Genomic DNA, 57,307 nt, shown 5'->3' on the forward strand with positions numbered 1-57,307 from the left:
CCTTCAAATCGACTAACCAGAGTTGCAAGACCGACTCATCAAAGCGCTTGATTAACTGGCACAGCACGGCATTGACCCCGCCAAACCCAAACGAATTGGACATCGCAACTTGCAGGTGCGCCGGACGAGCCGTGCCTGGCACATAGTCAAGGTCGCACTCTTCATCAGGCTGGTCAAGGTTGATCGTGGGTGGGATCAGGCCATGCTGCAACGTCAAGATCGTCGCAACCGCCTCGACGGCGCCAGCCGCCCCGGTGAGGTGCCCAAGCATTGACTTGTTGGCACTGATGGGCACATTGCCGGCATACTCCCCAAAGACCTGCTTGATCGCCCGCGTTTCGGCCAGGTCGCCAGCCGGTGTAGCAGTGGCGTGGGCATTGATATAGTCGATCTGTTGGGGATCAAGGCGAGCGTTGTGCAACGCACGGCGCATCGCACGCACTGCGCCATAGCCATTGGGGTCAGGCGCAGTGACGTGGTAGGCATCGGAACTGGCCCCGTACCCGAGCAACTCAGCCTGAATGGGGGCACCCCGGCGACGCGCACTCGACATGCGTTCGAGCACCAGCACGGCGGCACCCTCGCCGAGTACAAAGCCATCGCGGTGTACATCAAAGGGGCGCGAGGCATGCTTCGGGTCATCGTTGCCCTGAGTGGTCAACGCCCGAATCACCGCAAACGCACCGATCGTGAGCGCACTAATCGGTGCTTCGGCCCCACCAGCAAGCATTATCTCGGCGTCACCCCGCCGAATCACCTCGGCCGCCTCACCAATCGCCTGGGCACCGGCGGCACAGGCGGTACAAACCGCCGAGGTATAGCCACGCAACCCAAGCTGGATCGCAACCTGGCTTGAGGGCATATGGGGCAGCGCCGACGCAATAAAAAAGGGACTGATCTTCATCCCGCCGCGTTGCAGCAGCGTCGCCGAAGCCTGCTCGATCTCCTGCATCGAACTAGTACCACAGCCAATCAGCGTACCGATCTCCTCACTGGCCGCCGGGTCAATGCGCAGATTCGCCGCCGTGACCGCCATATGCGCAGCCGCAACGGCGAACTGACTCGAACGCGAAATACGCCGGGCCTCTTTCGCATCCATAAAGACCTGCGGCACAAAATTGGGCACCTGGGCGGCAATTTGGCACGGGAACTGGCTCGCATCAAAGTGGGTAATCCGCGTTACCGCACTCTGCCCACTACTCAAGCCCTTCCAAAACGGAGCCAACCCGATCCCAAAAGGCGAAACAACGCCCATCCCAGTCACGACAATCCGGCGGTCTTCTTCCTCTTCATCCAACCCGAGTGGCAACGGGGCGGTGATGGGCGCATCCTCAAGAACCTCGGCCAGCAATTCATCAATCCGGGCCTCAAGGTCACTGGACGCCGTCGAACGCACCAGACTGAGCAACTCGGCACGCAGGGCCGCTCGCCGATTCGCTGACATCTGCGCCATAGTCAAGTCCTGGCTTATACGCGGAAACGTCTAGATATGATACCACGCGGCACGAGAGCCTGCAACGCGAGGGCGTACCCGGTCAGGGCGATTGCATCATACGAAACCGGATACAAAAAGACGCGCTATCAGGGCACCCGCAAGGGGTGCCCCTACCGGCCGGGGGCCGAACCCGGTGTACGGGCACCCCTTGCGGGTGCCCTGGCGGGTGCATTCACGGAAGATGCAATCGCCCCACCTTACCCGGTTACGGCAAAGAGCAGGCCCGCTTCGCACGCCAATTCACCATCAACGGTGGCCCGTCCGCGGCCTTTGCCAATGCCACGGCGCAGTTTGTCAAGGGTCACTTCGAGGCGCAAATGATCGCCGGGGCGCACGACGCGCTTGAACCGGCAATCATCAATACCCGCAAAGAGCACCAGTTTATCAGCGTAGGCCGGCAGACTCATCACCGCCAGAGCACCAGTTTGCGCCAGCGCCTCAACAATCAACACCCCGGGCATCACTGGATTATCGGGGAAATGGCCTTGAAACTGCGGCTCATTGACCGTGACCAGTTTCTCGCCTACCGCCCGTACCCCGGCCTCGAGTTCGATCACCCGGTCAAGCAAGAGGAACGGGTACCGATGCGGCAAAATTGCCATAATCTCTTGTATCGTTAGCACGGGCCTTGATCCTTTCTGTATTATGTCGTGTTGAGACCCCATCGCTGCCGTCCCATCGCCACCGCGCCCCCACCCCATCGCCACCGCGCCCCCACCCCATCGCCACCGCGCCCCCACCCCATCGCCACCTGGATGACCTGGTCGCCGTCCCATGGCCGTAAGGCCGAAGCACGCGCCCCATACGCTGCGCTTCGTGCCTACGCCTCCTCTGGCGCGTGCTTCGGCCCTACTACGTCGTCCCATGCCGTCCCCGATGCCCGCCGTGCCGTCCCCCGTGCCACCGGGTCATCCCCGATACCCTATGCCGTCTCGTCCGCACGGTACCGCTTCGGGATGTGACACATGCAATTGCTTCGCCCCTACTAGATCTCCATGCTAGAATAGAAGAGAACTAGTTGATATGATGATCTGGAACACACGCCGTGTGAGGTAATAGAATGCAACAACGTAGTGGTGGTGGTGGTTGGATCGGTTGGTTGATTTTTCTCCTTGTCATCTTTGGCTCGCGTTTTCTTCCGCCTGTCGCCCAGTGGCTTTCACAGGTCACTGGTTTCTCTATTACAACACCGATGCTGATCGGGGTTCTGGTTGGGCTTGGCGTGCTGGTGAGCATTGTCAGTTCAATCATTCAAGAGACGAATAAGGAGCAACCCCCTGGCAATGGGATGCCACCAATGCCAACCGGCCAACCGCGGCGCGGCGCGGCCAACGGGCCGACGATTTCGGTTCCACCAACGTCGGCATCGTCACCCTTTCCCGCTGCGCCCCACAGTGGCTTGCCGCAGGCACGTTTACCAAGTGGAGGGCCGCCACGGTTGAAGCCGCCTCAGTTCGAGCCAATTATTGATCCACGGGTGCTGGTCATTGGCATTGTTGGCCTTGTCCTTATGGGGGGCGTCTTTGTGTTGCTTTTCCTTGTTGCGCCAGCCATTCCGTAACAACAATCCATGTATGGTGATCTATGCAATCGTATGATCCTTTTGCCCGCTACTACGATGCCGATTTTCGTGAATACCGCGACGATGTGGCCCTGTATCACGAGTTCGCCCGCCGTACAGGTGGCCCACTGCTTGAGTTGATGTGTGGCACCGGGCGCGTGCTGGTGCCGCTTGCCGAAACTGGCTACACGATCACTGGCGTCGATAGTTCAGCCGCGATGCTTGCCATTGCCCGCGAACAACTCGTCGAGGCCGAATTGACCGCCCAGACAACCCTGATCCAAGGCGATGTCCGTGATGTTCACTTGCCCACCAACCATTTTAGCCTGGCTTTCATCGCGATCAATTCGTTTATGCACCTCGAACGGGTCGGTGACCAATTGGCCTGCCTGAATACGATGCGCAAAGCGCTAACCCGGCGTGGCCTGCTGATCCTCGATCTCTTCAGCCCCGATCCCGCCGAGATCATGCGCGAGGATAATCGGCTTGTCCTTGACCGTGCGTATCATCTCGATGGCCGTTATGTGCAGAAGTTTGTCGCCATTGATAGCGACTATGCTTCGCAAGTGAGTCGCGTCACCTACCTCTACGATGAAACCGATCCACAGGGGCAGGTGACACGACGGACGATGCAGTTCACGATGCGCTGGTTGTACCGCTTTGAACTGGAACACTTGCTGGCCCGAGCCGGTTTTGTGGTGCGGCATATCTATGGCTCGTATGAGCTCGATGAGTACGCCACAGGTAGCCCACGCCTTATTGCGGTGGCGAGTCCGGCCCGCGAACCCTAGCATACGTCGTTAACGCATCAGATTTTTCAACATCTGAACATCTGATTCAACCATCATCTGTACCAGTTCAGGAAAACTCACTTTGCGCTTCCAGCCGAGTTTAGCCTGCGCTTTCGCGGGGTCGCCGATGAGCAGATCGACTTCGGCAGGGCGCATAAACCGGTCGTCCATGACCACATAATCCTGGTAATCGAGATCCACCGCCCCAAACGCCAGTTCACAGAACTCGCGCACGGCATACGTTTCACCCGTTGCCACAACATAATCATCGGGCGTATCTTGCTGAAGCATCAACCACATTGCTTCAACATAATCCCCGGCAAAGCCCCAGTCGCGACGGGCATCGAGGTTGCCCAGGCGCAATTCATGGTCGAGGCCGAGTTTGATACGTGCTGCGCCATGGGCAATTTTGCGCGTCACAAATTCGAGGCCACGCCGGGGGCTTTCGTGGTTAAAGAGAATGCCACTGCTCGCGTGCAGATTGTAACTCTCGCGATAGTTGACCGTGATCCAGTGGCCGTAGACTTTGGCGACACCGTAGGGGCTACGTGGGTAAAATGGCGTTGTCTCGGTCTGCGGCACCTCGACGACTTTGCCAAACATCTCACTGCTGCTGGCCTGATAAAACCGGATCTCGGGATCAACCAGACGCACCGCATCAAGCACCCGCGTCACCCCGAGCGCCGTAGTCTCGCCGGTAAAGACCGGTTGCGCCCACGAGGTCTGCACAAACGACTGGGCCGCTAGGTTATAGACTTCACTCGGACGATATTCGCGCAACAGGTTGATCATCGAGATCTCATCCATCAGATCACCTGTGGCAAGCGTAATGCGATCCTGAATATGTTGAATGCGCTCGAAGTTGACCGTGCTCGAACGCCGGATCATCCCGACAACGTCATAACCCTTTTCAAGCAGTAGCTCAGCTAGGTAACTGCCATCCTGCCCTGTAATCCCTGTAATCAACGCCCGCTTCTTGGCCATGCTTTTCATTTCCTTTCAAACGAAGCTTCGTGCGGTATCAGTATACACAACATCATGTGCTATAGTGTACCATCACTGGCATTTTGCATTTCTGGGGAAGCGGAGGGTGGGCGTGCGATTGCCCGTCGGGGCGAAGCACCCGCCCCTGCCGCATCCCGAAGCTGCAGCGTGATCGCGGGCGGGTGCTTCGCCCCTACTGACGTTCATGAGGTAGTCATGTCCAAGCATACACAGGGGCTGAATCCCGCCCAACGACAGGCAGTCGAGGCAACTGCCGGGCCGGTGCTCGTTCTGGCCGGGCCGGGGAGCGGCAAGACACGGGTGTTGACACATCGCATTGCCTATCTGATCAATGAGGCTGGGGTCGATCCGTTTCATATCCTGGCGGTGACGTTTACCAATAAGGCCGCCCGTGAGATGAAAGATCGCCTCCAAGCGTTGATCGGCCCCGATGCGGCGCAGGTGCTCTCGGCAGGCACCTTTCATAGCCTCTGTGCGCGCTTCCTCCGCAAGGATATTGTCCACCTCGGGCGCGAACGCGATTTTGCGATCTACGATGCCGATGATCAACTCCGCTTAATGCGCCGGGTGCTGCGCGATCTCAAGCTTGATGAGAAACAGCATCCCCCTAGGGCGATCCTTGGCCAGATTTCGAGTGCAAAAAATGAACTCGTCTCGCCCCAGGAGTATGCCCGCCTCAATCGTACCTATTTCGGTGAGCTTGTGACGCGCTGCTACGAACGCTACCAGGCGCTGCTGCGTGAGTCGAACGCGCTCGATTTTGATGATCTGCTGGTCGAGATGGTGCGGCTGTTTGACGAGCATCCCGAGGTGCTGGCGCGCTATCAGGATCGCTATACGTACCTGCTCGTTGACGAGTATCAGGATACCAATCGGGTCCAGTATCTGCTAGTGCGCCAGCTCGCACTCCGCCATCGCAACCTCTTTGTCGTCGGCGACGATGATCAGTCGATCTACCAGTTCCGTGGCGCTGATGTGCGCAATATTCGCTCGTTTGAAGTCGATTATCCCGAGGCCCAGGTGATTCTGCTCGAGCAGAATTATCGTTCGACCCAGGCAATTCTTGACACGGCTCAGGCGATCATCAATGCCGGTGATAAGCAGCGCCACCTCAAACGCCTCTGGACGGACAACGATCAGGGGTTGGACGTTTCACTCTACGAGGGGTTTGACCAAGAGGCCGAGGCGGGTTTTGTGGTGGACGAAATCGCTCGCTTGGTTGCCACCGGTGAGGTGACGCCCGGTGGGTGCGCGGTGATGTATCGCACCAACGCGCAGTCGCGCCCCGTCGAAGAGGCGCTGATCCGCCGTGGCTTGGCCTATCAAATTGTGGGCGGCATGCGTTTTTATGACCGCAAAGAGATCAAAGATGTCATTGCTTATCTCCGCCTGATCATCAATCCCTTTGATAGTGTCAGCTTCAGTCGGGTGCTCAACTGGCCTGGGCGGGGCATCGGCGAGCGCACCGAGGCCGAGTTGATGCGCTGGGCAATGGAGCTGGGGGTGCCCGTTTTTCAGGCGCTGCGTGAACTCGAAACAGGCACCATCGCGTCACCTTTGAATGCCCGGTCAACCAGTGCGCTGCTTGGGTTCCTTGCGCTGATTGACGAACTCAGCCGTGATTGGCACGAGCGGCCCCTCACCGAATTGATGGATACGGTGCTTGCACGAGTTGGGGTGCGCCAGGCGCTTGAGCAGGAGTATGGCGCTGAAGCAGCCGAAGAGCGCTGGCGTAATATCGAGGAGTTGCGCTCGGTGAGCACCGAATATCTCAATCTGCCAACCGAAGCTCAGTTGCCGACCTTTCTCGAAGAAGTCGCCCTCGTGGCCGACGTCGATCGCTTCGATGCCGAAGCCGATGCGATCACCTGCATTACGCTCCATCAAGCCAAAGGCCTCGAATTTCCAGTGGTCTTTCTGATCGGCCTCGAGGATGGCTTGCTCCCGCATAGTCGGTCACTCGACACCCGCGACCAGATCGAAGAAGAGCGCCGCCTGCTCTATGTGGGCATAACCCGTGCCAGGCAACGCCTCTACCTCTGTTACGCCTTCAAGCGCATGCAGTACGGGCGCAGTACCTTCAGTGCACGCTCACGTTTCCTCACCGATATTCCCCGTGAATTGCTGAAACAGCCGCAAGGTCGTATCGGAACGAATCAACCAACGGCTCAGACGAGCATGTTCACCAAGCGGAGTGGTCTCGACCGCCAACCCGAGCAACGCATCGCCAGGCCAGGGCAGAAGACCGCGCCCGTCGTCATCCCAGCCAATCGTTCTGGTGGCAAAAACACCCGCACCCAACGGCCTGCCGGCCCGACAGAAGTATCCTTTTTTGCCGGGCAGCGCGTCCGTCACGCCACCTTTGGCGAAGGGGTTGTTGTCAGCAGTCGCCTGGTGGAGGGTGACGAAGAAGTCACCGTCAGCTTCCCTGACCGCGAACGACGGCTGCTCGCCAGTTTTGCCCGGCTGGAACGGGTGAGCGAAGCGTAAGCGACCTGGTCAAGCTTCGCCGCGCTCAGCATCTCGGGCGTTAAGGAAGACGTTATGCTCAGCGAAAGACATTGGCAGCGTCGAAGATCAGGCCCTCCTCGCCATATCGTCCCATCAATGCGCTTTATCTGCACGCTGGTGTTGGTTGGTGCTCTGCTCGGCCAGCTGATGCTGGCGCAGGAGTCCGCATCAGCCGATACGCTTCTCACTGCCCGGCCCGCTTTCTGTGCCGCCCCAGTTCAGCCGGTGACCCTGGTGAAGCCAACCATTATCGGCGACTGCACCCAGGCTGGCGTGCAGCGCGCGCTGGATCAGGGCGGCCACATTACCTTCGACTGCGGTGCCGCGCCGATGACCATTGCGCTCAGTTCACCTTTGATTGCGAGCGCCACGGTCGACACCGTGCTTGATGGCGGTGGTCTGGTTACCCTGGATGGGCAGGGGCAGACCCGTATTCTAGAGAAGCCCTTTACCCCTGGCTCTGATGTTGATAAGACCAAAGGCAACGACCTGACCATTCAGAACATGCGCCTCGTGCGTGGGCGCGCGCCCGCTGCCACCAAAACCCGTGACGCCAATGCGCGCGGCGGCGCGATCTGGATTGGCGCGAGCCCGGGTACGCGCCTGCATGTTTTTAACACGACCTTCGAGGGCAACCGCACCACCAGCATTACCGACGAAGATAACCAGGGCGGCGCGATCTTTGCCGCCAATATCTACGAGACGGTGATTGTTGGCTCCAGCTTCAATGACAACGAAGCGGGCAGCGGTGGAGCCTTCGGCGGCATTGCCACCGGTCTGCTGGTCTACAATAGCGCATTCACCAACAATCGGGCTGCCGACGCCACCGCTGGCGGCATTGTACGCGGGCACGGCGGCGCGCTGCACCTGGATGGCGTGTCGAACTCCTTCAACCCGGATGCGCGCAATACGGTCGAGGTCTGCGGCTCGCTGTTCGACAGCAATACAGCAGTGCGCGGGGGCGGCGCAATCAAGGTCACAATCTCTGATAACCTGGGCACCCGAGCGATCTACGAGCGCTCGACCTTTCGGAACAACCGACTTGTTGGCGTGCCACCGACCGAGGGCCATGGCGGCGCGATCTACCACATTGAGGATGACTTCGCCGGTGGGACAGACGAAGATAACCTGCTGATCAGCGCTTCGACGTTTGTGGACAACTACGCCTACCGCCAGGGTGGCGGGGCCTGGATCCTGGTGCGTGGCAAGGGCCGGGTCGAGCGCTCGACCTTTGTCGGCAACCGCGCCTCCGAGGCGAACTCCAACCGCGTCGGTCAGGGCGGCGGGATGATCGTTTCGATGGGCGTGATCGAGGTTGTGAACGCCACGTTCGCCCAGAACTTTGCGACGTTTCAAGGCGGCGCAATTTTCGCAGGCGGCGACAGCGACCTCGGGCGCGTCGTTACCCTGCGCAGCTCGCTCTTTGCGCACAACCGGCTCGACCCGAGCCACACCAACCCGGTCACCAGCGCATACCAGGGGTATCATACCAACCGGCCGCTCGTCAACGGGGGCAACAACCTGCAGTACCCGCGCACCAAAGCGCCCGACTTCGACAATGAGGTCAACAACCTGATCACAAGTCCGGCCTCGGCCATCCTCTTCGCCGACCCGCTGCTAGAGGCGCTGGCGGATAACGGCGGCCCGACGCCGACGATGGCCCTGGCCGAGGGGAGCCCTGCGATCGACGCTGGCAGCGGTTGCACCAGCACCGACCAGCGCGACGCGCCGCGGGTCGGTACCTGCGATATCGGAGCGTATGAGTTTGGCGCCGTAGTCGCAAGCGTTCAGCAGATCTACTTGCCGCAGATCCGGCGGTAAGAGCGCCCCGACCACGCTGTTCACGCCATTCCTTTCAATTGGCGTGCGTCCTTGTGGGGCTACACGCCAGCTCTTTCGTCTTCAGACAATTGGATGCGAAACCTGATCGGTCGCCTAGAGCGCGGCGAGCATCCGCTGGATGGCCGAGCGGTGCGTAGGATCGAGCTGAACGCGCAGGAGAGTCGGATCCGGCGTGTATTCCAGCAGGATGTGGTCTGCCTCGTCGCGTACGGCGAGACTAGCTGCCCGGCTGCGCGGCAGGGTGAAGCGCCGATAGCCGTAGCGTTCCCGCTGGGTAACCGGATCCTCGCGCAGGATCAGCAGCCGCAGGTTCGTCGCGACGACCAGGGTCGGTGGTGCGATCATGCGCTTCCCGTAGCGCAGATACGGTTTAGCTGTTCAGCGCTATCACCACGACGCCCGCCCCCACCATCGCAATGCCGAGCCACGCGCCTGGCGAGGGGCGCTCAGCCAGGAAGACGAAGGCGAAGATCGCGACGAGCACGACGCTGAGCTTGTCGACCGGGGCGACCTTTGATGCCTCGCCGATCTTCAGCGCCCGAAAGTAGCAGACCCACGAGGCCCCGGTGGCCAGCCCCGAAAGGATGAGAAAGCTCAGGGTCTTGCCGCTGAGCGTAAGCGGATTGACCCACTTGCCCGTCATCCAGACGAAAGCCGCCAGCGCAAACAGGATCACCACCGTGCGAATGAGGGTGGCAAAATCGGAGTCAACACCTTGGATGCCGATCTTGGCGAAGATCGCGGTGAGCGCCGCAAACACCGCCGAGAGCAGCGCCCAGAAGATCCAGGCGGTTGTGTTCATCAAAGTTTCCTCCTAGAAACAGCCCGCTATCCTGCAAGGTGCGGGTAGGGAAGTGGCGTGTCTGCCCGTGCGTGGATCCGGAATGTTTAACGCAGAGGCGCCGAGGCGCAAAGGGGGTTGACATCGTATTGGGGCACATATGCGCCCGTTTCCTACGAGCCTAGTGCGCTCCCCGCGCCCGCCCCGCGTAGGGGCGCAGCAGCCCATGCGCCTCCCTCAACCACAGCGCTGCGTTCATCGCTGCTGCGTCCTTCCGGAGGCATGCAACGATCCGGGGTGGCCAGATCGTCGGCGGGAAGGGTGCGGCTGCGCCCTTCCGGGGGCATGGCTTGATCTGGTATGGAACGACAGGCAAGCATCCGTGACGCGCCTCAGGGAAACTGCCTCCGACGAGTACGCAACTCGAGCACCACAAGGATAAGCAAGGCGACAATCGCCAACCCTCCTACGAGGAGCGTATTCCAGCCGAAGAGCAGACTGGCAATCAAAAAGCCCACGATCACAAGGCTCAAGAGATCTCGGCTTTTGGCATTCAATCCCGGGCCTCCGTTTCTCGGTGTCAACAGCTAAGACGAGCCCCTAGAGTACCACATATCTAGCCCGAGACAGCGCATTCAGCAAAGTGTTCGAGCCGGTAGTCCGGCGCGATGATGTTCCTCAGCGTGCTGACGGCGTCGTTGGGAAAGACGACGGCATACTTAGGGGCGACGTCGTTGCTGTGGCTTTGCTCGCTCTCGTGTTTTCGCCTCCAGTCTACCACGCTTCGACCAAAACGGAGGGCCACCCCACGCCGTGCAGGGGCCGGGCGATCCTCGTCCGACCTGCCAGGTGGGCGCCACCGCGATCAACACCAGGATGACAGGCTGGGTGAGAGTGGCAAGCTCGTTGACTAGGGTCGTCACCGTTGGAGTGAGAGATCAATCCGCAGATTACGCAGATGAGAGTGTCCGCTATGTGTGGGTGTGCCCCGCCAAACTCACGTTGTGACGTGATCCCCAGAGTTTCAGTGTCGTTTTGCCCGTCTGAGCGAAGCTCAGTAGGTGCGCTACCCCTGGGCGGCCTTTTGGCATGGGGGGAAGCAAGGCATCCGCAACTCCCCAACTCGCTTGTCCAGGAAACTGGCGGCAAAAGCCATAAAGTGGTAAACATCGGCAAAGTTGCTGGCAATGCCCAGCGAGACGCGCACGGCGCCGGCACTCTTTTTGTGCTTCTGTTGGAGGATCGACTGGAATTGATCCAGCGTCATCCGCTGCTCATCCTGAAAAGCCTCGCGCATCTCGGCCTCGGTCAGGCCGTGCGCTACTTCCCCAGCCCCAGGGTTGCAGAAACAACCTGTGCGCAGGGAGATCCGGGCCTCATTCGCCAACTGCTCGACGATGTGGAAATCCACCAGTTCAGCCTCGGGATCGTAGAAATTGAAGGCGATCGTTCCGCCGCGAGCAGTGGTGTCAGTCGGACCGTAGATGCGCACCAGGGGCGAGCCATCGCTGTGGCGCAGCGCCGCCAACTCTTCGAGCAGCCAACCCGTGAGTGCGGCGACCCGGTCGTGGATCAAATCCACGCCAATGCTGTCGATGTACTCTAGCCCGATCTTGATCGCAGGCAGGTTGAGGTAATCTACGGTACCATCCTCATACGCCGCCTCGCTATCGGCCAGGTGATGGCTGCACCCCTGCACCGAAGCCATCGTGATCGTTCCGCCGGCAAACCATGGACGTCGCAGCTTTTTCAGCGCGTCTTTGCGGGCCAGCAGACAACCTACCCCTGTGGGGTAACCAAAGATCTTGTAGAACGAGAGCGAGACAAAATCGGGTTTCCAGCGACTCAGATCCAGCCGATTGGTGGGCGTAAAGGCCGCCGCGTCCAGGAAGACATCCCATCCCTTGGCATGGGCGTGTTCGATCAGATCGAGCGGGTGCTGCACACCAGAGAAGTTGGACTGGGCGGGGAAGGCAAAGAGGTTTGCATAAGCCAGATCCGCCCGGTCAAGCAAAGCGTCCAGTCGCTCCTGGCTGATGCGCAGATCTGGGGGAACCACCGGTAGGTAGGTCACCTCTGCGCCCTTGGCCTGGGCAAACTCGCGAATGCCGTTGACTGAATTGTGGTTGTCAAAGGTCAGCAGGTAGCGCCCGCCAGGGCAGAAGGGATAGGCCTCGCCCACCAGCTTGAGGGCACCACTGGCATTGGGGGTGAAGATGGCCGTGTACTCCTCTGGCGAGGCCCGGAAGAAGTCATAGACATACGCTCTGGCCTGATCCACCAGGCGAGTGGCCGCCATCGACGTAGGATTGACGGAGTGAGGGTTGCCAAAGACATGTTGCCGTAACAGGTCAGCATGGCGGCGCACCTGCTCCTCGGCGTAGAGGCTTCCTCCGGTATAGTCGAGGTAAATATGCCCCTGCTGATCCAACCGGGCGTATTCGGTGGCCCGCAGTTCCCGCAGGCGCGACGTCGCTGCATAGGCTGGATTGCGCTGCAAAAAAGCGGCACGGGCAGCGTCAAAGCCCTCGGGGGGATAGAGGTTAGCAGCAATGAGGGCCATCATACAACTCTCCTTGGGCGTGGTCAGCCACTACCTCACACATAAACCGAACGCTTCAACTGGGTCACCAGAAATTCGCGGAGTGCGCGCGCCGCTGGCGAGGCAACCCGATCGCCTCGCCAAACGAGCCCCAGGGTCCGTTCGAGTTTCTGATCGGTTACCCGAAGCATCATCACCTCACTCGTCTCTTGCACCGCCAGTCGTGGTACAAGCGCAATGCCGATGCCCGCCGCCACAAAACGCAAGAGCGTATCGGTCTCTCCCCCATCCAGGACCACCCGAGGGGTAAAGCCAGCCTGCTGACAGGCCGTCAACGTCGCCTCGCGCAATTCATAATTTTCGGGCGAGAGCACCCACGAAGCCTCTTGAAAATCGGCCATCTGCGCCATGCCCTGTGCAGCCAGGGCATGATCACGGCACACAACAATGACCATCTCTTCGGTAAAGAGCGGCACCACCGTCAGATGTTCGTCTTCAACCGGAAGCGTCACAATCCCCACATCCGTCAGGCCGGCCTCGAGCAGATCAAACAGAGTCTGCACGCCTGCTTCATGCAAGCGCAATTCGATACCAGGGTAACGGCGATTAAAAGCCGCGAGCACCCGTGGCAACAGTTGCGTCCCAACGGTTGGTGGTGTGCCAACCGACGCCCGCCCGCGACTCAAGCCAACACGTTCGGCCATTTCGGCGCGGGCCGACTCAACCTGGGCCATGACCGCACGGGCATGGGGCAACAGCGCTTCACCAGCCTCGGTCAGGCGCACGTTGCGCCCAACGCGATCAAAGAGGGCCACCCCCAGTTCATGCTCGAGCTGGCTAATCTGCTTGCTCAACGCAGGCTGGGCAATATGCAATTCAGCAGCAGCGCGTGTCACGTGTGAGTGGCGAGCTACTGCTTCAAAGTAGCGCAGATGTCGTAGTTCCATAGTTTACTCATCCTGGTCATCGCGACCAGCGGTGCTTCAAGAAAACATTGTTGCGTAGTATAGGTCAATGTGCCTTAGTATAGCAGATCAGTTCGAGGGCGTGTTATAATCGTAAGCAGTTTGACGCTCACTCGTGTTGCTCACGTGTCATCATAAGGAATGGAGGTACAGCTATGTACCGCTACCTCATACTCATCCTCCTGGCATTGGCGTTGCTTCTTCCGAGTACGCCCCTGGCGGCTGCACCAGCAGCCAATCCGCAGGCAACCGCCTTTACCTATTTCCCTGAAACCGGCCACAATGTTGGCATGCAGATCAAGCAGTTCTTTGATACCTACGGCGGGGTGGCCGTCTTCGGTCTGCCGCTCACCGAATTGATCATCGGGGCTGACGGTCGTCAGGTTCAGTATTTCGAGTACGCACGGTTTGAGTATAACCCAACCGCTCCACAACCCGCTAGGGTAACTCTTACCCGTGCCGGGGCGATGCTGAGCGAGGGACGGGCCGATCCGGCTTTCCAATGGCTGGCTGGCAGCGCCGATCCTGAACGCGATTTTTACCCCGAGTCAGGCCATACCCTCGGGGGGGCCTTTCGCTGGTTCTGGCAAAGCAACGGTGGGGTTCCAGTCTTTGGCTTTCCGATCTCTGAAGAGTTGTACGAGCAAGACGATGTGACCGGAACCGAGGTGCTGGTGCAATACTTTGAACGTGCGCGCTTGGCGTATCATCCTGCAACCGCAACCGAGCCTGATGCCGTGCGCCTGACCCCCGTTGGACGGATGCTGCTCCAGCGCGATCCGGTGGCCCGCGCCGCCACAGCACCAGTCCGGGCGATTGAGTTGCTCGGACGCGCCACGACGGGCTTTGCGGCCTCGTCCTACGAGCGCGTGACCAATGTCAGTCGGGCCACCGAGATGGTGCATGGGATGATTGTGCCCGCTGGGGCCGAGTTTTCGTTTAACTCGATTGGCGATTTTTCTGAGGCCAATGGCTTTGTTGATGGCTATGCGATCGTGGGCGGGCGCCTCGAACGCGTTATCGGCGGCGGCCTCTGTCAGGTCTCAACAACGCTCTTCCGGGCTGTCTCGTACGCGGGCTTGCAGATTACCCGCCGCGTCGGCCATAGCCATATTGTCAATTTCTACGAAAATATCCTCGGGTTCGATGCCACCGTCTTTGTGCCCAGTGTCGATTTCCGCTGGCGCAACGATAGCCCCGGCCCGGTCTATCTGGTCGGCATTACCGATCTGAAGGCCTCGCAGGTCTCCTTCGAGATCTATGGCATTAACGATGGCCGCAAGGTCGTTCACCAGGCCCCAATTACGCGCAACTGGAAACAACCCGGCATTGCCGTCTGGCAGTATGATGCATCGTTGCCCCAGGGTGCCGTGCGCCAGATGGTGCAGGGACGCGCCGGGGTGGATGTGACGCTGAACCGGGTGATTACGTTAGCCAATGGCCGTACCCGCACCGATGCCTATGTCACCCGCTATGCGCCCTGGGAAGATTTCTTTCTCTATGGGCCAGGCGTTACCCCACCCGCTGGCGTCAAGGTAATTGCCCCCAGACGTTAAGGAGCGAGCGCCCGTCAGACCGCACAGGTCTTGAAGACCTGTGCGGTCTGACCGACTACGAAGGAGAAGTGAGGTTCTGGTGAAACAGCCGCCACTCGGACCCGTATTGACGACTCCCAGGCTGGTCGAGCCGATCTGGGGTGGCACCCGCCTTGCCCCATGGCTTGATCTGCCCCATCCCTACCCAGAACGCCTCGGTGAGAGTTGGCAGGTCTTTGAGGGGAATCTCGTCAGTTCTGAACCGTACGTCGGAAGATCGATCGCCGACCTTGTTGCTCTGTATGAGGGCGATCTGGTCGGTAGTCGGACGCTCCAGCGCTATGGGGCCGATTTTCCGCTGCTCGCCAAGTTCATTGATGCCAACGACCGGCTCTCGATCCAGGTGCATCCTGACGATGCGTATGCCCATACTTATGAGGCTCATACCGGCTTTCACGGTAAGACCGAGGCATGGTATATCATTGATGCTGCCCCGGGTGCAACGGTAACGTATGGCCTCAAAAAGCCATGCACGCGAGAGGAATTTGCCGCCGCAGTTGCCGATGGTTCCGTCGAGCAACTGATGGCCCATGTACCCGTGGCCCCTGGTGATGTGATTTTTGTGCCCGCCGGGACGATCCACGCGATCAATGCAGGCATTCTGCTCTTTGAAATCCAGCAAAAGTCCGATCTCACCTATCGGGTCTATGACTATGGCCGCCGTGATGCCCACACCGGTCAACCCCGACCGCTCCATCTTGAACAGGCGTTGCAGGTGAGCCAGTTTGCCCCGGCGCCAGATGCGTTGGTGCCGCCGCTAAGCCTGGATCCTACCCGCGATCTCTTGATTGCCTGCCCTTCGTTTGCGCTTGAACGCTGGAACTTCGCGCAACCAGTCACCGCTTCGACTGATCAAGGAAGCTTTGCGATCCTGACCGTCCTCGATGGGTATGTGCAACTTGTTACCAATGCGCTCACCTTGGAACTTGAACGTGGGCGCTCGGTCGTGTTACCAGCAGCCCTTGGCACCTATCAACTTGTGCCGCAAGGCAACGCGATGATGCTCAACGCGTATGTACCCGATCTGCCGCAACTCATCCAGCAAGCCACCGCAGTAGGGTATACTGCCGCACAGCTTGCCCCTACGCTACGTCAATTGCCGTGAAAAATACGTTTCGTTTTTTTGTTGAGCCCGCCACCCTGCGCAACGATCTGGTTCGCCTCGAAGATCCAGCCCTGGCACATCAACTCAGCCGGGTGCTACGGCTCAATCCCGGCGATCAGATCTTGCTCCTTGATGGCCTCGGCACCGCCTATACCCTGGAACTGACCGCCCTGAGCCGCAAAGAGGTTGTGGGCCACATCCTTGCCCATGAACCGGCCACCGGCGAACCAGACCTGCACCTGACGATCTATTTGCCACTGATGCGGGCCGAACGCTTCGAGTGGGCGCTGCAAAAATGCGTTGAACTGGGCGCCTCGCGCTTTGTACCCGTCCTCTGCGCACGCTCGCTCGCGAGTGAACGGGCTGACGAGCGCAAACACGAACGCTGGCAGCGCATCGTGCGCGAGGCTGCTGAACAGTCGTGCCGTGGTTTGCTGCCAGCAATTGAACGACCACAGACCTTTGCCAGCGCCTGCGCCCAAGTGAACCAGGCAAGCCTCGCCCTGCTGCTTGCCGAATTCGATGGCATGCCCTTGCTCCGTACTCTACTTCGCACCTATCTCACGACAACGGGGAACCCCAACCTCACCTCGCTCGCCCTCTTCAGTGGACCCGAAGGCGGTCTTACCCCAGATGAACTGACAACCGCAGTTGACCATGGTATCATGCCTGTATCACTTGGCCCGCGTATTTTACGCGCCGAGACTGCACCGGTCGCCGCCACCGCCGCCCTACTCTATGAACTTGACAACCGTTCGGCAGTCGCCTGATCTATCAGTTCCCCTTACGTCACTCGACGAGAGGTTTAGCTTATGATTCGTATCTCGCGTGCACTCATCGCCGGCTCCATTGTGAGCGTTCTGGTCGCCATCATTGCCTTTGCCAGTGGCTGGACGGCGGCACGACTGGCAGGGACAACCTTTGTCGATAGTTTTCTTGCCAGCTTTGGCACAACCTCTGTCCGACAGGATACACCAGCACAGGTACGTGACCAGTTTGCAGTCTTCTGGCAGGTTTGGCATCTGGTGGAAGGCGAATTTTACCAGACGGAACCCATCGACCGGCAAGAGATGGTCTATGGTGCGATTCGCGGCATGCTGAGCTCGCTTGATGATGAGTATACAACCTTTCAAGAACCCGTTCTAGCCGCCCAGAGTCGTGAGTCAATGCAGGGGAAATTTGAAGGGATCGGGGCCTATCTCGGCATCAAAGAAGGCGAAATCATCATTGATCGGCCCTTCAAGGGCTCGCCAGCCGAACAGGCCGGGTTGCAAGCAGGTGATGTCATTGTTGCGGTGGATGGGCTTTTACTTGGCCCAGAAATCGCCGCCATGAGCGATGGCGAGGCCACCAGTTTTGCCGCAAGCAAAATTCGCGGCCCCAAAGGATCACTGGTAACGCTGACGCTACGGCGCACACCTGACCCTGAGCCGTTTGACGTGGCGATCACCCGCGACGAGGTGCCCATTATCACCGTCAACGCCGAGATGCTCGACAATGGCGTTGCCTACATCCAGATTACCGAATTCAAAGCGACCACCACCGCGATGCTTGATGATACGCTGCGCGAATTGATCCCGCAGCAACCAACCAGTATTATCCTCGATTTGCGAAATAATCCCGGTGGTTATTTGCGCACCGCCCAGGAGGTACTGGGCCGTTTTTACAACGGCGTGGCCCTCTATGAAGAAGAAAATGGTGGGGTCTTCAAAGAACTCCGCACCATTCCCGGCGCGAGTGAGACACGGCTGTATGAACCACCAATGGTCGTACTGATCAACGGGTCATCAGCCAGCGCCGCCGAAATTGTCGCCGGAGCCTTGCGCGACGAGCGCCCCAACACAACCCTGCTTGGTGAGCGGAGCTTTGGTAAAGGCTCAGTCCAGAACATTCACCAGTTACGTGACGGTAGCAGTGCCCGCATTACCATTGCCCACTGGCTCACCCCTGATCGCTCGCGGATCAATCGTATTGGCATCACCCCCGAATACGAAGTGCTTGCCTCAGATGATCCGGCATACATGGTCCCCTGCGTCGCCGGGCGCCGCCCAAATGAAGGCGCACCAACCTGTCACGACGCCCAACTCGCCTGGGGCCTCCAACTCCTCGCCGGCATCACCCCACCGCCGCCCGCCGAACAAACAACCCTGCTCCCTCAACAAGGCCCACGGGCCATCTTCTCATAAGCGTACGGGCACGGGCAAGCCGTGCCCCTACCCCCGCCGTACGGGCACGGGCAAGCCGTGCCCCTACCCCCGCCGTACGGGCACGGCTTGCCCGTGCCCTGCACGATTCACAGCAAAACGCAGCAAGCGCTGCTCGCTTGAGCGAGCAGCGCTTGCTGCGTTTCTGAAGCCTCGATCACCAAAAAAGACGGGGTTGCCTGGGGAGGGCAGTGACGAGAGAGATCCGTCTGGGATTGATCGTCATTAGTACAAGCAACGGAATGGCGACGATAACTGCCCCAATTGTACGAGGAATATGCAAACCAGGAAGCTCTCCCTGGTCAATGTGGACAGGATCTGGTTCAAAACCTGATCCATCTAAGTCAGTTTGAAGGAGTGATAACTTCGGCTCCAGATGCAGTATAATCTCACTTTCTCATTTTGAGGGAAAATTTCTCACAACCTTTTGTAAGAGATTATTTACGAAAGCTCGCCTTTAGGTGCCAAAGCCCAGCGCGTGTACGCTTGGGAGCCGTCACTAATCTTGGGTATGGTATACTTCGACCATGAATACTCCCCGCTTGCCAGTTCGTACCGACAAGCGACCCAACGAAGGGCTTGTTGAGCTGCGCAATTACACGTTGATCGAGTTGCAAGGCCAGGAAGAGCTTGCAACGATTTATCGTGCCACACATCAGACGTTGGATCGTCCGGTCGAGGTGCATGTCTTGCGGCGCCATGATTGGATCTCGGTGAGTCGCTTTCAGCTCGCCGCCCGCCTGGCGGCTCGCCTGACCCATCCGGGCCTCGTTCCGGTGATCGATGCTGGTCACGATGAGCAACTGGGCGATTATCTCGTCACTCCTCAGCTTGATGCGCAACCGCTGAACAAACTGCTCGAAGCAGGGCCAATGCCCCCGATCCGGGTGTTGCGCATTGTGCAGCAACTTGCCGCTGCCCTTGATTACCTCCATGGTGAAACGATCTTTCATCGCGATGTGCAACCAGTCAATGTCTTTGTCGGAACCGAAGGTGTCGCCTATCTTGCCAACCTCAGCCTGGCGTCGGGGCCAGATACCCCCGATCTCAGCAGTATTGATGAGGCCGATTACCTGACCCCCTATTCCGCCCCGGAACAACGCCTCAGCAAGGGCGAGGCCGGCACAGCCCTTGATGTCTATAGCCTCGGGGCCGTGATCTACCATATGCTCACCGGCGAGATCCCCGCAGGCGCTGAATTGCCTAGTCTCGCACGGCACGATCCCGGCCTAGTCGCCGCCGACCGCGTCGTACAGCGCATGATGGCGGCCCAACCCGCAACCCGCTTCCCATCGGCAGGCGCGGCTGCCCTCGCGCTCCGTCAGGCCCTGCGGAGTTATGTCGATGAAGCCAGCGACGATATGGAAGAGTCGCGCTGGGAACCGGTAGCCGAGTGGCTCGATAATCCCGTCGAGACTGTCCTCCAGACGACGAGTGATGAGCAGTTCGGCGCTTTCCTCAGCCGCGCACGCAAACGCGCCGACGAGTTGCACCGCCGTGATGCGATTCGCCGCCACCTTACCAGTTGGAGCCGCGATAGCTACTTTCGCCGCCGCAGCCTCGGTCAACTGATTGAGCTTGAACAGATTGTGAGCTACAACGTCTATTTTTATGAACTCAAGATCTGTTACGAGACCCGGAAAGAGGGTCGGCCACGCGTGCGGCCCTTTGCCCCCGATGATCAACCCTCCAACCAGGCTATCCCTGATCTCTGGGCGATCCCCTTGCCTGAGATCAAGCCTGACCGAAAAGCTCGCCCCACCGAAGCCACCGTGCCCCACTCAACCCGCATTCTCGCCTGCACAACATGTCTCCACGAAGGCAAAATTCCATGTAATGTCTGCAATGGCACGAGCCTGGTGACCAAAACCAATAAGATCTCGCATCCCGACCGCAGCCGCACCGAAGAGACAATCGAGGTCTCGTGTCCTCAATGCAAGGGCTATGGCAAAATAGCCTGCCCAACCTGCGACGGTCACGGCAAAATGACCGAAACCCAGGTCTTTCTCTGGTCACGTGAATTTCGCGTCTGGGAAGAGACCGATGATATCGAAGATTTGCCGCCAGTCGCCCTGAAAACCGAGCGCGAACCCGTCTTTGCCGGCACCATCGATCTCTTTCAGGGCAACTGGCAGAGTGTGGCCCCACTCGCAGCGTTGATTGACGCTGCGTCGCAGTATGGCGACCAGGATACACGTATCGTTTCAAGCGAGTTGAACGTCCACGGTGTGATGATCACCGAAATTGATGGCCTCCTTGAAGAAAAACCGCAACGCCTCTACTTGATTGGCGAACAGAACCAGACCATCGGCGACTGGACCCTACTCAACCCCGAACGCCTTATCCTCACAACGGTCTTTGGCTTGCTCGCCTTGCTTGCGCTGTTGACCCTGATCTTTACCTTATTTTGAGCCTCTGGCTGGGGTTTGAGGGCATGCGGCCCCATATCATCCCTTTTTCAGCGTAGCTGAACATAATTCTCACGCACGCTTACGTTTGCTACAGTAGAACTGTCTAGCCTATTTGCTACAGTTCGCCATCCCCCCGCTCGGGATGCATCAGGAGCGAAGCTCAGACGGCTTCGCTCTCAGCAATCGTTCTCTTCGCAGCAGCCAGGTGCTTGATATGGCCTGTGTTCCGCGAGAGGTCAGGTTTTATAAAAGCCGAGGTGGATCATGCAACGCCGTCGCCTTACCCGCTGCTGGGTCTTGCTCCCATGTGCAGTGCTCATTCTCTTCTTGACGGCCTGTGGCGAGGTCGCAGGGAGAAGTTCATCAGAAACGATGCTGCTGCCAACAGCCCGCATTACAGGCACCACTGAGCCAATCGAGCCGCTTGAGCTTGAGCTCCCCAGCACAACGATCGCGACTGAACCAGAAGCCACGAGCACGACACCCGTTGTGCCTGTCGTTATGCCGCAGCTACCCACCCCACGGAACGGCCCAGGTGATCTGCCCTATCCGCTCACCCTCACTAGGCTCAACTTTGGCGTCGTCGGGCATCTCTACTACACCGACCGTCGCACCGCGCTGAGCAAGGCCCGCGAGGCGGGGTTTCGCTGGTTTCGCCAGCAGATCCACTGGCGCGATATCGAAGACCGAAGTGGGGCGTTGCTCTGGGGTGACCTCGATAGCATTGTGGCCGATGTCAACAATGCCGGCATGCTCTTGATGATCAATATTACCCGTTCGCCAGGCTGGTATACCAGCAACGGGGCCGACGGCCTGCCCGATAACCCCGCAACCTTGGCGCGCTTTGCCGGGGCCCTGGCCGAACGGTACCGTGGCCGTGTCCACGCGATTTTGATCTGGAACGAGCAAAACCTCGCTTACGAAAATGGGGGAACCATCGGGCCAGAGGATCCGGGGCATTTTGTAGAGATCATGGCCGCCACGTATACGGCGATTAAAGCCGCAGACCCGAGCATCATCGTTGTTGCGGGGGCACCTGCGTCCACCGCCACCAACGATCCTGCAATTGCGATGGACTCGCTCTCGTATCTGCAGGCTATGTATACCTACAAGGATGGCATGATCCGCGACTACTTCGACGTACAAGCCCTGCATCCCGGCGGCTCGGCCAATCCACCCGAAACGCTCTACCCCGAAAACCCCAGCCAGGCCCAGGGTTGGACTGACGATCCTTCCTTCTATTTTCGCCACGTCGAAAATCAGCGCCGTGTGATGGAAGAGGCCGGTATGGGCCATCACCAGGTCTGGATTACCGAGTATGGCTGGGCAACCGCGAATACGAGCCCAGGGTACGAGTTTGGCAACCAGATTAGCTTCGAGACCCAGCGAGACTATATCGTGGGGGCGATTCGTTATACCGCCGAACACTACCCGTGGGTCAGCAACATGTTCCTCTGGAACCTCAACTTTACCGTGTTGCAACGTGAAGCCGGGCGCAACCCACTCCACGAACAAGGCTCCTTCAGCATCGTCAATGCCGACTGGTCGCCGCGACCCGCCTTCTGGGGCATTCAACAGGCCATTGCCGAAATTTCGGCAATGCCATAACAGACGGGATATGGTATCATAAGGCTGGGTAGCACCCGGCCTTATGCTCGTCTATCCGCTCGTCAATGCATAAGCAGGTGTGCAACGTGGCAACAGAGGAGTTTCTGCAATGAGCAAAGACACGCTGACGGTAACAGACAATCGCACAGGTAAGACGTACGAAATCCCCATTCAAAACGACACCATTAATGCTATTGACCTGCGAAAAATCAAGGTCTCATCCGAAGATTTTGGGATGATGACCTACGATCCGGCCTACATGAATACGGCCGCCTGCAAGAGCACGATCACCTATATTGATGGCGATAAAGGCATTCTTGAGTATCGCGGCTATCCGATCGAGCAACTCGCCGAGCAGAGTTCGTACCTTGAAGTCGCTTACCTCTTGATCTATGGCGAACTGCCCAATGCCGAACGTCTGAAATGGTGGGAATATCGGATCAGCCGACATAACTTTATTCACCAGAACTTGATCGATCTGATCCAGGCTTTTCGCTATGATGCGCACCCGATGGGCATCCTGATCAGTTCGGTTTCGGCTATGTCAACGCTTTTCCCCGAAGCCAAAGAGGTGGATGATCCCGCTGTCCGCGAAAAGCAGATCTGGCGTATGCTGGGGATGATCCCAACCGTCGCCGCTTTTGCGTATCGCCATCGCATCGGGCGCCCCTTCAACTTCCCCGACAATTCACTCAGCTACACCGCGAATCTGCTCTATATGATGGACTTTATGAATCAGCGTGACTATGAGGTCAATCCGGTGCTCGCCAAAGCACTGGACGTGCTCTTCATTCTGCACGCCGATCACGAGCAGAACTGTTCGACCGCAACAATGCGTGGTGTCGGTTCAAGCCGGGTCGACCCGTACTGCTCACTCTCAGCCGCCGCTGCCGCCCTCTATGGCCCGTTGCACGGCGGGGCCAACGAGGCCGTCCTGCGGATGTTGCAGCACATTGGCAATGTGAAGAATGTGCCTGACTTTATTGATCGGGTCAAGAAGGGCGAAGGCCGCCTGATGGGCTTCGGCCATCGCGTCTACAAGAACTATGACCCACGCGCCAAGATTATCCGCAAGGTCGCTTATGAGGTCTTCGAGGCCACCGAGAGCAACCCGTTGCTCGAGATTGCCGTCGAGCTCGAGCGGATCGCTTTGCAGGATGAGTACTTCATCGCACGCAAACTCTACCCGAACGTGGACTTCTACAGCGGCCTGATCTACCAGGCCTTGCGCTTCCCGATCGAGTACTTCCCCTTCCTCTTCGCGATCCCCCGCGCCTCGGGTTGGCTCGCTCAGTGGCAAGAGATGCTCGAAGACGACGAGCAGAAGATCATGCGCCCGCGCCAGATCTACCTCGGCGAAGCCCGCCGTGACTATGTCCCGCTCGACCAGCGCTCATAAGATCGGCGCCATATCCAGTTTCTTGCCTTGCAAAAAGCCAGCTTAGCTGGCTTTTTGCAAGGCAAGAAGGATTCCTGAGGGCCGCAGGCCCTCAAAAAAGAATCTGATCCACGTTCGCTTGATCCAACCCCGCCCACGGCGACCGCACCGCCCCGTTGCGCACCTGGCTGCCAATGCGTAGCACCAACAGCAATGCGATCGAGAGCACCAACAGGCTCAATGAGGTGGCATAGACCGCCGTGTACCCGAGCGCCACATTGCCCGTCAGGTACTGGACAACATCACGCCCAAGCCCACCACCAATCGTGCCAAAGCCCTGCGCCAACGCCTGGGTGATGCCCCACAACCCGATAAAGAGCCCCGCATGATTGCGATCCACCAGGCCCATCACCAGCGCCAGCGCACCAACAATGAACCCCCCCCGCCCTGCACCAATCAGGGCTGCGCCCGTGCGAAAGAGATTCACCTGGCCTGTTTCGCTTGCGAGCGTCACCGCAAGAAAGCCCCCGGCCCCCAGCAGACACCCGAGGCTGATCAGCAGCACTGGTGAACGCCCCTTCCAGAGCATCACCGCCGCCCCGATAATGCCTAGCAGCATCCCAACCCCCCAGAGCGCCGTCAGGCGCGTTGTCTGGGTCACAGTCATGCCAAGCACCTGACCGCCATAGGGCTCAAGCAAGACATCATGGGTTGCAAAGCCAAGCGTCGCCACAAAGAGCACAATGAAGAGATTGCGCAGCGGGGCTTGACGAGCTAGCAGGCGCAACGACTGTCCAAGTGTCTCACGAACACGAATCGGGTCAGGGACATCCTCAAGGTCGCCGTTTGGCTTCAGGCGCTCTTGATTGAACATCGCCACAAAGGCCAGCGCAATAAAGATCACCGCCGAACCCTGCATTACCTGAATCAGCAAAATATGATTGTAATTAATGAGTAACTGACCCATCACAATCGAACTGAAGATCGTGCCGAGCACGAGCATAATCCAGAGCACCCCAAGCACCTTACCGCGCTCATTAGCCGGGGTAATATCGCTGACCGTCGCGAGGTAGATCGTCTCGACCACATTGACACCAATGCCATACGCAAGGAAGATCAGCGTACAGACAAGCATCGCCACAGGAAACGACAACGCACCATCGCCACTCAGCAAGATCAACGAAAAGGGCGCGGTTGCGAGACCGCCATAGGTCAAAAGCGCACCAAAGACCAGGTACGGGGTACGCCAATTACCCGCCGCCCGATCCACATCCGAGCGAAAGCCGACCATCGCTCGTGCTGGTGAAACAAAATAGTGCAGCGAGATCAAAAAACCAACGGCGACCGCCGGAATACGGAGCTCATCAATCAACACCCGGTTGAGGGTGCCGGTAATCGGCGCAAGTGAAACACCCATCCCAAACTGAAACAGCCCCAGGCGCAAAACGCGCAACCAGCGTTGCAAACCAGGACGCGCAGCAAGCCAGGCCCCGATCACCTGCAGCGGGTGCCTCAAGAGCTTACCTGGTGTCATACACTCAACTCCTTAACCTCTCCCAAGCAACAACGTCCCACATGACCAACGGATCAGTCAGCCTTAACTATAACACGCACCTTGCTTCATAAATGTAATAAAGCACAAAATATCGTTGCGATCTGGCATCACTCATCAACCCTCTGCCCCCTCAAGGTTGGCCCGCATACGACGCGGGAGGCCACGTACCACCAGACGGTAAGATTCATCAATCAGTTCATCCACAAGGGCATCTTCAAGGGTGCCATCGAGCGTAAGTGTAATCCAGTGGCGCTTGTTCAGGTGATAACCAGGCTGGATGGCAGGGAAGGTTGCCCGCAGCAGATCGCCATAATCGGGGTCAACCTTCAGCGAGAGGCGCAGCGGATCATCGGTCAGGGCCAGCAAGGCAAACATCTTGCCGCCCACCTTGACCACAAGGGTCACCGTATCAAACGGAAAAGTCTCTTCGACCCCAGGCTTTGCCCCAAGAGCGGCCCGGAGGCTGGGCAACGTCTGCATGGTCTTCTCCCATCTTGCGCCAGAGAAAGGCGCATTGTCGGCCAAACGCGCTGCAATGTGCCGCATCAGGGCTCAGGCAAACCAGGCCAGCACCGCCAGCACGACCGCAATCGGCAACCGCGCCAAACCAACCCGCACCCAGTTCGCATCACCCGAGATTGACGAAACCGCCTGTCGGCCACGCGGGTTGAAGACAACCAGGGCCGCCTTGAGCCCCCAACCAACCGGGATCAGCACGATCAGCAGCCAGCCAGCCCAGGTCTTTGGGCCGGTAATGAAGCTCACCAGGGCCGCTAGATAGAGCCCGATCAGGAGGACGGCGATGATGATGAACCACCACGGGCGACGTTCACCAGCATACGCTTCCGCTTCGATGCGCTGCCAACGCCCGCCCATCACGATCATCGCTACACTAGTTGCAGCGGCCGCAGCGGCCAACAACCAGCCGAAGAGGTTAACAAACATCGTTTTGCTCCATTGAAAATACTTCGTCTTGCCGCATCTATGCTTGCTCAACCGGCAGCGTTAACCCACTGATGATCGAACCTTCGACCAGCGCCAGTTCGCTACCTCTCGTCGTGCCATTGCCGATACGCAGGTCACCACCGATTCGCGCCGTTGGCCCGAGCGTCACCCACCCATCAAGCACGACCAGGTCACCCATGATCAACCCGTCAACATCAAGCGCCCCACCCAGCACGTAGATCGATCCGCCTACTTGCGCGTCGGTGTGCAACACGACGTTGCCCGCACGGATCAGCATATCACCGGGTAGCGGATCAACGGACGTAAAGCTATGTGTACCGTCAAAGATAAATGTGCCGCGATGACACCCAGGGCGAGGTGGAGTTTGCGCAACAACAGCAAGCTCCAACCGTGACGCTGCATCAGCCAGCCGACTGTCAACGCAACAACCCCAGTCAGAAGAGCGAGCAAAGCCATCTGACGGGCTACCTCTGTTTGAGGCAAACCAAGGACGCGTTCGCCCAGATCCTTTAGGCCTAGCTGCACGAACGTCACATTATAGAAGTAACCGATCGCCATCATGCCGATAAACAGCCCGTAGCCAGCGACGACCGGCCAATTGCGTGCGCGTATGTAGCGTAAGATATCCACACGTCTATCATACATCCCTTTCAGCCCGCCACAGCAATCATACCACACGACACATATGGCATAATTGCCCCCTTCGACATCGAAGGCCGATGCGCGCCGAGCAGCCGATGAAGCGCTACGAGGCCACGGCGATCCTGGACTGCCTAATCTAGGGGATTGCAATTTTCTGGTGATTCGTGCAATAGAGCCGATAAGCATTGCACGATCATGCAATGACGCGCCCCCAGAAGCTAGCGCGATTGCAGATTGCAGATTTGTGATTGTCGATTGGGCGCAGCGCATCTAGAAGCAGGTTGGGCCCGCGCGGTTGCACCCACGCTGATGCGGGAGCAGCAAGGCATGCTCTGCTGCTCCCGCATGGCGTGTACAAACGCACAATCCAAGCCCGGATTTTTCGGGCGCTACGTCCTAAATCCCGCCCGGCAAGTGTGGTATCATTGACCGCATCTACATTCGCCGCCACTTATGTGCTAGATCGATCCTATGAGTCGTATTCGTGAGACATTTGCTCGCCTGCAAGCCGAGGGCCGGGTCGCCTTGATGCCCTACCTCACGGTGGGCTTCCCCGAGCGTGAAAGTACCCTTGAGCTGGTGCCAGCGCTTGAAGCTGCCGGGGCAAGCCTCTTTGAACTCGGCGTGCCCTTTTCTGACCCGCTCGCCGATGGGGCGACGATCCAGCGCTCGACCCAGCGTGCTTTGCAAAACGGCATTACTCTGGCTGATTGCCTTGCCACCACGGCCCGCCTCCGCGAGCGCGGCGTTCGTGCGCCGTTGCTCTTGATGGGCTATTTCAATCCGTTGCTCCGCTTTGGTATTGAACGGGCGTGCCGCGAACTGGCCGCTGCAGGCGGGGATGGCTGGATCATTCCCGATATGCCTCCCGAAGAGTCGGCCGAATTGCAGGCAGCCGCCACAAACCACGGGCTCGATATGATCATGTTTGTGGCCCCAACCACCCCCGAACCACGCATTGCCGAGATTGCCGCTCGCGCCAGCGGCTTCATCTATGTCGTCTCCCTCACTGGCGTCACCGGCGAACGCCAGAGTATGGCCGCCAACCTCGGCGAGGTACTGCAACGCGTACGCCGCCATACCGACCTGCCCCTCGTCGTTGGCTTTGGAATCAGCCGCCCTGAACACGTTGCCGAAGTCGCCCGCCTTGCCGATGGGGCTATTGTCGGCAGTGCCCTGCTCGCCCATCTTGAACAGCTACCACCTGATCGCCTTGTCCCCGGTGCCGCCGCCTTTGTCCAACAGCTGCTCGGCACCTGAACCTTGTCTGCGCCTCGCCTCAGATAAGGTTTCTTCTGGCGACCGAGGCCAGCAATGCTGGCCTCGGTCGCCAGAAGAAACCTGGTTTTGTAGGGCATCAGCCCTAAGATTAGATCCGCCTGGGACGTACCCCCCAGGCAATCCTCCAGAACCGCCAGGTTAAAAAGGAGACCCACCATGGAGGCCAAAGCCTATGTGTTGATCGAAGCTGAGTCGGGACGGGTCGCCGAAGTCCTTGCCGCACTTCGGGCCATCCCCGATATGACTGCCGCCGATGGGGTGACCGGGCCGTATGATATCATCGCAACCGTCGAAACGGCGGATCCGCGCAATATTGGACATCTGGTGATGAGCGAAATCCAGGGGGTCGAAGGCATCAAGCGCACGGTTACTTGCATTGTCATTGGTTAGTCAGTACTGCAAAGGAGTAACGATGACACAGTCTTCCAAAGGCCTTGAGGGGATTGTCGCGGCGCAAACAGGGATTAGCCATATCGATGGTGAACATGGGCGTCTCTTGTATCGCGGCCTTGATATCAATGTGCTGGCCGAACATTCAACATTTGAAGAGACAACGTCACTGCTCTGGTATGGCAAGTTACCCAATTGTAAGCAGTACGAGAGTTTTCGCCGGAAGATGATCGAGAATCGCCTCGTTCCCAATGAGGTCATTGCGCTCTTGCTGCTCTTGCCCAAGAAGACGACCGTCATGGGGGTCTTGCGAACTGCCGTTTCAGCCCTAGCACCGTTTGACCCCGAAACTGGCGATAATTCGCTTGATGCCAATGTCAACAAGTCGATCCGCCTGACCGCTGCTATGCCAACGATTGTGGCGGCCTGGGAACGCATCCGTAACGGACTCTGGCCGGTCACACCCAGCATCGAGCTCGATCATGCAGCCAATTTCCTCTATATGCTCACCGGCAAAGAGCCCGATCCCGCCGCCGCCCGTGTGCTCGATCAGTGCCTCATCCTTCACGCCGACCACGGTTTGAATGCCAGTACCTTCGCCGCTCGTATTACGGCCTCGACTCTCTCGAATCTCCACAGTGCGATTACGTCGGCGATCGGCACCCTCCGCGGCCCGCTTCACGGTGGGGCCAACGAGCAGGTGATGCGGATGCTGCTGGAGATCGGTGATGTCGATCGCGTCGATCACTATATGCGCGGCGCTCTTGCCGCCCGCAAAAAGATCATGGGCTTTGGTCATCGGGTCTACAAGGCCGATGATCCACGCGCCGCCTGGTTACGCAGTCTCGCCGGAGAGCTTGCCGAAACGACCGGCAATCAGCGCTGGTACCTCATGAGTGAACGCATCCGCGAGATCGTGCAGTCCGAACGATCTCTACCCGTCAATGTGGATTTCTACTCGGCTTCGGTCTACTATACGCTCGGTATTCCGATTGATCTTTTCACACCCATCTTTGCCATTAGCCGTGTCGCTGGCTGGACAGCCCACGTCTACGAGCAGTACGCCGATAACCGCCTCATCCGGCCTGAGTCCGAATACGTCGGCCCTGTCGATGTCCCCTATCTCCCGCTTGACCAGCGCTCGTAAAAGCGGGCCTCTCAAGCTCTGCTTCACGAAAAAACGCCAGCGTAGCTGGCGTTTTTTCGTGAAGCAAAAGACGAACCGCCCTAAAAATCAATCTCGCAACTCCCCGACATACAGGCGAGCTCCTGCGCCGCGTTCGTCAGATCTTCTTCTTCGTAGCGGTAGACCTTCGAGAAATCAATCTCGGGGAAGGAAGCCGCCAGCCGCTCGTACTCTTCGCGGGTGATTTCAACATAGGGCATGTTGTCGTACTTGGCATCGAACGCCGGCAAGAACGAGAGCCCTCCAATCAGGTCGCGATGCTCCCAAACCCATTTCATGAGATCAAGCACTTCGTCGGGGCGGTAGGTGATCGTACATGACGGATTGTGCTCGGTCCAGTAGGTCTTGTTCTGCAACCAGAATTCACACTGCGCAATCGCCGAGCGATCTTTCCGGGTAATCGCCGCATCCGGGGATTTGACCGGGAAGTGGATCACCCAGGTATTGGCGTTGGCTGGGCTCTGCCCATTTTCGGGATCCATCGGCACACCGGCATCACGCAAGACTTTGAAGATCGGTGAATGCGCAGCGACCCGAACATTGCGAATATAGTAGGGAGCCCAACGGGCATGCAAGCCCGATGAACAGTTGACCAGTTGCGACGAGTTCCCCGACGGCTTGACACAACTGATCGACACCGACTGGTTGATCCCAAGGCTGAGCGCGACCTGACGATTCGTCTCGACGGCAACATGGCGCAGGCGTTCTTTCACCCCCGCATCTTGCGCAATCGGGCTATCCATCTGGCCGGTGATATCGACCCCAAGCAGGCGCTCGTCTTCGCAATTGCGCTGCCACTGCGTCCGCAAGCCGGGGAAGCGGGTCGCCAGCGACTGGATGGTTCCAATGATCGTCGCCACCTCGACCTTCTCACGCAGGGTTTCAAAGGTATCCTCGTGGCGCGCCACCGCAGCACTGAGATTGCAGAACTGCCATGGGCGCAAGACAATCTCGCCGCAGGGGTTCGTGCCAAACTCGGCGGACTGGCGGCGGGCCGGCTTGAGCAGATTCGCTGCCTGACGATTGAAAATCCCTGGCTCGCCGCGCCCCGACTCAACCATCCCAAGGAACTGCGCAATAAACTCGGTCTGCGTCAGACTACCCTGCGGCCAGACCGCCGAATTATTCGCGTTCCAGCGCTGACTATTCTCGCGCTCGAAATCACCATTCTTGCAGAGACGCATCTCATCATCGTCATAGTCAAAGAGGCTGATCATTGCGGTGCGCCGCACCCCACCGCTGACGGCGGCATTGCCAACCGAGCACATCATATCATGGGCATCAATGGGGCGCAGGAAGCTACCCTGCCGCGCCAGGATGCGCGAGCGCACAAAATCGAGCATGACCCGCAGCGGCTCGGGTCCCGAGGCCCGGCCACCCTTGGTGCGCAACGGGGCACCGGCTGGACGCAAATGCGACAGGTCGAATTGAATATCGCCACCCTCAAACCAGGTCTCAAGCCCCGCTCGCAAGGCATCGGCCCAACCCTCAGCCGAGTCTTCCACCACCATCCTGCGCGGGGCCGAGCCCGTCTGACGGCGGATTCGCGGGAAATTCTCAACATAACGCCCCTCGACCGAGAAGCCCACGCCACAACCACTCATCGAGATAATCAACGCCTCTACAAATGAGTCAATGCTCTCGACCGGCTGATACGAGCAGTTATAAATGGCAATATTATTACGCCGGGCCGCCGGACCAGCCATCGCCAGCAGGCGCATCGAAGGCATCGAGCGCATCTCGAGGATGGCCTGACGGATGCGCGCATAGGTTTCGGCGGGCAGACGCGCGCCAGCGAGCTCGTAGAGATAGTCAACCGAACGATCGACGGTTTCAATCCAGGTCTCACGACGCCCAAGATCGTAATTAAAACGTGAATATTTATCAAAAAACTGGAACCGCTGCAACGGCGTTGGGAAGTACTGATCCGACTCCGCAAACGCCTGCCGCACCTCCTCAGGAATGGGCCGCTCAACCCGCTTCTTGGCATGCTCAGCACGGTAGAGAATATAATGCTTGGCCGCCTCAAATTCACCGGCGGCCTGCAACACCATCTCGACAATATCCTGCACCCCTTCGACCGTCGGTGACTCACCATGCGCCTGGGCAGCCAGAATATTGACCACCCGCTCGGAAAGCTCGGTGATCGCCACCCGCGGCGTGCGACTCAGGCTGGCAAAACAGCGCGTGAGCGCATTCTCGATCCGCTCAATGTCAAACGGTACCACGCGCCCATCACGCTTCACGATCGTCGTCGGAATAACCATCCCGGCCTGATCAAGTGCCTGAAACCCACCTGCGATATGGCCCACACCATTCGTCCCACTTGCCATACAACCTGCTCCTCTATCTTCACCTGCTGTGACTAAACAATGGCAACACGCTTAACCTGTAGCTAAGGCACACGACGGCACCAAAACAACCTAAAAGTGTAAAGAATTAAATCCTCGTTAAAGAAATCTGCGTTACGCGCCTGATTGACTTCTTTAGGGAACCACTACATATAGTACAGATTTATTATGTAGACCTCTACATCTAGGGGTCACAACGATGCCGCGCCAGTGTAGCACACAGGTGCGTGGTATGTCAAGGCAACAAAAAGTTTAACACTAGGAGAGGTCAGAACGCAACCGCAGAAAGCCTCGTTCCAGCAGATCGCTCATCCTGAACGCATCAAGATCGAGGATAACCCGTGCATTCAAGGGTGCCCGCGCCGCCGCTTCACGCAACGATCCTTCATAGTCAAATCCCGGCATACCAACATAACTCGCCAGTTGCTCAAACCCGCTTGCCCCGAGTGCCACCGTGGCCCGCTGGCGCTCGGTCAACGCAATAATCGTCTGCCCGCGGATCAACTCACCCTCGGCGATCACACGCACCACGGCAAGGTGCCCCTTCCCCAGTTGGGGATGCAAGGCATACACCGCTGCGGCCACCGCAGGCAAGGGCATCGCCAGCGCCTGATGACTGCCCGCCTGTAGATACCCCTCCAGCAGACGCGCGAGCAATGCCCCGGGTTGCCCACACCGTTCTTCGAGCAACCGCACCGCCGCCGCACCAAGCCGCAGCTTCTCAAACGCATCGCGGGTCACCAGTTCAACATGCATCCCGCTCTCAAGCACCACCGCAAGCGCATGCGGATCAGCAAAGGCATTAAATTCAGCCGCCGGGGTCAGTGAACCCGCCCCATGCGCCCCGGCTACCGCGACGAGCCGCACCCCGGCCAGATCCGTCGGATACGCCTGAACCGCCCGCGCAACATTGGTCAACGGCCCTAGCGCAAGAATGGTCAGATCTGGGTACAGACGTGCCGCCGCCGCAAGTGCCCCTGGTGCACCAACCGGCAGTTTCACCAGGTCGTGTGGCTGCTGATGCCCCCAGAAGGCATCACGACCATGCGTGATGACGCCAGTATTGGTACGCAGGTGGATCAGCGGCGCCGAAGCGCCCATCGTCACAGGAACGTCACGTTGCAACGTAGCGAGCAACGTCAAGACATTCGCCGTCGTATGCTGTAATGTCCCACTCCCAAAGACCGTACTTACCCCCACTACCTCTACCGACGGCGCAGCGAGCAACCATGCCAGCGCAAGCGCATCATCACAACCTGGATCGGTATCAACAAAAATCGGTTGAGGCTTGACACTGATTGGCAAACCATCAATCATCACGGTCTCGTTTCATTGAGTGAGGAAGGCACCAACTCTTCGAGCGCATAGTCAGCCCGCGCCGCCTGAAGCGCTTCGACAAAAGCCCGAGGACGCTCAGGGCTCAGAATCATCGTTGTCCGTTGATCACGGGCCACCGCCACCAGTCGCTCACGATTCGTCGCAAGAAAGAAGACTTCACCATACGGCGCAAGGCGAAACGGCCCCTGGTAGCCAAAAATACCCGCATTAAAGGCAAAACGCAACCCGCGACGCGGCACGTCGGCCAGATCCGACGCGAGTGACACTCCGATCACCAGCTTCAAGGGAATGCGTAAGGCCGGCATCAACCGCCGCCGCACAACCAGTTCCGTCGCCGTGATCTCATACCGACGAGGCTGCACTGCATAGGTCAACAACAAAAAGACGGCGATCGCTAGCGCCAACGCCACTGGAACCAGCAAGCCATCCCAGCGCATGTTCGCCAGATACGCAAAAAGCAACGGCAAGACAAGCAAGCCCCCGAGATACGCAAGGCCGGTTGTTACCCGCAACGCATACGCATCCAGTGGGGCCACGAGAAAAATCTGTGTCGGTGTTGGAACCTGTTTCGTTTGACGTTTCACAGAGTCATTATATACTGATCTTAGTGCATTGTTTACCAGGTTGCAATCGCTGCAACCCTCTCGCTGGCCCTGCCAGCCCAACCAAAGAAATCCATGAACCAAACCACACTGAATCTCCTGCCGGTCGCCCCAACCTATTTCGAATGGCGCGGCCATCGCATCGCCCACTATCACACCGGTGAAGGGGAACCGGTGCTTCTCATCCACAGTATCAACGCCGCCGCCTCAGCTTTCGAGATGCGCGGCCCGTTTACCGGGCTCGGCGACGGCTTTGCCGTGCATGCCATCGACCTCCTTGGCTATGGCAATAGTGACCGCCCAACCCGCACCTATCAGGCCGAAGACTATATTGACCAGATCGGGGTCGCACTCGAACGAATCGGCCAACCCGTCACGCTCATTGCCAGTTCGCTTAGTTCAGCCTATGCCATAACCGCCGCCGCCCGTTGGCCCGACCGCGTCAAGGCCCTCGTGCTTGCCTGTCCCACTGGTATGGGGCAACTCTCTGACCCGGCTGGCCCCATCGCCAGGCGCATCCATCAGTCCCTCCGTGGCTCAGCCGGGCGTGCCATTTTTGACCGCCTGACCAGTCGCAAGGGTACCGCTTACTTCTTGCGTTCACAGGCCTACCACGATCCCGCTACGGTTACCAGCGCCACGCACGACGGCTTCTACCTCACCAGTCGTCGCCCAGGGGCACACTATGCGCCAATCTGCTTTCTTACTGGTCTGCTCAACTGCGACGTACGCGCAATCTTACCAACGCTGCGCCAGCCAACCCTGCTGATCTGGGGGCGTCAGGCCACCACCACCCCCGTCAAGCGGGCCGATGCCTTCCTCGCCGCGAATCCTCGCGTTCGCCTCGAGGTTATTGATCAAGCGTCGATGTTAGTGCAGGATGAAAAACCCGCCGAGTTCAACGCCCTCGTCCGTACCTTCCTGGCGTCAACCGTTCATGCTATGCCCTCGCACGGGGAGCCGGTGTTATCGTAGAGGTTGTCTGAAAAGGGTGTCAGCATCGTTCGCCACCATGTGCTATGCCCTTGGAGTGCCGGCTTACGGTCTTGCAGAAATTAATCCGCTAGACCAGACCTCACAGGTCTGACAGACCTGTGAGGTCTAGCCCGTATCGCGTTTACCGGATTATGTACTGGAAGACCATTAGCCAGCACTCCAGAGCAACCCGTCGACGTTTCAAACAGCTTCTTAGGGTGCCGCGACAATCGCCTGGTGCCTACCTCGTTGATCTGTATACAGCGCCACAATATATGGTCTTACGGCACAAGAATGGTGCCAACCACAACAGGCTCGATCCCTGGTGGCAATGCTTCCCCATCAGAAAAGGCTGCTTCAGGATGCGTTGCATCATACCACGCAACCTGCCATTCGTAGCGTCCGGCAGGGATATCATCCGGAACCTCAAACACAAAGCGCTCATAGATCAGTTGGTCAGCAGGCCAGGTTGTGATTGGCTGCATCACATACGTCGGCAGATGCACAAGCCGTGCGTCGCTCGCTACGCCGAGTTGACTGATCGCAACCCACGGTGTTGCCGGCGGCGACCCGTTCAACTCCCAGACAAACGTCGCCTCGAAACGCCGTCCTTCCCGCTCATTCACCGCAAAACCACGCAGCGTTGCCGGGCCAAGATCAAGACTCTTGGCCGAAACCTCCACCGTCGACGTCAGCGTAACCGTGTTGCTCAAGACCTGCGCTGCCGGCGCGTCGCGCTGAAAGAGCAACAGACCATCGCGAGCAGCGACCAGGCCAAAAGCAGGATCGCTGAGCAAAGCACGGATCTCCGCCTCTTCATACGCCACCGTCGGCAAAATACCCGCGTCGGTCAGCGTACGCCAGTCAAAAAGCGCATCGGCCAGCACATACTCCACGTCAGGCAAAAGTGACGGCAAACGCTCGCCCCCGGGATCATCAGGGTAACGCACCAAATAGAGCTTCTCACGATCCACCAGACGCGGCGCAAGGAACATTGAAGCCGCCAGAGGCACCGCTTCAGGCACCTCTGCGGCCAGAAAGCGATCCTTCACCTCATCACGCGCCGCCCGTCCATAACGCGCATGATCCAACCCCTGCCCCGGTAAGGCCAGCCAGAAACGCGGATTCAACGGCTGATCAACCATCAAAAGGCTCACCACAGCCACAATCACGGTAGTAAAGATCAGATCCGGCTTCCACTGACGCACACGCTCACCCGGCGCAGCCTCAGCCGCCTGCTGGCGCAAGCGCACCGCCCCATCAATCACGGCCATCACCACAAAAGGCACCACCAGCGCATAATGGTGATAGGCATAGTGATAGACCGCACCAGGACCTGTACTGAGCAGCACAGCCAGCGTCAACGGGGCCGCAGGCAACAACCAGCGCCAGCCCCGCCAACCTAAAAAGAGCACCGGACCAAAGACCAGCAACGCACTCACCAGGCGCGGCAGCAACGTCCCCCAGACCTGCGATAGATTGCCGTAATAGTGATTCACATACCCTGACGTGACCGCGAGACCTGTGGCCGAAGGCTCAAAAAGCCCACGCACCCCAAAGAAGACGACACTCCCGTAGAGTGCCGCGGCAAGCATCGTCCACGTCCCGGCGCGGCGACGCTCGGCCCAAAACCAGAGAAACGCCCCGATCCCAAAGACCGGCGCCGCCACATACACCTTGCTCAACAAGCTCAACGCAATCCAGAAGGCATACCAACGCCAGGCCTGGCGATCGGCAGCATCGAGGGCAAAGAGTAGCAGCGGCATCGCCAGCGTATCGCCGTGAAAATCAAAGAGCACCGCCGTCAACGCCACCGGATAGAGCAAATAGATCAGCGCGACACTCCGAGCGGCGGCAACATCCTCCAGATGACGCAGCGCCATCCGATAAGCCGGCAGCGCCCCGGCAACCATCAGCAGCGCCTGCCCAATCAACAACGGCTGAGGATTGGGCCACAGCGCCAGCAGCGGCACAAAAGCGAGATAGATCACCTCGACATGCCCAGCCAAGCGACTCACATTGCCCCCCGGCCCCGTCGTCACCAACGGTTGCCCACGCAACACCGACAAAATCGCCTGCGTCATATTGCCCAGATCGAGCATCCCGGCATTATAGCCCCAATAACGCGCCAGGCTCAGTCCAACCAGCACCGCAGCAACCACCAGCATCGCCACCCAGAGGAACCGATCGCGGGGGAGAGAGGGCGTACGATCCTCTGTAAACGTAGTATCCATAGATTTAGCTTATCTTGGGCGTTGCGCAATAATGCGGATAACCCCACTTGACTTCATGAAAGCAGAAATTAACCCAAAGGGCAGAAAGAACAGAATCGCGAACGGATTTTGATAACGAACAAAACGCGCTAACTTCCCAAAACCCAGTGCTTGCAACCAGAAACGTGTACTCCCGATCCAAAAATTGGGCGTTGAAATATGCATAATTGAACAGATACGCAATGACACTAAACGAAACAAAAGTGCAAGTGTGGTGGAAGGAAAGAGCGAAAGATGACGAGGAACATCATATCCATACCAATGAGACTTGAAAATACGGGCCGTATGCGAGTCAAGATTTGGAATCGTAACAATGCAATAGCCCCCAGGACGCAGGATATACTCAATATACTTCAGTAGGGCGAATGGATCAGCAACATGTTCCAGCACATGTCTCATCACAACAAGATCAACACTACCCGGAGGAAGATCAATCTCAGCTAATTGGCCGGTACGCACATCCAGATCATAGCGATGGCGTGCAAGCTGTGCTGCCACACCACTGATCTCAATACCGGTGAGATGAGGCCGCCCACGACGACGTAATTCGTTGAGAAACTCACCTGTTGCTGAACCAAGTTCAAGAATACGGCTTGCTGGCGTTGTCAGGGCAAGAATTTCACCAATCTCAGCACGCCAGGCCATACGACGCATCAACATGAAGAGTGACTGGGGGCGCTGCATATAACTCTCATAAGAAGCCGGATAGATCGCCGCTAGTTCTGCCTCCGTGGTGGGGCGTGGCGTCAGCGTAACCAGACCACACTCTCGACACTGAAGCAATGTGTAGATGGCCCTATTCGTCAAAATCGTGCGATCGTAGCCTCTGCCAAGCGTATGAAAGGTTTCATTTCCACAGAGATTGCAACGCTGCACATGCACAACTCGCTCCTTTAACCTGAGGTCACAGGCCTTGCTTAAACACCGTGTCGGGAATCGATTGACGACGGCGACCAATCGCAAAGACTAATCCACCAATCAAACCTGTGCCATTACTTAAAACATGCATAAAGAGCGATAACGCAAGAGCCTCGGCCGGGCTCACTCCAACAAAACCCAGTAGCAACACAAGGGCATTATCTTGTAAACCCAGTCCATTAATTGCGATTGGGAGAACCGTAATCGCCTGACTGAAGGGGATCATGGCAAAATAGGCGACCGGACTTGCCATAATCCCAAACGCTCTACCCGCAAAATAGACTGCCAAGCAGATCGTTAGTTGCCGTAATGCCGAAACAAGAGCACTACCAAACAGGATATCGGGACGCTTCCGCAAGGCCATGAGACTCGTATGCGCTTTCACAAGTGAAGTCCCTAGCCGCTGCCAGATCCGCCTGGGGAGCATGTATTCAATGACTTTCAACGATGTATTGTTAAAAAGGAGGCCAACTGCACCTACAAAAAGAATCATGATCGCGAACAGGGCGATGATCAGCGTCGTGTTAATCCAGACTTCAGGCAAAAAAAGGAGTGCTATGATGCCGAACGCAATGGTAACTCCCATCCCAATAATGCGATCCATCAGCACTGACGAAACGGCAGCCTCGCGTTGCTCGGTGTCTGGAGCAATCAGCACCATCTTCACGAGATCGCCCCCAATGGATGAAGGCAAAAACATGCTAAAAAAAGTACCGATCAACAAAATCCGTAGCAAATTCAAGAATGGTTGCCGAACCCCCATTCCATATAACAATAACTGCCAGCGTAATGTACCGAAAAAGAGCGCAAAAAGATTTGCCAGGATACCTGCAATGAGCCACCAGTGATTAGCCCCACGCAAGATCGCTCCCACGCTGGTGAGGTCTACCTGCGTCAGTAACCATCCAACCAGAAACAGGGTTAGCACGATGCGCAAGACTGTCTTGCCCATCAGTTCCGCCCTCCAGAGGAACTGTCACGAGCAGCCGAATGACCAGACGGTGAAGAAATGACGATACCTCGTTGTGCAAGCACGGTATCATACATGGCATTGATCTGCGCCCCAATCGCATGCCAGCTATATCGATCTTCGCAGCGCCTGCGCAATTCCTGGCCTCGACGTTCACGCTCCAATGGATCACGCAATAAGGTAACGATACGTTCAGCCAGGGCAAGCCCATCACCAACTGGCGCATAACATCCAGCCTCGCCAAGTGTAGCCACATTGCCTGGCAGATCAAATGCAACCGTCGGCAAACCACAGGCCATGTAATTGAGGAGTTTGCCATTGCCTTCCATACTGGTCAATTTGGCCGATACAGCGACATCACCTAGCGCGAGATACCGGGCAGCTTGCTGATACGCAATACGCCCTGGCAATGTTACGTGATCAGCAATGCCAAGAGCATGAGCTTGTGCCTGGTATTGCTCTTCGTCGGGATAGCCCATAAGGAGAAAGTGGGTATCAGGACAGGACGCCAGAATGCGAGGCACGACGTCTAACAAAAGATCAACCCCTTGATAAGCGCTTAGTACGCCCAGATACACCACAACCTGACGCTCACGCGGTAAGCCAAGTTCATCATAGAGATCTTGCAGATCCTCTTTTCCATATGGGCGAAATCGCTCTGGATCAACACCATAATCTACCTCAAAAACACGATCAGGTGGAAAATCAAAACGCCGCTGCAACGACTCACGAATGTAAGACCACATAAGCATTGCATCAACATGGCGTATGATCGTCCGCTCAGTAAGTTCAGCCAGACGATAGAGCCTTCCCCCTTCCCGAATGAATTTGTGGTTGACCATCTCTCCAGCCATACTCCCCTGTAAATCAAGCACAAGTGGCACGTTCAGCAAACGGGCCACCGGAAGAGCAATCGCAGCTCCTTCATGCAAATGCGCATGCAAAAGATGCGGTCGATAGCGTCGGGCAATTTGCAGGGTGCGCCCGAGAAGAAGCAGATCCAGATAAAATTTATGCCAGGAAGGACCGGCTGAGCGCTTGTGATACCAGGGGATCTGAGGAATGCGATAGATTGGAATATGACCGGGATCATTGCCAAGGTGATAGGTCACAATCGCCACATGGTTCCCTTGAAGTTGTTGTGACCGTGCTACTTCATAAATTTGCACATGGCAACCACGATCCGAAAAATACGGGGTCGGTGCAACCATTAACACCCGCTTGGCAGTCGTCATCCCCTCACTCTCCATTCAATTCCTCGCGTACCGCATAGATGGGCCGGTTGCTGCCTTCGTAATAGACCCGCGTGATCAGTTCGCCTAGCAAGCCCATGCCAACCAGTTGCACCCCCAGCACGACGAGCAGTACTGCGAGCAGTAATAACGGTCGGTCACTCAATGGGCTGCCCAAAAAGAGCCGAATGTACCCCAGATAGGCCAACAAGATGCTGCCCAGCGTGCCCAAGATGAGCCCGACGCTCCCAAAGACTTGCATTGGTCGCGTGGAGTACGAGAGCAGAAAGCGTACGGTGATCAGATCAAGCAAGACCCTCGTCGTTCGGCTGATCCCGTATTTTGAGGTGCCGTAACGCCGTGGGGCGTGATTGACCGGCATTTCGGCGACCGCAACACCCTGCCACGAGGCAATCGCTGGAATAAAACGATGCAGTTCTCCGTATAACGAGATGTGCTTGACAATGTCGGTACGGTAGACTTTCAGTGAACACCCATAGTCATGCAACGTCACTCCTGTTGCCCACGAAATCATGCGGTTGGCAATGATCGAAGGTAGTCGTCGGTTTAGAAACGGATCCTGTCGGTGTGCCCGCCACCCGCTGACGACATCAAAGCCCTCGGCGGCTTTGTCCAGCAACATTGCGATATCATCCGGATCGTTCTGGAGATCGGCATCAATCGTGACCAGCCATTCGCCCCGCGCCCGGTCAAAGCCCGCCGCAAACGCCGCTGTCTGCCCAAAGTTGCGCCGAAAACGTACCACGCGCACACGTGCATCCCGGTCGGCTAGTTCATGCAGTAACGCAAAACTGCCATCTCGTGAACCGTCATCAACACAGATGATCTCATACGGCTTGTCGATCTGCGCTAGCGCTGCCGTGAGATGCGTGTAGAGATGCGGGATGCTCTCTTCTTCGTTGTAGATCGGTACGACCACCGAAAGCCAGGGCGCAACCTGTGTGCTAGCCATCGCCTCCTCAATCACCGGATCTTATGTCTCTTCTTCCACCCCTATTGTAGCGTATCAACCATACCACAAACCCTGGTGTGTAGCGGGCCAAACATGCCAGCTTTGCTGGCATGTTTGGCCCGCTACACACCAGAAGGAAAAAATCCCTGATGCACTGCGGCATGAAGTGGTGTATACTAGGGCTACATAGATCAGAGGTCGGTCGCCCAACATGCTTGCCCTAGCTGCATCCGACCTTTCCCCCCCCTTCACGGTTGTCCCGCTGGACAACCGTTTTTGGTATGGAGAAGGCTCGTGGTTCGTGTGCTGTTTGAGGTGCTGCTGCCGGTCGCGCTGGTGGCAATCATCGGGATGTTGTTGCGCCGGCAAATGCCCCTTGACCAGGTAACCCTCAATCGGGTGGTGATCTATGGGATGAGCCCGGCTCTGATCTTTACGTCCCTGGTACGCGCTGATCTCAGTGGCAGCGGCGCACTGGGGATGGTTACGCTGGCCGTTGGCACAGTTGTGGTGATGGGGGTGTTGACCCTCGCCGTGGCCTTGCCTTTTGGCGTCCGTGGCCGTGATTTGAGTGGCCTGTTGCTCGTGACCCTTTTTATGAACTCGGGCAACTACGGCTTACCAGCTTCCCGTTTTGCCTTTGGTGAGGCTGGGTTTACCCTGGCGATCTTCTATTTCATTGTGCAGTCCGTGCTCTCACAAACGCTCGGGGTCGCCGTGGCCGCCGCCGGTGCCGCCCAGGCCGGTCCGGGCCTCCTCCGTGAGGTGACCACACGGGTGTTGCGTATGCCTCAGATCTATGCAACCGTGGCCGCCTTTGCCGTACGCGCAACTGGCTTTGACCCGGTTCTTGCCCAGGGGCTCTTCGCCGGTCTGTTTCGCGGTCTCGCCCTGCTTGGCGATGCCACGCTGCCCATGATGCTCGTGGTACTCGGTACCCAGCTCGCCGGTGGCCTGCATATCCAGGAACCTGGCCTGGTCACAATGGCAACGATCTTGCGCCTGCTTGTCTCACCCCTCGCGGCCTATGGCCTCGGGCTCGCCCTCGGGCTTGCCCCGTTGAGCCTCGCGGTGGGCGTGATGCTCGCCGGTATGCCAGCCGCAGTCAATACAACCATCCTCGCCCTCGAGTTCGACAGCCGTCCCAGCCTCGTCGTGAGCACGGTGATCGTCTCTTCAGTGTTGAGTATCGTAACGTTGTCTGTGTTGTTGACGTTGCTCGGCGTATAGCGGCGCAAGCCACAAGCCCTCAAAGATCGCGCTAGGCCCAATTCTTTGCAAAGAAGCTCACGCGAAGGCGCGAAGGGTTCGCTCACTTACGCGAAAACCTTTGCGCCTTTGCGTCAAACCAACCGCCTTCTTTGCAAGGTCTTGGCTCTAGACCTGACAACAAAGGTCTGTTTCGCGAGCCTTTGTTGTCAGGCTAGCTTTACGTCAACTCAGCCGTACTGAAAACGGTGCTGAAGGCACGGCAGTAGATGACGACCGACAGAAAACCGTCGAGATCCAGATCCGCAGGGATAGCGTAGTTCTGATTGCCTTCGTTGGCCGTCAGACGCTCAAACTCAATGTAGCCAGGCCCGGTATCATGCAGTTCCGCACTGCTACGTGGCATGGGGTGGCCGGCAATGCCAATGCGCAGATCCGGGCCATTCTGTGCTTTGAAGTTTTCGAGCCGTAAAATACGACTCCCATCGGGCAGCTGGTAGATGGTTGCCTGGCCCTCTGCCCAGTGCAGCCGGTCGATAAAGGTAAACGTGCCACTCGCCAAGGCAATTGGCTCAGTTGGCGCTTCAGCAACCGTTGGTTCCATACTTGGCGTAGGCGCCTCAGTCGCCCCTGGCGTAGGTGCCTCAGGCGTCGCCGTCACTGTGACAGGGTTGGTGTCAGGCGTAGCCGTTGCTGATGGCATTGCTGCCACTATCTCAGGCGCTACGGTTGGATCCGGGCTTGCTGAGGCAACGGCAACCGGGAAGGCTTCGTCTACCCGCGTGCTGAGAAAAAGCGGACTGATCGCCCACCAGACAAAAGCCGCCCCGAAAAGCAAAACTGGGAGGCCGAGCCACAGTACCAGTGTTGGGATACGACGCGTTGTATGTGGAGGTGACATAGACAAGATCCTTTCGCTGAATTCCTGAGGGATAGCGTACAATAGCTTCAAAGAGACAACTGTGAGCTAGCATACATAACATCAGATCCATCGTCAAGGTCGCGTCACCAGTCACGCTACTCGTACATTGAGAGGACATTTATGTCGCTTACAGCAACATTACTCGTGCGCAATGCCCGCATTGCTACCCTTGATCCAGCCCTGCCTCACGCCGAAGCCATGGCCGTCGTTGGCGATCGCATTGCCTGGCTCGGCAGTGACGCCGATGCCGACACCTGGCACGGCCCTGCGACCATAGTGCTCGATGCCGAGGGGCGCCGCATCCTGCCTGGCCTGATTGATAGCCATTTCCATCTGCTCTCTGGTGCCCTTAGCCTCGGTCAGCTTGCCCTCGAAGATGCCACCGATCTTGCTGAGGTGCAAACTCGCCTCCGCACGGCTGCAACGACGCTCCCTCAAGATGCCTGGCTGATCGGAAGGGGCTGGAAATATCGCCTCTTTGCTGGCGGCGAAACGATCCATCGCCACCTCCTCGATGCCGTGGTTCCTGATCGTCCGGTCTTTTTGACGGCCTTTGATGGTCATACCGCCTGGGTCAATACGAGGGCCCTCCAGATGGCAGGTATGCTGCATGGTGCCGAGACAGGCAGTGCCTTCAGCACGGTGGTGCTCGACGATGCGGGCTTTGCCACAGGCGAATTGCGCGAGAGCGAGGCGATGACGCTGGTGAGCCGCCTTCTGCCTCCTGTCACCGATGCAACCCGGCTCACCTTGCTTCGTCAGGCCTTACGTCAACTAGCTGCCCTCGGCTTGACCAGTGTTCACAATATGGACGGCGACGAGCATCAGGTCAAGCTGTTGCAACACTTGATTGCCAACGACGAGTTGTCTTTGCGCATTCTCTTGCCACTTTCACTCTCACCAGGCGACGATCCTGACTGCATCAAACAATGGGCGGCAACAACCGGGCAGCTTCACGGGCCATATCTGCGCACCGGTGCGGTGAAACTCTTTATGGACGGGGTCGTCGAGTCAAAAACCGCCCTGTTGCTCACACCATACGCCGATGGCAGCGGCGATCTGGGCGTCGCCAACTATGGCTTCGAAGAATTTGTGCATCTAGCAAGCACAGCCGATGCGTTGGGGTTACAGGTCTTTGTCCATGCCATCGGTGACGCCGCCGTACGCCAGACGCTCGACGGCTTTGCCGCGATCCAGCAGGCAAACGGGCAACGTGATACGCGCCATCGCATCGAGCATGTCGAATTGCTTGACCCTGCTGACGCCCCACGCTTTGCCGAACTAGGCGTCATTGCAGCGATCCAGCCCATTCATGCCAACTTTGGCCTCGATCCACAGAACACCTGGCGACGTATGAGCGGGCCGGCACGCTGGCCCTGGGGCTTCGCATGGCGACGACTCCGCGCTGCCAATGCGCGTCTCGCCCTGGGCAGTGACTGGCCTGTGGCCGACGCCAACCCATTCAAAGGCATCCACGTCGCGCTCAACCGGCAACCCCTCGATCATGGCCTGCCCGATCAACGGCTCACGCTTGAAGAGGCGCTTGCCGGTTACACCACCTGGGCCGCCTACGCCGGCCACCGCGACGATGATCAAGGGCAACTGGCACCGGGCTACCTCGCCGACTTCATCGTCCTTGACCGCGACCCCTACAGCCTCCCTGCCGAAGAACTTGCCACCATCAAGGTCATCCTCACCATCGTCGGCGGCAAAATCATCTTCGCCGCCTCCTGATCACCCTCTGCGGTAAATCCTCCCCACCCAAATAAAAACCAGGGGCGGCCCACGCCACCCCTGGTTCAGATGAAACTCTACGCTCAACCTCAATCAGCGCTTGCCGAAGCCTTCGCCACCTCGCTGATCTGTTCCGCCTCACGCTTGCTCTGCCAGATCGCCCAGACCAGCAGGGCAAAACAGAAGATCATGCCAATGATCACCCCGGGGCTACCTGGGTTAACTGTAACCACAACCGGAGCAATAATCAGCGCCACCAGGTTGATCACCTTGATCATCGGATTGAGGGCGGGACCTGCCGTATCCTTGAGGGGATCACCAACGGTATCACCAACCACAGCGGCCTTATGGGGATCGCTATGCTTGCCGCCAAAGTTGCCCTCTTCGATATACTTCTTGGCATTATCCCATGCCCCACCAGCATTCGACTGGAAGACCGCCATCAACTGACCCGAGAGAATAATGCCGGCGAGGAAACCTCCAAGGGCTTCAACACCAAGCAAGAAACCAACCAGGATCGGCACCATCACCGCGATAATCCCGAGGCTGATCAACTCCTTCTGGGCCGCCGTCGTAGAAATCAGTACCGCACGGGTATAATCCGGCTGAACCTTGCCCTCCATCAGACCGGGGATACGGAACTGACGACGCACCTCAGTCACGATTTGCGAAGCAGCACGCGACACTGCACGGATCGTCAGGGCCGAGAAGAGGAAGGGCACTGCCCCGCCAATCAACAACCCGATAAAGACCGTTGGCTGCGCCACATTGATCCCCGTCAGTAACTGAACGCCCTGCTCGCCCGCATCAATCAGTTGCTGCTGCACTTTATTGACATCCGTGAGGTACGAACCAAAGAGGGCCACAGCCGCAATGACTGCCGAGCCAATTGCAATGCCTTTGGTAACAGCCTTGGTCGTATTGCCAACGGCATCAAGGTCATCCATCACATTACGGGCATTCTTATCGAGGCCAGCCATCTCGCCGATGCCATTGGCATTATCCGAAATCGGCCCAAAGCTGTCCATCGAAATCGTATTGCCCGTCAGCAACAGCATCCCGATACCGGTCAGTGACACACCATAGAGCACTGCCGTGAACGAGACAAAGGGATCAGGCGAAAAGCCACTGAAGATCAGCACCGAGCTAAAGATCGACACACAGATCACCATCACCGCCCAAACACTCGACTCCATACCGAGGGCCAGACCAGAAAGAATATTGGTGGCCGCCCCGGTCTGTGAAGAGCGTGCTGTCTCTTTCACTGGGCTATAGTGGGTGCTCGTAAAGTACTCGGTGAGTTTATCGAGCCCAATCGCAAGGGCAAGACCGGCCAGCGTCGCCAGCAGCGGACGCCAGTCAATCGAGCCATCGGCATTGCGCATAAAGAAGAAACTGGCAACAACGCCACCGAGGGCCCCAATAACCGCAGCAACATAGAAGCCCCGATTCATCGCCGCCATCGCATTGCGACGACGCTCATCGGTGCGCACCAGACTATTGCCAATCACCGAGGCAATGACGCCAATCGCCCGCAGGATCAACGGGAAAAGAATAAAGCGCAGATCATACTGACCATCGCCAATCGTCCCCGAGACAGCATCACCAAGCACCAGGCCCAGGATGAGCGCCGAAACCAGCGTCACTTCAAAGCTCTCAAAGACATCCGAAGCCATCCCGGCGCAGTCACCGACATTGTCACCGACCAGGTCAGCAATGACCGCCGCATTGCGCGGATCATCCTCAGGAATCCCCGCCTCAACCTTGCCCACCAGGTCAGCCCCAACGTCGGCGGCTTTGGTGTAGATTCCTCCACCGACCCGCATAAAGAGCGCAATCAGTGAACCGCCAAAACCAAAACCAAGCAACGCATCAGGTGCAGCAATGCCAAAGACGATAAAAATCAGCGTCCCACCAAACAGGCCGAGCCCCACCGTGAGCATACCCGTCACCGACCCCGATTTGTAGGCAATCTGGAGCGCCGGATTGTAACCTTTGCGTGCCGCCGCTGCAACCCGCACATTGCCTTCAACCGCAACACTCATCCCGACAAAACCAACTGCATACGAAAAGAGTGAGCCCATCAAAAAGGCAACGGCTCGCCCAATCGATACCCAGAGCACCGCTGCCTCTTCCGAGCCAAAGCGCTCGACGGCTTCCTGGGTTGGTGGCACAATCAAGACGCTTGCCGCAAGCACAAAGGTAAGAATTACGATCAGAATCGCAATCGTCCGAAATTGTTGACTCAGATACGCATTCGCACCTTGCTTGATAAAACCCCAGACCTCTTGCATCTTTGCCGTACCCTTATCCTCAGCGAGAACCTGCGCCCTCAGGACAAAAGCATAGACAATACCAAAGACCGAAATGGCGAGCACAGCCCATACAGCCGCCTGCTGTAATGCATCCAGTCCTTCCAGCATCGCACAACTCCTTCGTTGCAGTGGGGGACTACATCAGCTTCAAAAAAGACGGGTAGCAAATCATATATGCATGAGGCATCAGCATATGTAACAATGCGACAACGTAGCCCCTTGATAGGGCATCTCGATGTACGCTGTTAGGGGAGAGCCTGGCCCGGTGCTTGTCTATCAAGCCCCCTCGGGCGGGTTTATTCTAGCACATGAAGGATTGAATTGTAAAGCTTGCAAAGTGAATAAATGAGAACTGAAGGCCTCGTGCCGGAGCAGCCAAGTTGCCGCGGCACGAGGCCTTCAGCTTCAGCTTCAAGACCGTCGCAAACTAGGCAGGAAGACCTGATAGCGCTCAAATGAGAGCGGCGTAAAGGTACCCTTGAACGTGAAATGACTCGTATTGCCCGCTCGATCAGTCGCCCGTGCGATGATCCGCAAGTCACCCGGATGGATCGGCACAATGCTTTGATACATACCTGAGCCAGGAGCGGTTTGTTCAAGCGCACGGTTTTCCCAGGTGCGCCCATCAGGGCCAATGTAGATCATACTGACATCGGCAATGCCGCTGCGCCCAAACTCTGTGCTGAGCGAGACGTCACGCACCTGTATTTCTACGAGCGCCTCTGTCGCCTGTGCGAGTTGGATGCTGACATCAGGTGAACGGACAGCTACCGACTCGATGATCGGTGGCAGCGTATCGCTCCGCAGCGCGAGAATCTCTCCGGTGAGCAGCTTCGGATCGGGATCTTCGTAGAAGACCTGGAAGACAAGCTGGCGGTATGGGCGTAAGGTGCCAATCTTGCCACTGGGATCGGTGCGGAACTGTGCCATCGCGGTCGCCAACTGATCACGCTGCAATTCCCCTTCGCCAACCGTGCTGTACGCAAACATTTTGTCGGGGAACCAGATCCCAATCCCCGCCGGAAACTCAGGTTCAATGTCGGTCTCGATAATCGGGCTCGATGTCTCCGTCACGACCTGGGTGATCTGCGGATCAAAGCCCTCCCGTTCATCGTAGATGCCACCAATCATCACCACATCCCGTACCCGCAAGCGTTCCGTACTGCCGTTGCTGAGCGCACTGATATCGTAGGCAAGGTTGGGCAAGACTGGTACGGCCACCTGGTTGTTCTCAAAAAGCCGCGGCGGTCGGACAAAAGCCTCGCCAAAGCTGTCCTCCACCTTGATACTCTCGGGGCCGGGCCGCAGGATCGTGCTCCCTGTCCGGCGAACCAGAACAAAATCCTCGGGCTTGAGATCAATGGTGAAGGTAATGGTTCGTGTCAAGCGCCCCAGACGATCTGGTTGAATTGGCGTATTGATCTCGAGCGGTGCTGTCTTGGTTGGTGACGGATCTTCCAGTGGCGGCGGCAAGGGCTTTTCTATCTCCACCCGAATAAAGGGCAGGCCATAGAGCGTCATGATGCTGATCGCTTTGTAGTCATACGCGCTCAGCGTCGTCGAGTTGCGCACATAACGCTGCTTGGCCTTCACCAGCGCATCACCAATCGTTGGCCCAATTGGGAAGAGACTTTGGGCAGGTGAGCGACCGAACGCTTCCACGACAACTTCACGCGCTAGTTCCTCGGTGAGCAACACCGATAGCCGCTCAGAGTAGTCAATCCCGTCTGTGGTGCCATACCCATAGCCGGTATTGCCAATCCAGTTGCCGCCGTGACGGTTCAGGGCTTCGGCAAAGTCGGCCCGGTAGAGCAACGGCATCCCTTCGGCAATTGCCCCGTCATGCACGTTGTAGCCACTGTGACACCCGACCGAATAGCCGAGCGTCCCCATGAAGTAGACTCCAGGCGATGAAAATTCATACTCCGGCACAAGCAAACGCTCGGCAGGGAAGTTCCCCGTGGCAGCGCCTTCAACCGCAGGCAGTAATTGCCAGTGGTCAAAATGGGCATTCACCGAGTTAAGCACGAGCGGAAGCGATGATTGCAAGTTGACAAAGCCATCTCGGGGCAATGGGAAGTCAATATCAAGCCGCCCATCAAACCAGGTACGCTCAAGATCCGGGCGCGTCCATCGATCATTGATCAAAGCGTTGACTTCCTGAGGAAATGACCTGGTTCTCGTTAAAATATTGGTGACTGCCTGCGCCTGATCCGTCAAGAAGTCATATCCCGTCACTGAAGCACGGGCAGGCCCCGGTTCACCACCACCCCGCGAGGTGACATCAATGTGGAAGGGCCTGTTGGTATATTCACTTCCATAGAGCTGTGCATTGAGATAGTTGGAGATGTCGTCAGGCGTCTCAACAATCCGCCCAACCGCCAGTTGCGGCAAATGGAAGGGATATCCATAAAAACGATACGGTCGCCCTGCGCCATACGGGCTATCCGTCAAGAGCATCCGATACCGCAAGGCAGCCCCAAGCGCGCTATCGGGGATGATCATATCACGTCCGCCCACGATGCCACGGGTGTACGCCAGATAGTCAGCCTCGTTGGCAATCGTGGTCAGATCCGGAGCACGAAAGAACGGGACAATATTGTCACCACCAATTAAGACAATGTTACGGACATTCGGGAACGTGATCCGCTCATCTTCAGCCGCATTCCCATAATAAAAGGCGGCATTTGTCTTGGTCACTGGTTCCGTCTCCGTGGCCGCTTCGATCAGGTTGTCGATCAGACCCGCAACATAGTTGGCATAGAGGGGATTCCCTTGATTGACATCCCAGAGATCATACACCTCCGTGATCGAAGCCGTCGCAGCACGTTCATTCAAGACTGGTTGCAAAAGCCCCAGATCCAGGACAATCCCATATTCAGGTGGAGCATTATTATTCCACGGTGGACTCGAAGCCAGTGAATCCAGCGCAAACCCTATCGAGGTAATATTGGTCATCTGGGGGGTTTCATCAGGCCCGTAGATCTGCTCCAAACGTTGTGGGTGATGAATATATAACGTCGTAATCTGCTCAGGACCAATGCCAAACTCGCCACCACCAGGCAAACTGGAAAAATCAAGCCGCAGTTCTACCTCGGGTGCCGATGGGGGTATCGTCAACTCACTTCCATCGAGACGTACCCCGAGACGGTACGACGACGCATTCGTATCACCGATAGGGTAGGCGCTGTTGTGCGGCACGACAACCACATAGTAGACCCCCGGCACCCAGATCAGCGTGTCAATCGTTTCAGGGGTGCGACCACTGTTGATGCTGATCGCCCCGATACTCCCTCCGATTGCCCCGATGCTCCCTCCGATTGCCCCGATGCTCCCTCCGATCGCCCCGATGCTTCCTCCGATCGCCCCGATGCTCCCTCCGATCGCCCCGATGCTCCCTCCGATCGCCCCGATGCTCCCTCCAACCTGGGTAATGCCTTCAAGTCCAGGGACCCCAGGATCAAACGCAAGATCAATCCCAGCTTCAGGATCAGGCCCCCCGCCGAACACCAGATCATAATCATCAGGCAACTGATCCAGCACAATCTGGATGCGCGAGGCAGGCCGCGCCACCACTATGCGAAAGAAATCAACATCGGTCGAACGATCAATAACGCCAGTTATCGTCTGCTCCCAACTCTGGATGGTGCGATCACCGATCCACTCGGCATCTTGCGGTCGATCATTTGAACTGGTACCAGGCGCTTCTTGTTCGATGTACGGAGGAAGTTTAGTGACGTCACTCAAGGTAGCCGCAGGAACCTCAACCGGCTCGGCCAGAGCAGTGGCAGGAGGCTGCATCCCTAATGGCGTCACAAGGATGGCCATCAAGAGCAGCACAATAAGTTGACGTGGCATGCATACGCTCCGATCTTAGGTAACAGAAGCAACCGACTCAGCGTGGTTGCGCAAGCGAGCTTATAACGCCTGAACCAGCGCAAGATCACGTTGTGCATCAAGTTCAGCAAAGATGGCCTGGGCTTCGGCCCGTGCCTGCGCAGCGGTCTCGCGATCACCCATCGCAAGCGCAAGGCGCGCTTGCTGATAGCGCGTTTTGCCCAACTCATAGCGATTATCAAGTTTGCTCAACCCGGCATAACTTGTCTCCAAACAGGCCTGTGCTTTCGCAAAATCGCCAACTACCAGAGCCACCTGCGCACTGACCCGATGCGCGGTAGCCTCTTCGACTTTCATCGCCAGTTCCGCAGCTAAGGTAAAAGCCCGTTCAGCATGAAGTTGAGCCAAGGCGAGATCGCCCAGCGCCAACGCCGCTTCAGCCGTTAAACGCAACACCTCGGGCAAAAAGTTGCGTGCGTTGATCTGCTGCAAGGTCTCAAGCGCCTCCAGCAAGAGCGGCATCGCATCAGCCGGACGACCCTGCAACAACAAGACTTCGCCACGATTGTAGGTTGTGACCGCTACGCCCAGCGTCGAACCTATCCGCGCAAACATCGCATTGCTCAATTTATAGAGTTCGCCGGCACGTTCAAGTTGATTGCGCCCCACCAGCACAACCGCAAGATTATTCGAAGTACGCGCAATCGCCTGCACATCACCAATATTCTCACTGATCGCCAGGCTCTGTTCATAACAGGCGATCGTATCAGCCCACTGGCCCATATTCAGATAGACCATGCCAAGATTATTGAGTGTATCGCTCAAACCATCAAGCACATTCAGTTGTGCAAAGAGCGCACGCGCCTGATCGAGTGCGGCAATCGCTTGATCAAGGATGCTTTGTTCCCGATAGATCAAGCCCAGGAGTTTAAAGGTATGCGCCTGTTCTGACAGATTACCCGCCTGTTCGGCCAACGCTTTGCCCTTCAAAGCCCATTCAATCGATTCGGCATACTTGCTCTGCCGAAAAAAGAGCCCGGCCCCAAGCAAATAACAACGCGCAAGCTCTTCCCCCCATTCGAGCGACATTCCTTCCATGCCGGTACGTAACCAGGTAAACGCCTGTTCATAGTGCGAACGACGCTCTTCGACACTTGCCAACAGACGATACATCCGCAGCCAGTTCTCTTCGCCGGGGACGGTCAGTGTGAGCGCTTCGCGAAAATGGACTTCAGCATCGTCATACTCACCAAGCAATAACCTCAAATCGCCACTCTGCTCGTGGATCAAGATAAGCTGTTGCTTCAACGACGGAGTACTCTGCACCTCTTGCAGCCGCTGGGCGACCGTCAGGGCAATCCCATAGAGGGCCAGCGCATCACGATTCGCAAAACGCTGCGTTGCCTGTTCTGCGGCACGAATGTGATACGCGAGCGCCTGATCCCACGCTTCAGCCTGCAAATAGTGCCAGGCCAGCATGGGCAGGTGAGGTTCGAGTTGGCTACCTGCCAACGACTCGATCCGGTGGGCTACCTGCTCATGCAAGACCCGCCGCCGAGCATAGAGAATCGCCTCATACGCTACATCACGTAACAGGGCATGCCGGAAAAGGTAGCTGAGAATCTGATCAAGTTGCTCGGCCTGGATCAACTCAAAACCCACCAGATACATAAGCCCTTCATCAAGTGGAGACTGGCTCGCATAGACGCCTTCAATGATCGGACGTTGAAAACGACGCCCGATCACCGAGGCAACCTGGAGCAACGCCTGACGCGGTTCATCCAGGCGATCGAGGCGGGCCAGCAAGAGGCCTTCGATACTCCCCGGCAATTGAACCTCGTCGAGCGTACGCTCAAGCCGCCACTCCCCCTTTTCCGTACGGCAAAGCACCTGTTCAGCGACCAGGGCATGGAACAACTCTTCAATAAAGAAGGGGTTGCCCTGCGTGCGCTCAAGCAACGGCAAGATTTCGGCGGGTGGTTCAGTGCCCCCCAGCAATTCACGCAAGAGAGCCACGCAATCTTCACTCGTAAGTTCACCTAACGGGATCTTGGCCGTCGTCGGCTTCTCAATCCAAAGGGCTGTGATCGGCGTATCAGGCCGATAGGTCACCAACAATAAAAGCGGCAAGTCAACTGCGGCAAGAGCGAGTTGACTCAAGAGCTCATGTGAAGGCAGATCCGCCCAATGGACATCTTCAATCAGGATCAGCATCCGATCTTGCCTGGTGGCCCCAGCAAAGAGCGCCACGATCAGTTCCTGAAGACGGTCGTGCCGCTGTTCAGGTGACAGCGACGTGGTCAGCGGAGTCTCTTCCAGCGCAACGCCAAGCGCATCACCAAGCAGAGGCGTAAAGCGATCGAGTTCAGGGGCAAGCTGACGTACACGAATAGAAAGCCGTGCGGTCAACTCAGGTTCGTGCAAATAGCGCACCGACAGGCTCAACAACGTGCGCAAAGGACCACGCACAGCCGCGTATGGCGTCCGCTGATCATAACTTTGACACTCACCCAGATAGATCGAAAACGACGGCATCGCCCGACCATCAGGTGCCATGCTGGCAATCACCAGACGTTGCAACAACTCTTCGGCAAGCCGGGTCTTGCCAGCACCAGCATCACCCACTAACGCCAGCATCCGCCCATGCCCCAGCAACGCATCGCTCGCCAGATCGAACAAGGTTGCCAACTCGTGATCACGCCCGATCAAGGGGGTTGTGACTGTCCGTTGCTCAGACGCACCACCCCGTAACGGTAGCGCAACATCGGCAACCCGAACGACGCGTGACGGAATGACCGGCGCACGAATGCCCTTGAGTTGCAACGGTGAACTATCAACCAGGTCAAACTGACCCGCCACAATGAGCCGGGTCGCCGGAGAGATGAGCACTTCGTGATCAGCGGCCGCTGACATCAACCGTGCCGCGAGGTTCACATTCGAGCCCATCACAGTATATTCGTAGCGGGTCGAGCCACCCACCCGCCCTGCAAAGACCGTCCCCGTATTGATCCCCATCTTATGCGTAAACTGGAATGGCGTGGGCAAGACCGGGGCCAGCAAGGCGACCACTTCAGCATTCGCTTCCTCGAGCGTTGTCGCGAGATCGAGCGCACAACGAATAGCGCGCACCGAAGCATCCTCGTGAGCAACAGGTGCCCCAAACAGCACCATCAACTTGTCGCCGTGCGTATACATATCAACTTTATTCACAATACCATCATAACGATGGACAACCGTCTGCACCCGGCGATAATAGGCATTAAAGACCGCTGCAGCCAGATCCGGCGCATCCTGCAGATGGGCAAGGATGGCGCTGAAATCGTGAATGTTGATAAAAAGTACCGTAACTGGTCGAAACTCACCAAGCCCAACTTGAGAGACCTCAAGAAAACGTCGTGGCAACCCACGAACCAGGTATGGTTCAAGTGCCGCGAGTTGATGCGCCAGTCGTTCAAGAGTCGGCAAATCATCAAACCCACTGTGATCAAAGAGATCAGGACGCGACGGAGGTAACACAGGTTCAGGCAGATCGGTCAGGCGATGAAAGCCACGACCAACCCCTTGCACCGTAACACCAGGAATATATTCAATGGCCTCACTTGAGATCACGACCTGCCCTGGCACAGCCAGTTCCTGTGCCATCGCCACTCGGTTCACCACCGGGCCAGTCACCACAAGCTCGACATGGCTCTGATCACCAACACTTGCCGCAAAGACACGACCACTATGCACCCCAACGCGCAACCGCAAGGCAAAAGTGCCAACGCGTGTTGCCAAATCCGCAAAGGCATCCATACGCCGTTGCATCGCGAGTGCGGCGGCAGCAGCAGCAGCCACATGCCGCTCACCCAGGCTGGCAGCATCAAAAAAGGCGGTGAGCGCATCACCGCCAAATTTCAACAATGAACCCTGGCGAGCATGGATCTCGGCAATCAAGACATCAAAGAGGTGGCTTACGATGGCCGTCACCTCTTCAGAACCCTGGCGCCCAAGACTACTGAGTTGCTCAGAAAGCGCAGTAAAGCCGGAGAGATCGGCAAAGAGCAAACTGCCATTCCAGAAGGCCCCGGAAATCTGCCCCGGTCGTGGCTGACGCAACTGATCCTGAACAAGGCGGGCAGGCATAAATGCCGCGCACGCCGCAAGACGCGTACGTAAGACAAGCGCCAGTTGCACCCGCTCATTAGCGGGCAGATCACCTGTTTGCGCCAACTGTGATGCCAGCTCAGGGTAATGCTGAGCGAGGAACCTGGCAAGATAAGAGACCTGAGTGTCCATAGAAACAACCATTTTATTGCGCTTCAATTGACAGCACTACATGAACGTCACTCAGGGGAGGGTTTCGATGATATGATTATGCACGATACTGACCGGTTCTGTCTAGCATCTACCTCCAGCAGCGTTAACTGGTATGTTTGGCGATTTCGCGGCCAAACATACCAGCCAACCCATACGAGCCATGGCTATGCTATAATCCGAGGCGTAGTCGTCATCCAGGCAAACCGCCATTGACAGGACACATCTTATGCGCGCCAGTTTGCGCAGTCTGCCCAATCTGCTTGGTCTTTTTCGGATTGTCGCGACCCCGTTTCTCTTCTGGCTTGTTGTGATCAGTGATCCTGTTGCTGACCTGTGGGCTGTGGCCCTGTTGATCATCATGGCCCTCAGCGATATGGCCGATGGTAAAATCGCCCGTCACCTCAATGTTGTTTCCCCGCTCGGCATCTTCCTTGATACGATCAGCGACAAGATCTTTGTTACGGGCGTGCTGATTCCTATGGTACAGACGGGGCTTCTCTCTGGATGGGTTGTCTTTGCAATTATTGTTCGCGAGTTTATTATTTCAGGGCTACGTTCCTTTGCTGCGGCTGAGGGAATAGTCATCTCGGCAGGACAACTGGGCAAACAAAAACTCGTCATTACGGTCATAGCCCTGGTATGGCGCTTGCTTGCTGCCCATGCCGAACGCGGGGGCATCCTGGGCACCGTTTTTGACGGCCTATTGCAGAACCTCTTCGGACTCTGGCCGATCGCGATGGGGCTTGCCCTGCTTTTGACCATTGTTTCGGGCCTTGAGTACCTCTGGAATGCCTTCCCCCTCTTGAAGCAAAGCTGGGCTCCTCGCACCAAAGAATAAGCAAACGATCACGCTCATCATTCATCTTCAAACCAAAAACCCCACCGCCCGTCGGCAGGTTTTGCCGACGGGCGGTGGGGTTTGTTGTGTTGTGTGGTGCGTGGACCTACGTTCCCAGGGCTCAGGCCCCAGTAGCATCGGCGCGACCATGTTTCACGACCCGGTTCGGGATGGGACGGGGTGGTTCCACGGTGCAAAACACACACCAACTGGCATCCGGTTGAGCGTGCGCCCTACCGTACCAACTGAAGCGTCGTGCGTGATATGACGTCACTTTGCCCCGCTCTGCCCGCATGGGAACAGAGGGAAGCCCTCGACTCTGCGCACCAGTCACCTGCACGGGTCGCCCCGCGTCCAGTGCTGGCCGCTTACCCCAGTCATCTCCTGGGAGTCTTACCTGGCTAAACCAGCGAGAGTATTTATCTTGAGGCACATTTCCCACTTAGATGCTTTCAGCGGTTCTTGTTTCCGAACATAGCTACGGAGCCTGCAGGACGCCCCACAACTCCTCCACCAGCGGTTCGTCCAGCCCGGTCCTCTCGTACTAGGGCCAGCCCCTCGCAATACTCTAAGCGCTCAGAGCGGATAGAGACCGAACTGTCTCACGACGTTCTGAACCCAGCTCGCGTGCCGCTTTAATGGGCGAACAGCCCAACCCTTGGGACCTACTCCAGCCCCAGGATGCGACGAGCCGACATCGAGGTGCC

At 57.6% G+C, this 57,307-nt stretch carries 43 protein-coding genes and 2 rRNA genes; 18 read left to right on the top strand and 27 right to left on the bottom strand.

Annotation, left to right across the window (positions count from 1 at the left end; all coding sequences use genetic code 11):
- Together fabF and fabZ are read right to left on the bottom strand one after the other, a co-directional pair.
- A partial coding sequence (fabF, locus tag A9Q02_RS12275; protein ID WP_141508867.1) for a beta-ketoacyl-ACP synthase II occupies positions 1–1,453 on the bottom strand: 1,453 nt, incomplete at its 3' end.
- A 239-nt stretch (positions 1,454–1,692) separates the two neighbouring features.
- Positions 1,693–2,118, bottom strand: coding sequence for a 3-hydroxyacyl-ACP dehydratase FabZ (fabZ, locus tag A9Q02_RS12280; RefSeq protein ID WP_097653383.1), 426 nt, complete (start codon positions 2,116–2,118; stop codon positions 1,693–1,695).
- Positions 2,119–2,555: 437 nt separating this feature from the next.
- Here fabZ and A9Q02_RS12285 point away from each other — a divergent pair, with 437 nt between their 5' ends.
- Positions 2,556–3,056, top strand: coding sequence for a hypothetical protein (locus A9Q02_RS12285; protein ID WP_097653384.1), 501 nt, complete (start codon positions 2,556–2,558; stop codon positions 3,054–3,056).
- 23 nt (positions 3,057–3,079) lie between these two features.
- Positions 3,080–3,847: a class I SAM-dependent methyltransferase gene (locus A9Q02_RS12290; protein WP_097653385.1), complete on the top strand. Its 768-nt coding sequence runs from the start codon at positions 3,080–3,082 to the stop codon at positions 3,845–3,847.
- A 9-nt stretch (positions 3,848–3,856) separates the two neighbouring features.
- Here A9Q02_RS12290 and gmd read toward each other — a convergent pair whose 3' ends face one another.
- Positions 3,857–4,831, bottom strand: a complete 975-nt coding sequence (gene gmd / locus A9Q02_RS12295; RefSeq protein ID WP_097653386.1) for a GDP-mannose 4,6-dehydratase — start codon at positions 4,829–4,831, stop codon at positions 3,857–3,859.
- A gap of 216 nt (positions 4,832–5,047) precedes the next feature.
- Between gmd and A9Q02_RS12300 the strand changes: the two genes are divergently transcribed.
- On the top strand, positions 5,048–7,342 hold the full coding sequence (locus tag A9Q02_RS12300) for an ATP-dependent helicase (RefSeq protein WP_097653387.1): 2,295 nt from the start codon (positions 5,048–5,050) through the stop codon (positions 7,340–7,342).
- Between the two features lie 54 nt (positions 7,343–7,396).
- Positions 7,397–9,184 carry a choice-of-anchor Q domain-containing protein gene (locus A9Q02_RS12305; RefSeq protein ID WP_245860522.1) on the top strand — a complete coding sequence of 596 codons (1,788 nt, stop codon included), beginning with the start codon at positions 7,397–7,399 and terminating at the stop codon, positions 9,182–9,184.
- 114 nt (positions 9,185–9,298) lie between these two features.
- On the opposite strand, the gene A9Q02_RS12310 is transcribed toward A9Q02_RS12305, so the two are convergent.
- The 5 genes from A9Q02_RS12310 to A9Q02_RS12330 all read right to left on the bottom strand — a co-directional run bounded on the left by A9Q02_RS12310 (position 9,299) and on the right by A9Q02_RS12330 (position 13,475).
- Complete coding sequence (locus A9Q02_RS12310) at positions 9,299–9,550, bottom strand: hypothetical protein (RefSeq protein ID WP_097653389.1); 252 nt, start codon at positions 9,548–9,550, stop codon at positions 9,299–9,301.
- Positions 9,551–9,575: 25 nt separating this feature from the next.
- On the bottom strand, positions 9,576–10,007 hold the full coding sequence (locus tag A9Q02_RS12315) for an EamA family transporter (RefSeq protein WP_135481292.1): 432 nt from the start codon (positions 10,005–10,007) through the stop codon (positions 9,576–9,578).
- A 371-nt stretch (positions 10,008–10,378) separates the two neighbouring features.
- Entirely contained in the window at positions 10,379–10,543 is a 165-nt protein-coding gene (locus A9Q02_RS24255) for a hypothetical protein (RefSeq protein ID WP_172450927.1), read from the bottom strand.
- Positions 10,544–11,052: 509 nt separating this feature from the next.
- On the bottom strand, positions 11,053–12,552 hold the full coding sequence (locus A9Q02_RS12325; protein ID WP_216361507.1) for an aminotransferase class V-fold PLP-dependent enzyme: 1,500 nt from the start codon (positions 12,550–12,552) through the stop codon (positions 11,053–11,055).
- Between the two features lie 32 nt (positions 12,553–12,584).
- A complete protein-coding gene (locus A9Q02_RS12330; protein WP_097653392.1) occupies positions 12,585–13,475 on the bottom strand; it encodes a LysR family transcriptional regulator in 891 nt (296 codons plus the stop codon).
- Positions 13,476–13,648: 173 nt separating this feature from the next.
- Here A9Q02_RS12330 and A9Q02_RS12335 point away from each other — a divergent pair, with 173 nt between their 5' ends.
- The 7 genes from A9Q02_RS12335 to A9Q02_RS12365 all read left to right on the top strand — a co-directional run bounded on the left by A9Q02_RS12335 (position 13,649) and on the right by A9Q02_RS12365 (position 23,815).
- The gene (locus A9Q02_RS12335) at positions 13,649–15,049 is read left to right on the top strand and encodes a VanW family protein (protein ID WP_097653393.1); all 1,401 of its coding nucleotides are present in this window, start codon (positions 13,649–13,651) and stop codon (positions 15,047–15,049) included.
- Between the two features lie 79 nt (positions 15,050–15,128).
- Positions 15,129–16,193 carry a type I phosphomannose isomerase catalytic subunit gene (locus A9Q02_RS12340; protein WP_141508870.1) on the top strand — a complete coding sequence of 355 codons (1,065 nt, stop codon included), beginning with the start codon at positions 15,129–15,131 and terminating at the stop codon, positions 16,191–16,193.
- A complete protein-coding gene (locus tag A9Q02_RS12345; protein WP_245860523.1) occupies positions 16,190–16,963 on the top strand; it encodes a 16S rRNA (uracil(1498)-N(3))-methyltransferase in 774 nt (257 codons plus the stop codon). Before A9Q02_RS12340 ends, A9Q02_RS12345 begins: the two co-directional genes overlap by 4 nt.
- Positions 16,964–17,005: 42 nt before the next feature.
- Positions 17,006–18,379, top strand: coding sequence for a S41 family peptidase (locus A9Q02_RS12350; protein WP_097653395.1), 1,374 nt, complete (start codon positions 17,006–17,008; stop codon positions 18,377–18,379).
- A 545-nt stretch (positions 18,380–18,924) separates the two neighbouring features.
- Positions 18,925–20,808, top strand: a complete 1,884-nt coding sequence (locus tag A9Q02_RS12355) for a protein kinase domain-containing protein (protein WP_097653396.1) — start codon at positions 18,925–18,927, stop codon at positions 20,806–20,808.
- Positions 20,809–21,072: 264 nt separating this feature from the next.
- The gene (locus A9Q02_RS12360) at positions 21,073–22,416 is read left to right on the top strand and encodes a cellulase family glycosylhydrolase (RefSeq protein WP_097653397.1); all 1,344 of its coding nucleotides are present in this window, start codon (positions 21,073–21,075) and stop codon (positions 22,414–22,416) included.
- Between the two features lie 109 nt (positions 22,417–22,525).
- Entirely contained in the window at positions 22,526–23,815 is a 1,290-nt protein-coding gene (locus A9Q02_RS12365; RefSeq protein ID WP_097653398.1) for a citrate synthase, read from the top strand.
- Positions 23,816–23,906: 91 nt separating this feature from the next.
- Here the strand turns inward: A9Q02_RS12365 and A9Q02_RS12370 are convergent, their stop codons facing one another.
- The 5 genes from A9Q02_RS12370 to A9Q02_RS12390 all read right to left on the bottom strand — a co-directional run bounded on the left by A9Q02_RS12370 (position 23,907) and on the right by A9Q02_RS12390 (position 26,945).
- Positions 23,907–25,328, bottom strand: coding sequence for a BCD family MFS transporter (locus tag A9Q02_RS12370; RefSeq protein WP_097653399.1), 1,422 nt, complete (start codon positions 25,326–25,328; stop codon positions 23,907–23,909).
- Positions 25,329–25,463: 135 nt separating this feature from the next.
- A complete protein-coding gene (locus tag A9Q02_RS12375; protein ID WP_097653400.1) occupies positions 25,464–25,829 on the bottom strand; it encodes an MmcQ/YjbR family DNA-binding protein in 366 nt (121 codons plus the stop codon).
- Positions 25,830–25,901: 72 nt separating this feature from the next.
- On the bottom strand, positions 25,902–26,294 hold the full coding sequence (locus A9Q02_RS12380) for a hypothetical protein (RefSeq protein ID WP_097653401.1): 393 nt from the start codon (positions 26,292–26,294) through the stop codon (positions 25,902–25,904).
- Between the two features lie 37 nt (positions 26,295–26,331).
- Positions 26,332–26,592, bottom strand: a complete 261-nt coding sequence (locus A9Q02_RS12385) for a bactofilin family protein (protein ID WP_097653402.1) — start codon at positions 26,590–26,592, stop codon at positions 26,332–26,334.
- Positions 26,586–26,945, bottom strand: coding sequence for a hypothetical protein (locus tag A9Q02_RS12390; protein WP_141508872.1), 360 nt, complete (start codon positions 26,943–26,945; stop codon positions 26,586–26,588). Before A9Q02_RS12390 ends, A9Q02_RS12385 begins: the two co-directional genes overlap by 7 nt.
- A gap of 483 nt (positions 26,946–27,428) precedes the next feature.
- Between A9Q02_RS12390 and trpA the strand changes: the two genes are divergently transcribed.
- From trpA to A9Q02_RS12405, 3 genes are all read left to right on the top strand, one after another.
- Positions 27,429–28,217: a tryptophan synthase subunit alpha gene (gene trpA / locus A9Q02_RS12395; protein ID WP_097653404.1), complete on the top strand. Its 789-nt coding sequence runs from the start codon at positions 27,429–27,431 to the stop codon at positions 28,215–28,217.
- A 177-nt stretch (positions 28,218–28,394) separates the two neighbouring features.
- Positions 28,395–28,628 (top strand): Lrp/AsnC ligand binding domain-containing protein, encoded by a 234-nt coding sequence (locus tag A9Q02_RS12400; protein WP_097653405.1) that lies wholly within the window; start codon positions 28,395–28,397, stop codon positions 28,626–28,628.
- A 22-nt stretch (positions 28,629–28,650) separates the two neighbouring features.
- Entirely contained in the window at positions 28,651–29,775 is a 1,125-nt protein-coding gene (locus A9Q02_RS12405) for a citrate synthase (protein WP_097653406.1), read from the top strand.
- An 80-nt stretch (positions 29,776–29,855) separates the two neighbouring features.
- Here A9Q02_RS12405 and A9Q02_RS12410 read toward each other — a convergent pair whose 3' ends face one another.
- From A9Q02_RS12410 to A9Q02_RS12420, 3 genes are all read right to left on the bottom strand, one after another.
- Positions 29,856–32,147, bottom strand: a complete 2,292-nt coding sequence (locus A9Q02_RS12410) for an ATP cone domain-containing protein (protein ID WP_097653407.1) — start codon at positions 32,145–32,147, stop codon at positions 29,856–29,858.
- Positions 32,148–32,423: 276 nt separating this feature from the next.
- Positions 32,424–33,482, bottom strand: a complete 1,059-nt coding sequence (locus A9Q02_RS12415) for a nucleoside hydrolase (RefSeq protein WP_097653408.1) — start codon at positions 33,480–33,482, stop codon at positions 32,424–32,426.
- Positions 33,482–34,087, bottom strand: a complete 606-nt coding sequence (locus A9Q02_RS12420; RefSeq protein ID WP_245860524.1) for a PH domain-containing protein — start codon at positions 34,085–34,087, stop codon at positions 33,482–33,484. Before A9Q02_RS12420 ends, A9Q02_RS12415 begins: the two co-directional genes overlap by 1 nt.
- A 93-nt stretch (positions 34,088–34,180) precedes the next feature.
- Here A9Q02_RS12420 and A9Q02_RS12425 point away from each other — a divergent pair, with 93 nt between their 5' ends.
- Positions 34,181–35,080 carry an alpha/beta fold hydrolase gene (locus A9Q02_RS12425; protein WP_097653409.1) on the top strand — a complete coding sequence of 300 codons (900 nt, stop codon included), beginning with the start codon at positions 34,181–34,183 and terminating at the stop codon, positions 35,078–35,080.
- 281 nt (positions 35,081–35,361) lie between these two features.
- Here the strand turns inward: A9Q02_RS12425 and A9Q02_RS12430 are convergent, their stop codons facing one another.
- The 5 genes from A9Q02_RS12430 to A9Q02_RS12450 are packed head-to-tail and all read right to left on the bottom strand — an operon-like array spanning position 35,362 to position 41,446.
- Positions 35,362–37,314, bottom strand: coding sequence for a DUF2079 domain-containing protein (locus tag A9Q02_RS12430; RefSeq protein ID WP_097653410.1), 1,953 nt, complete (start codon positions 37,312–37,314; stop codon positions 35,362–35,364).
- A gap of 9 nt (positions 37,315–37,323) precedes the next feature.
- Positions 37,324–38,235 (bottom strand): class I SAM-dependent methyltransferase, encoded by a 912-nt coding sequence (locus tag A9Q02_RS12435; RefSeq protein ID WP_097653411.1) that lies wholly within the window; start codon positions 38,233–38,235, stop codon positions 37,324–37,326.
- A 22-nt stretch (positions 38,236–38,257) separates the two neighbouring features.
- The gene (locus A9Q02_RS12440; RefSeq protein ID WP_097653412.1) at positions 38,258–39,223 is read right to left on the bottom strand and encodes a lysylphosphatidylglycerol synthase transmembrane domain-containing protein; all 966 of its coding nucleotides are present in this window, start codon (positions 39,221–39,223) and stop codon (positions 38,258–38,260) included.
- The gene (locus A9Q02_RS12445) at positions 39,223–40,476 is read right to left on the bottom strand and encodes a glycosyltransferase family 4 protein (protein WP_172450929.1); all 1,254 of its coding nucleotides are present in this window, start codon (positions 40,474–40,476) and stop codon (positions 39,223–39,225) included. The genes A9Q02_RS12440 and A9Q02_RS12445 overlap by 1 nt, the downstream gene beginning before the upstream one ends.
- Before the next feature lie 4 nt (positions 40,477–40,480).
- Complete coding sequence (locus A9Q02_RS12450; protein ID WP_097653414.1) at positions 40,481–41,446, bottom strand: glycosyltransferase family 2 protein; 966 nt, start codon at positions 41,444–41,446, stop codon at positions 40,481–40,483.
- Between the two features lie 294 nt (positions 41,447–41,740).
- On the opposite strand from A9Q02_RS12450, the gene A9Q02_RS12455 reads away from it, so the two are divergent.
- Positions 41,741–42,676 carry an AEC family transporter gene (locus A9Q02_RS12455; RefSeq protein ID WP_097653415.1) on the top strand — a complete coding sequence of 312 codons (936 nt, stop codon included), beginning with the start codon at positions 41,741–41,743 and terminating at the stop codon, positions 42,674–42,676.
- A 199-nt stretch (positions 42,677–42,875) separates the two neighbouring features.
- Here the strand turns inward: A9Q02_RS12455 and A9Q02_RS12460 are convergent, their stop codons facing one another.
- Positions 42,876–43,556: a DM13 domain-containing protein gene (locus A9Q02_RS12460; RefSeq protein ID WP_097653416.1), complete on the bottom strand. Its 681-nt coding sequence runs from the start codon at positions 43,554–43,556 to the stop codon at positions 42,876–42,878.
- Positions 43,557–43,697: 141 nt separating this feature from the next.
- On the opposite strand from A9Q02_RS12460, the gene A9Q02_RS12465 reads away from it, so the two are divergent.
- Positions 43,698–45,311, top strand: coding sequence for an amidohydrolase (locus A9Q02_RS12465; protein WP_097653417.1), 1,614 nt, complete (start codon positions 43,698–43,700; stop codon positions 45,309–45,311).
- An 89-nt stretch (positions 45,312–45,400) separates the two neighbouring features.
- On the opposite strand, the gene A9Q02_RS12470 is transcribed toward A9Q02_RS12465, so the two are convergent.
- The 3 genes from A9Q02_RS12470 to A9Q02_RS12480 all read right to left on the bottom strand — a co-directional run bounded on the left by A9Q02_RS12470 (position 45,401) and on the right by A9Q02_RS12480 (position 55,741).
- Positions 45,401–47,734, bottom strand: a complete 2,334-nt coding sequence (locus tag A9Q02_RS12470; protein ID WP_245860525.1) for a sodium-translocating pyrophosphatase — start codon at positions 47,732–47,734, stop codon at positions 45,401–45,403.
- Between the two features lie 303 nt (positions 47,735–48,037).
- Positions 48,038–51,484 (bottom strand): peptidase, encoded by a 3,447-nt coding sequence (locus tag A9Q02_RS12475; RefSeq protein ID WP_097653418.1) that lies wholly within the window; start codon positions 51,482–51,484, stop codon positions 48,038–48,040.
- 60 nt (positions 51,485–51,544) lie between these two features.
- Positions 51,545–55,741 carry an adenylate/guanylate cyclase domain-containing protein gene (locus A9Q02_RS12480; protein WP_172450931.1) on the bottom strand — a complete coding sequence of 1,399 codons (4,197 nt, stop codon included), beginning with the start codon at positions 55,739–55,741 and terminating at the stop codon, positions 51,545–51,547.
- A 247-nt stretch (positions 55,742–55,988) separates the two neighbouring features.
- Here A9Q02_RS12480 and pgsA point away from each other — a divergent pair, with 247 nt between their 5' ends.
- On the top strand, positions 55,989–56,600 hold the full coding sequence (pgsA, locus tag A9Q02_RS12485) for a CDP-diacylglycerol--glycerol-3-phosphate 3-phosphatidyltransferase (protein WP_172450933.1): 612 nt from the start codon (positions 55,989–55,991) through the stop codon (positions 56,598–56,600).
- A 93-nt stretch (positions 56,601–56,693) separates the two neighbouring features.
- Here pgsA and rrf read toward each other — a convergent pair.
- Positions 56,694–56,808: ribosomal RNA gene (gene rrf, locus A9Q02_RS12490) — 5S ribosomal RNA — on the bottom strand.
- A gap of 93 nt (positions 56,809–56,901) precedes the next feature.
- Positions 56,902–57,307, bottom strand: a 23S ribosomal RNA gene (locus A9Q02_RS12495); the annotation flags it as partial.

Origin of the sequence: Candidatus Chloroploca asiatica (genome assembly GCF_002532075.1) — a bacterium.
Classification (GTDB): domain Bacteria; phylum Chloroflexota; class Chloroflexia; order Chloroflexales; family Chloroflexaceae; genus Chloroploca; species Chloroploca asiatica.

Bases quoted from the DNA above. Each gene is read 5' to 3' on its own strand.
- A9Q02_RS12285 (WP_097653384.1), top strand. From the start codon at position 2,556: ATGCAACAACGTAGTGGTGGTGGTGGTTGGATCGGTTGGTTGATTTTT.
- A9Q02_RS12290 (WP_097653385.1), top strand. From the start codon at position 3,080: ATGCAATCGTATGATCCTTTTGCCCGCTACTACGATGCCGATTTTCGT.
- gmd (WP_097653386.1), bottom strand. From the start codon at position 4,831: ATGGCCAAGAAGCGGGCGTTGATTACAGGGATTACAGGGCAGGATGGC.
- A9Q02_RS12300 (WP_097653387.1), top strand. From the start codon at position 5,048: ATGTCCAAGCATACACAGGGGCTGAATCCCGCCCAACGACAGGCAGTC.
- A9Q02_RS12305 (WP_245860522.1), top strand. From the start codon at position 7,397: ATGCTCAGCGAAAGACATTGGCAGCGTCGAAGATCAGGCCCTCCTCGC.
- A9Q02_RS12310 (WP_097653389.1), bottom strand. From the start codon at position 9,550: ATGATCGCACCACCGACCCTGGTCGTCGCGACGAACCTGCGGCTGCTG.
- A9Q02_RS12315 (WP_135481292.1), bottom strand. From the start codon at position 10,007: ATGAACACAACCGCCTGGATCTTCTGGGCGCTGCTCTCGGCGGTGTTT.
- A9Q02_RS12325 (WP_216361507.1), bottom strand. From the start codon at position 12,552: ATGATGGCCCTCATTGCTGCTAACCTCTATCCCCCCGAGGGCTTTGAC.
- A9Q02_RS12330 (WP_097653392.1), bottom strand. From the start codon at position 13,475: ATGGAACTACGACATCTGCGCTACTTTGAAGCAGTAGCTCGCCACTCA.
- A9Q02_RS12335 (WP_097653393.1), top strand. From the start codon at position 13,649: ATGTACCGCTACCTCATACTCATCCTCCTGGCATTGGCGTTGCTTCTT.
- A9Q02_RS12350 (WP_097653395.1), top strand. From the start codon at position 17,006: ATGATTCGTATCTCGCGTGCACTCATCGCCGGCTCCATTGTGAGCGTT.
- A9Q02_RS12355 (WP_097653396.1), top strand. From the start codon at position 18,925: ATGAATACTCCCCGCTTGCCAGTTCGTACCGACAAGCGACCCAACGAA.
- A9Q02_RS12360 (WP_097653397.1), top strand. From the start codon at position 21,073: ATGCAACGCCGTCGCCTTACCCGCTGCTGGGTCTTGCTCCCATGTGCA.
- A9Q02_RS12365 (WP_097653398.1), top strand. From the start codon at position 22,526: ATGAGCAAAGACACGCTGACGGTAACAGACAATCGCACAGGTAAGACG.
- A9Q02_RS12370 (WP_097653399.1), bottom strand. From the start codon at position 25,328: ATGACACCAGGTAAGCTCTTGAGGCACCCGCTGCAGGTGATCGGGGCC.
- A9Q02_RS12375 (WP_097653400.1), bottom strand. From the start codon at position 25,829: ATGCAGACGTTGCCCAGCCTCCGGGCCGCTCTTGGGGCAAAGCCTGGG.
- A9Q02_RS12380 (WP_097653401.1), bottom strand. From the start codon at position 26,294: ATGTTTGTTAACCTCTTCGGCTGGTTGTTGGCCGCTGCGGCCGCTGCA.
- A9Q02_RS12385 (WP_097653402.1), bottom strand. From the start codon at position 26,592: ATGCTGATCCGTGCGGGCAACGTCGTGTTGCACACCGACGCGCAAGTA.
- trpA (WP_097653404.1), top strand. From the start codon at position 27,429: ATGAGTCGTATTCGTGAGACATTTGCTCGCCTGCAAGCCGAGGGCCGG.
- A9Q02_RS12400 (WP_097653405.1), top strand. From the start codon at position 28,395: ATGGAGGCCAAAGCCTATGTGTTGATCGAAGCTGAGTCGGGACGGGTC.
- A9Q02_RS12405 (WP_097653406.1), top strand. From the start codon at position 28,651: ATGACACAGTCTTCCAAAGGCCTTGAGGGGATTGTCGCGGCGCAAACA.
- A9Q02_RS12410 (WP_097653407.1), bottom strand. From the start codon at position 32,147: ATGGCAAGTGGGACGAATGGTGTGGGCCATATCGCAGGTGGGTTTCAG.
- A9Q02_RS12415 (WP_097653408.1), bottom strand. From the start codon at position 33,482: ATGATTGATGGTTTGCCAATCAGTGTCAAGCCTCAACCGATTTTTGTT.
- A9Q02_RS12425 (WP_097653409.1), top strand. From the start codon at position 34,181: ATGAACCAAACCACACTGAATCTCCTGCCGGTCGCCCCAACCTATTTC.
- A9Q02_RS12430 (WP_097653410.1), bottom strand. From the start codon at position 37,314: ATGGATACTACGTTTACAGAGGATCGTACGCCCTCTCTCCCCCGCGAT.
- A9Q02_RS12440 (WP_097653412.1), bottom strand. From the start codon at position 39,223: ATGGGCAAGACAGTCTTGCGCATCGTGCTAACCCTGTTTCTGGTTGGA.
- A9Q02_RS12445 (WP_172450929.1), bottom strand. From the start codon at position 40,476: ATGACGACTGCCAAGCGGGTGTTAATGGTTGCACCGACCCCGTATTTT.
- A9Q02_RS12450 (WP_097653414.1), bottom strand. From the start codon at position 41,446: ATGGCTAGCACACAGGTTGCGCCCTGGCTTTCGGTGGTCGTACCGATC.
- A9Q02_RS12460 (WP_097653416.1), bottom strand. From the start codon at position 43,556: ATGTCACCTCCACATACAACGCGTCGTATCCCAACACTGGTACTGTGG.
- A9Q02_RS12465 (WP_097653417.1), top strand. From the start codon at position 43,698: ATGTCGCTTACAGCAACATTACTCGTGCGCAATGCCCGCATTGCTACC.
- A9Q02_RS12470 (WP_245860525.1), bottom strand. From the start codon at position 47,734: ATGCTGGAAGGACTGGATGCATTACAGCAGGCGGCTGTATGGGCTGTG.
- A9Q02_RS12475 (WP_097653418.1), bottom strand. From the start codon at position 51,484: ATGCCACGTCAACTTATTGTGCTGCTCTTGATGGCCATCCTTGTGACG.
- A9Q02_RS12480 (WP_172450931.1), bottom strand. From the start codon at position 55,741: ATGGACACTCAGGTCTCTTATCTTGCCAGGTTCCTCGCTCAGCATTAC.
- pgsA (WP_172450933.1), top strand. From the start codon at position 55,989: ATGCGCGCCAGTTTGCGCAGTCTGCCCAATCTGCTTGGTCTTTTTCGG.